This window comes from Methanobrevibacter sp., assembly GCF_017468685.1.
In the GTDB taxonomy this organism is placed as follows: domain Archaea; phylum Methanobacteriota; class Methanobacteria; order Methanobacteriales; family Methanobacteriaceae; genus Methanocatella.
Genome location: NZ_JAFUHT010000004.1, coordinates 1 through 43,557, shown reverse-complemented (window position 1 = coordinate 43,557; position 43,557 = coordinate 1). Strand labels below are relative to the sequence as shown.

The following is a 43,557-nucleotide window of genomic DNA, read 5'->3' as shown; positions in this document are numbered from 1 at the left end:
TCACTTCATAATGTTAAAAAAATGTAATGAAGTGAGATTTCAAGTGTAAATCTCCTCACGAAATCCCACTAATTCCATACTCAGATTAAAATCTTTTTACAAAAATCCAATCAAAAAATTGAATTATTGGACGGACTCATAATTACTGCATTTTTCTGTATGGCATTCACCATAGCAAACTTAATAACTGTTAAAATTATCAATATTGGATTTTTAGGAATGGAAACTCCTGCTGGAGTTCTTATCTATCCATTGGTATATATCTTAACAAATGTAATTGCAGATGTTTACGGTGAGAGAACTGCACGCAGAACTATTATATTAGGTCTTTGTGTTGATGTTTTATTTGTATTCATGACAACTTTAATATTGTTCTTGCCTTCTCCTGCAACATTTACTGGAGATTCAAGTTTAGCATTTGTATTTACACAAACTCCAAGAATTCTTGTAGCATCATATATCAGTTACTTAATTGGTAACTTCGTTAACGCAAGAATCACAACTATTGTTAACAAAGGAAATGATTATTCCGCAGTTAAAAACTTAGGAGTAATTGCTTTTTCTGAATTGATTGATAATTTTGTTTTTATCGGTTTAGCATTCATTGGTGTGTTCCCTGTCTGGGAGATTTTAGTCATGATTATTTCGCACTGGGTATTAAGTTTGATTTGGAGTGCTATCGCTCAACCATTTACTAACATGACTGTTAGATGGGCTGAGAAAGGAAAACCTGCAGAAGCTTAAATTTTTAAGGGATTTTAAATCCCAACCTTTTTTAATTTTTTAAAATCAATTTTGCAATGGGTAAGTATTTTATACTTTCATTCAGAGATATATTATTAATCAAAAATTGTTATAAGGATATTTGAGATATTTTTAACGTATTTTAAGTATTTTTAATTTAATTATTTGATTGTTCAATAACTTTATTAAAATAATTAATCAATTCTTGATAAATTTGGGAATTTTTTGTGATAATATGGTCGAAGAAAATAGTAATATGCTACTAGGTACTGGTGATAAACCGCCTGCACTTAGGTGGATTTTACTGGCTATTCAGCATGTTTGTGCAATGTTTGGAGCTACAATTCTAGTTCCGATAGTTGTTAACACCACAGCAGGTGCAGATATCTTATCAATCCCTGTAGCATTAGTTTCATCAGGTATAGGTACATTAATTTATCTTATTTGTACCCGTAATAGAAGCCCAGTATATCTGGGAAGTTCGTTCGCATTCATTGCTCCTATGATTGCAGGTTATGCAATTGGGGGTACTGGAAGTGTATTCACAGCTTTAATGATTGTGGGTATTGTTTATGTAATTATCTCATTGATTATTCGTGTTTCCGGTCCGGGTTGGATTAATAAACTGCTGCCTCCAGTAGTTGTAGGTCCAATGATTATGGTTATCGGATTGTCTCTTGCTCCAACAGCTATTTCAGAAAATAGGTTTAGATCAAGCAGTGATTCCATGGACTAATCTAGTTGTTGCCTTTATCTCATTTTTAGTCACTGCACTTGTGGCGGTTCGTGGAAAAGGAATCATGCAGGTTATTCCATTTTTAATAGGTATTGTTGTAGGTTATATTGTGGCAGCTGCATTAGGTATGGTTGATTTTACACAGGCATTAACTGCCAATGTTATTGAAATCCCTAAATTCTACGTACCGTTCCTGCATTATGACTTAAACTTTGCAGCGGTACTGACAATCGTTCCGATTGCATTGGTAACAATGGTAGAGCATGTAGGAGATCACAAGGTATTAAGTGAAATCATCGGTCGTGACTTAATTGAAGATCCGGGTCTTCAAAGAACCTTACTCGGTGACGGTGTTGCAACATTCGTAGCAGCATTCCTCGGTGGTCCTGCAAACACCACTTACGGTGAAAACACATCAGTTGTAGGTATGACTCGTGTAGCATCCACTTATGTAATAGGTCTTGCAGCAATTGTTGCAATAATATTTGCATTCTCAGGACACTTGACTGCACTTCTAACTGCAATTCCACAACCTGTTTTAGGTGGTATTTCAGTATTGTTATACGGATTCATTTGTGTTAATGGTCTTAAAATCTTAATCCACAATCAAGTTGACTTCAACAACACAAAAAATGTTGTAGTAGCAGCAACCATGCTTGTTCTAGGTTTAGGTGGAGCAACATTATCTGTTGTGTCAGGTGACTTATCCCTTTCAATATCTGGAATGGCACTTGCAGCAATAGTCGGTGTAATCTTAAACATTTGTATACCGGAGGAAAACCATGAATGAGAATGTTTTAAATCATCCATTAATAACTCATAAGCTTGCAATATTGAGAGATATCAATACTGGTACTAAAGAATTCAGAGAACTTGTTACTGAAATCTCAACACTGCTTGTTTATGAAGCAATGAAGGATGCTAAACTAGAAGAAGCAACAATTGAAACTCCACTTGAGAAAATGGACACTGGAATGTTGAATGAAGACAACTATGCAATCGTACCAATCCTGAGAGCAGGAATGGGTATGGTTGATGGTGTCATCAATGTAATTCCAAATGCAAAAATAGGCCATATTGGTCTTTACAGGGATGAGGAAACTTTTGAGCCTGTTGAATACTATTATAAAATGCCTGAAGGAATCGATAAAAGGGAAGTTCTGGTTATTGATCCTATGCTTGCAACAGGTGGAAGTGCTTCAGCAACCATTTCAAGACTTAAACAGGATGGTGTTGCAAAAATCAAACTGTTATGTATTGTAGCAGCTCCTGCAGGTATTAAATGCATTGAAGATGATCATCCAGATGTTGAAATATTCTGTGCAACCGTTGACCGTGAATTGAATGAAAACGCATATATTCTCCCAGGTCTTGGTGACGCAGGAGACAGAGTATATGGAACAAAATAGTGAAGATTTTCTTCACTTAATTTTTCTTTTTTTGTGATTAAATGAATTGGAATTTAATTTGGCCAATATTGATGGTTATACTTGCAAATACATTCTATAACATTTGCATGAAATCAATGCCGGCAGATGTAAATCCATTTGGGGCTTTAATGGTTACTTATTTGGTTGCAGCCATCATTTCAGGATTGATTTTTATATTTATGGTAGGTCCTGGAAATGTTGGAGTTGAAATAACCAAATTGAATTGGACATCCATTATTCTTGCACTGGCTATTGTGGGACTTGAAGTGGGATATGTATTCGTATATCGTGCAGGATGGACTGTAAGTACTGCTTCAGTAGTTGCAAATATTGGTTTGGCTTGTGTTTTACTCTTTGTCGGATATTTCCTCTACAGAGAAAATGTTTCACTCCAGCAGATATTAGGAATAATTGTATGTATGGTAGGATTGATTTTAATTAATATATGAGGTTTTAGTATGCAATGTCCTGTTTGTGGCAAATTCGTTGAGGATGGTGAGGAATACTGTCCTTATTGCGGTTATGATTTGTATTGTATTGATGAAAATGATGATTTTTAAATGTTTAAATAGTATGTATTTAGATATAAGTTTTGAATATGATGGTTATTTAGACATAAAATTTTTATAGTATTTTGTTAAAAATATATGTCTATGGGTAGGCAGGCTTATATCAACAAATCAGTTTCTATTTCAGAGATTCGCAAAGTTAAACGTGATTTGCAGAAATTTGTGGATTTATATGAAAAAGTAACATTCATTGAAGAGTTATACTTTGATGAAACTGTTAAATCTGCAATGGAAAAAAGAGGAAAAACTCCTCAAACTGGTTATAAATGGTTGAAGAATTGGAATGAGAATGGTTTTGATGGTTTATTTAGAAAAGAAGGTTCTGGAAGGATTTCAAAGTTATCTGATTATCAGTTAGAAATTCTAAAGGCCAATATTTCTGTTAAGGGTTTATCATCAATTTCCGAGATAAAAAATGAGATTTATCGTGAATTTGGTGTAACATATTCTGAAAGACACTTGCGTAGGTTGATTTTTGATTTGGGTCTTTTGGATATCATCAATTCCAATAAATTAAAATAATATTTATATCTATTTTTTTATGTCCGTTTACTTATTTCTAATAATTTTTTTTCAGTAAAATTTATTTTACTTTAATTTATCATCACTTTTAATTAAATTAATTTATAAATTGTTTAATTTTTATATTATTTTTTTATTAATTTGTTTTATAAATTAAATTTATATAATATTTTTGATTAATATAATTGTAGAATTATTAGAGTGTATATTTATGGACGAGAACATAGACAGAGGAATGTCAACATTAATTATTTTTATCATTGCAGCAGCAATTCTCAGTGCTGCTCAAAGTGTAGTGACAACAGGTCTTGCAGGAATAATGGCTGATTTTCATATATCCTCAACAACTGCACAATGGATTTATTCTTCATTCTTGCTTGTTTTAGGTGTTATGATACCATTATCTGCATTTTTTACCCGTAGATTTAAGGTAAAGACAATTTTAATTTCTTCATTGACCTTATTTTTAATTGGGTCAATTATTGCATATTTTGCTCCAAATATTGAAGTATTGATATTGGCACGTGTAATTCAGGCAATCGGTTCTGGAATATTGCTTCCCATAACACAAATCGTGCTGTTTAAGGTTATTCCTGAAGAAAAATGGCAGATATATATGGGATTATTCGGTTTTATTATAGGGATTGCACCGGCACTTGCTCCCACAGCAGGAGGGTTAATAATTGACACTGTTGGATGGAGATCAATCTTTTTGATATTTGCAGTAATTATTGCAGTATTGATACTTGTTGCATCAGTTGTAGTTAAACTGGAATTTGAAACAGGACATTATCCATTGGATATGATTTCACTGATATTATGTGTACTGGCATGTGTCGGAATAATGTTTGGATTTTCAAACATTGCAGAAAATGGATTTGATTTGATTTGGGTGATTTTACCAATCGTAATCGGTGTTGTATCATTAGTTCTGTTTGTCAAAAGACAGTTCAGCATTAAAACACCTCTTGTTGATTTACATGCATTAAAAAACAAATATTTCTTCTTTGGAACATTGTTTTCAGCAATTCTTTACTTTACAATGTGTGGATTAAATGTTATTATGCCATTGTTTGCTCAAAGCATTGCATATCATGATGCAACAACCGCAGGAATAATTTTGCTTCCGGCAACACTTGTCATGATTGTATTTAACTTCATTGGGCCTCTTATGGCAAATAAGTTTGGTGTACGCAAAGTATTATTATTGTCATGTCTGTTTACGGTTGCAGGATATCTATTGATGATGACCTATAATCCCGAAACTTCTGTTACTTATATGATTGTAACTCAAATTATAAGGGCAATAGGTGCAGGTTTAGGATTGATGCCTGCAGTAACATGGACAATTGCTGTAGTTTCAGGGGATGTTGAGGATGCAACTGCAATCAACAATACTGTAAGGCAAATCATAGGAGCAATAGGATCTGCTGTTGCAGTAGTGCTGATGGCAGCATTTGCCGGAGGAAATGTTGGCCACAATCATATTTCAGTATCTGCATTTGCACAGACTTCTCTTGTAATGTCTGTATTGGCTATCCTTTCTGCAGTAATTGTAGTTTTATATATTAAAGATGAAATTCACGATTTGATGTGAATTTCATTTTATTGCTTTTTTTAATATCTTAATTTCAATACTATCTATTGAATATGCATGATTCCATCATTTAATTGCTTCTTAATATTTTCTTTAAAAATAATCTATGGATTTTCATTTTTTAAAAATTGTGTTATATAGGGTTATGTTTTAGTTAAATACGATATTTAATTTCAATTTGTAATTTTAACTGGTTTAAATCAAAATTTAATTTTATATGAAAAATAACGATATGCTTAAAAATTAATATCTATAATAAAAAAGGACAATAATATATACTGATAAAGGATATATTATAAATTAAGGAAAATTATCAATAATTAATTCCTTACTAATCGAAATAAACGGAGGTGAAAAATGAATAAAAAAGTATTAATAATTGTATTGATTGCATTAATTTTCTTAACGCTAAACTTTACCTCAGCACAAGATATTGATAACACAACCGAAATTGTCGAAATGACTGAAGTTGAAGAAGTTCAGTCAATATCAAATGAATCGTTTCTTGAAGCCTCAACAGTTGACACTCATTTTAATGTGGAAAGTACAACTGAATTTGATGTTATTGGGGATTATTTCAAAGTAAAATTGGCTGACGTTAATAACAATCCTATAGCAAATGCTAAAGTGACTTTCACTGTAAATGGTGCTAACTATAATAAAAATACTGATTCAGCTGGAATTGCTTCACTTCAGATTAGATTAAATGATGGTGCATATAATATTGTTTCTAAATTCGCTGGAAACTCTAAATATAAATCATCCAGTCTATCAACAAGAATTACTATGGATAATACTCGTGAAGTTGAAAGCGGTTTAAGCAATTCTCAAATACAGAATATTATTGATAATGCAAAAAGCAATAATGTAATTCTATTTAAAGGGTCAAGCTATTCTAATATTAATCTTGTTATTACTAAATGTTTAAAACTTCAAAGTAATGTAAATACTGTACTCAAATCCAATTCGGGTCAGGTAATAACTATCAAAGGCAAATCCGCATCATTAACCACTATAAAAGGATTCAATATTCAAAGTGGAGGTGATGGAATTGTTATAAATAGTGCAGATTATGTAACAATCACTAAAAATGATATAACTGGGAAAGGTAATGGAATTGTTGCAACAGGAACCACTTATTTGAATATTTCAAACAATAATATTTTGAAAAATTCAAAATCAGGAATTGTCCTTGGAGATGTCACTTCAACATACATTTTCAATAATAAGATTAACAGTAATGGGGCTGATGGTATTGAATTGGGGAAATCCTCAAAAACTTATATTCATGATAATATCATTTCTAGTAATGCTAAAAATGGAATTAAGCTTACCAATACTGTGAACGGTAAGAATTATGGTAGTGGGCCTCAAGACGTTTATATTAATAAGAATACTGTTTCAAAAAATGGTGAAAACGGTATTTATAGTTATAAAGCAGGCAATAATATTAACATTAAGGGTAATTCAATTGACTATAATGTGGGAAGTGGTATTTCAATAACTAATATTGGAAATAATGTTATTCAGTCAAATGTCATATCCAATAATGGTTATGTAGGTATTAAGTTTAATGATGAATACGTTAAACCAAAAAACCAGGAAATAAGTTACAATGCCATTGTAGGCAACGGTCATCGTGAAGTTGAAGCTAAAGAAACATATTACAATGAAAACGGACAACGTTTGGAAATAGGTGAAAATTGGTACAGTGATGTTGGTTTAATCTGTCCTAAGATTAAAACTAATAATATTCGATTTGTTGTAACACAAATTAGTTCAAATCAATTTCAAGCATCTTTTCTAGATTCTAATGGCAATATTGCTAGTTTGCTTCCGGATAGGACTTTATCATATAGGGCAAATAATGGTCAAAGTATCACATTAACAATTAGTGGGGGCATAGTCACATTTACTGTTGATGCAAATGATGGTGATCTTATTAAAGCAACAGTGGATAGTTCTAGACGAGATAACACTTATGATTCAAATACTCGTACCAATTCTAAAGTGATTAATGGACAAACTCCTGCATATAATTATCCTTCAATTCCAAGTTATCAATTATATGAAGATATTGGCAGTGCTGGAAATGGGAATGGTGATGGAGATGGCACTGATGGGGATGCAAATAACGGTAATGGTGCTTCAAAACAGGACAGTCGTTCTAATGGAAACAGTACTCACAGTCAAAGAGCTGATCCATCAAACAGTGCAAACAATCAGGTGAATGATGTTGAACAAAGTTATGAAACACAGACAACATCATCTGAAGCTAGTGCGTCAGAAACAAGTACTGGGGATGCAGGTAATCTTGGTTCTCAGTCACAATCAGTTGTAAAACAAATTTTACTTGATGAAGATGAATTCTTTAGAGTTGCTGGAATTTCATTTATAATTCTTTTGATGATATTGACAGTAGGTTTTTATTATCGTGAAGATATAAAAGAAATGAACTCAAAAAGATAATCATCTTTCTTTTTTTCTATTTTTAAGCAAATATTCATAAAAAATTATTTAAACGATTTTTAATAAATATCATATTATCTTACCTTTGGAGGAATAATATGAATAAGAGTGATTTGAAAAGAAATTATTATATGCTCAAAGGGCCACTTGCCAAGAAAGGTTATGACTGGTGGTGGCATTCCCTAACTGCATATAATAAAAAGACTGGTGAAGAAAGACCATTTTTTATAGAATACTTTGTATGCAATCCGGCATTAGCTGAAGAAGAACCAACACTTGGACAATTACCTGAAAACCAAAAAGCAGGTAAAAAACCATCATACTGTATGATAAAGGCAGGAACATGGGGTAAAAACCCAAAACAAATTCACAATTTCTACTCAATGAAATACTTCAACTGTCCGGATGATGAATTAAACATTCAAGTAGGTGATTGCAGCCTAACAGAAACTCACATGAGCGGATTTGCAAGAGTAAGTGAAGAGGATGCTAAAAACCACCCTGAATACATGTCTGATGCTGGAGACATGATGTGGGATTTAGACATCGACAAACAAATCACTTTTAACGTAGGTTATGGTGCAAACTCATTTTTCAGAAAATTAAACTCCTTTGAAATGTTCTGGCATGCAGAAGGAATCAAAACAGAGTACAGCGGAACCATCTGGCTGGATGGTGAAGAATATGAAGTGATTCCTGAAAAATCCTACGGTTATGCTGATAAAAACTGGGGAGGAGACTTCACTTCTCCATGGCTATGGATTTCATCATGTAACATAACCAGCTTAATCAGCGGTAAAAAATTAGAGAATTCTGCATTTGAAGCAGGCGGAGGAAGGCCAAAAGCATTCGGTATTGAAATTCCACGTAAGCTGCTCATTGGTTTTTACTATGAAGGAACCATGTATGAATACAACTTCGCAAGATTCTGGAACCTTGTAAAAATCGACTTTGACTTTGAAGAAGGTGAAGATGTTCACACATGGCATATAAATGCAAGTAACAAAAACTCAAAAATGGAGCTTGTACTTTACTGCAAACGTGATGAAATGATGCTTTTCAATTATGAAGCACCGGACGGACAAAAAAGACACAACCGATTATGGAATGGTGGAAACGGTTGGGGTGAAATCAAACTATACAAAAAAGATGGAACCTTGATTGACCATGTTAAAATAGAAAATGCAGGTTGTGAGTACGGAGAGTATTGCTAATGATATTCTCAGATGTCCTTGCATTAATTATAGTATATGTTTACGTTGCCGTCATTTTTGTTGTAGCTGAAATGGTTTTAAAGACAAGGCCTGAAGTTTCACGTAAATTTTTACACATTATGGTAGGTAACATGATATTTGCCATGCCATTTTTCTCAGATCCATGGGTAATGGTATGGTTTTTAACACTGCCAATCACAATAGTACTATTCTTCCTAACAGAATACTCACCAATAAAAATAGAAAACAGTGTAACTGAATCCGGACACGCATTAGGATTATTCTTCTATGCTGGAATATGGACAATATTGATTGCAATATTCACCACAATAGCACCGGCAAACGACCCTAAATATTTCATATGGATTGTTGCACTAGCTATCGTGCCAATGGTATACGGTGACGGATTCGCTGCATTGATAGGTCAAAAATTCGGTAAAGTCAAATACACAGTATTTGGAGGAACAAAATCTCTTGAAGGATCACTTACAATGTTTGTCATTACAACTGTGATGAGTGTATTCGTATGGATGGTTTTCACTTCAATCGGTTGTGTAATGCCTGAATTCAATATTGTATACATTATACTTATTTCTGCAGTGGCAACAATATGTGAAGCATTCAGTTATGGTGGAATCGACAATTTGACAGTTCCTGCAATAACTTCAATTTTATATTATTTAGTAGCTGTATTATAGCTACTAATTTCATTACTATTTTTTTGCATTTTAGTAAGCTAATTCTGCATCTTAGAAACATCTCCAAATAGCCATTTATATGGACTAAATCTAAGTTATATTAACGAATGAATATTTGGTGATTACATGACATTAAGACAAAAAGCAGAAAAAAGAGTTGAAGCAAAAATAAGATTTCAGGAAAAACTATATAAATATATAATTGTAAACTCAGCAATAGCAATAATCAGCTTTGTATTCCTACATAGCTATGAGTTATTGATGGCTGTAATGTTTTTCTGGGGAATTAGTTTAACATGTGACTTTTTAAAAGCATATCCATTTGATAACTTTATTAATCGTGAAAAGATGATAGAAAAAGAAATTTCAAAAATGGGTGATTAAATGAGTGATAATTTAAGAGCAATTGCTGAAAGTAGAGTTGAAAGAAAAATTAAATTTAAACGCAATTTATATAGTTATATTGTAGTAAATGTAATTCTAGCCATTGTTAACATAATATTTACTCCGGAATACTGGTGGTTTTTATGGGTAGTTCTATTCTGGGGAATTGGAGTGCTTGTTGATTTTCTAAGAGCTTATGTGCTTATGGATAAATTTGACACGGATGAATATAGAGAACGCAAAATTCAAGAAGAAATGGAAAAATTAAGAGACTAAAATCATGAAAGTAAACCTATTTGTTTCAAGAGATATTAAGGAGCCTCATGCAGACATCCACACTAACGAATTGAGCGATAATGTCACAAAGGCAATATCCATTCTCGAAAGTGATGACTCAAATGACATGCTGGCTGTAAAGAAAGGCTCAGATATTGCACTTCTGCAATTAAGTGAAATATGCATGTTCCGAGTAGAGGACAAACAGGTTAAAGTTTACACACAAAAGAATGAGTATCTCATTAAGAAGGCATTATATCAGGTTGAAGAGACTTTAACAAGCGATTTTGTGAGAATCTCAAAAACCACAATTGTTAATTTGAAAAAGATTGAAAGAGTGGCTCCTTCACTTAAGGGAATGATGTTTATACAACTAAAAAATGGCTTAAAGGACAATATCTCAAGAAAATACTTGCCTGATTTTAAAAAGGCTTTGGATTTATAGGTGATTAAATGAAAATTGCGGATTTAATTAAAAGTTTAGCTTTAGGGGCTTTTGTCGGATGTTTTATTGTAATGCTTGTTATGGTTTTAATTTCTCTTGGAGAAGGAGTTAATGTTGTATCATTTTCAGGAGTTGATGTAATCAATGCATTTTTAGGATCAATCGTTGCAGGATGGGCATTTTCATTATCCGGTATGATTTATGAAAGAGAAGATATTGCATTGCCGTTCCAAATTATTTTCCAAATGGGCATTGGGATGACAGTATTATTTATTATTGCAATTTATTTGAAATGGATGCCAATTAACTTTGGATGGGAACCGATTTTAGTATGGGTTTCAATAGCTTGTATATTTGCAGCAGTTTTCTGGTGTGGCTTTTACATATACTATTATTTGCTCGCAAGAGATTTAAATAAAAAAATAGTAAATAGTAAATAGTTTTAAACTATTTACTCTTCTTTTTTGTTTCTTTTATAACCAATAACTAATAGAATAAGTGCAATGATTATTGCAACAATAAAATATTTCTCCTCTGAATTAATTTGTTTAACTGCAGAGCCTCCAGTCTCATTTAATTCATAAGCCTTTTCATCTTCACCATGGGAGGATGAATTTCCAATAATTAGATTATTGTAATTATCACTAACTATTTTTGAATTTTCATTTGATTTTGTCTCTAAATTACGGGATGAATTATTTTTAATAGCTATTTTGGTAGAAGAAGTATTCTTGATTTTTACATTTTCATTACTATTCTGATTATTATTTGTTCTTTCATTGTTGGATGCATTATGATTAAACTGATTTTTAAGATTGTCAAATGACTCATCTGTAAAATAGTTACCAAGCAAATCTCTATATTTATCTAATAAATTAACATTTAACCTGTTAAATAAATCTGATTTTATGGTTCTAGATACTTTGATTCTTGAAGTAACATTATTCGGATCATTTATAGAGGAATCATTCGGGTCTTCATCACCCCAATCATTATCATCAAATTTTGTATATAAATTTTTAATGTCTTTCCATTTGACAAATATTTCCTGACCATATGGAGATGAATTATTTGTTATAATGTTATTGTGAACATTAATTATTGTTTTTGCATCATACATTGGCTGTTGGATGTAAAATGATCCTCCAGTTTCACCACCATTGTTATTTACGATAATTGAATCTTCAAGATTCAAATTTCCTGAAACCATTACTGCTCCACCATTGGTTCCTGCAGTATTGTTCATAAATATGCATCGTTCAATATTGGATTCACCTGACCAACTGTAATATGCTCCTCCCCATTCATCAGCATGGTTAAACATGAAAATACAATCCTGAACATTTCCATATCCTGCTACACTGACTCTAATTGCACCTCCGTCACGATGTGCAAAATTATCTATGAATACACAATTATAAATGTCTGAATTTGCATAACAGGTTGTTATTGCACCTCCATCATGGTTCGCATGATTATTCATGAAAAATGAATTATTCACAAATAAATACCCTTTCTGTTCGCTGTTTCCATAATTAGAAATTCCACCAGCGTTAACTCCTGCACTATTGTTGATGAAATTACAATTATCAACATAAACATGACCTGTTTCAATTGAGATTGCTCCACCAAAGCCATCAGTATTTGCATTGATGAATGTAATGTTTTTAAAACTGACATGTATGGCATCACTTCTTATAAGAAAAATACTATCTTTTTTTTCACCATCAATTATAACATTTCTGGACTCTCCATTCCCTTTAATGGTAAGATTTTTTGTTATCTCTAAGTTATTGATGGTGTATGTGCCTTCAGGGATTAGGATTTCATCTCCATTTTTTGAATTGGTAATCTCACTGGCTAAATCGAACGATGGATTTTGAAGGGTATCGTCAATTTCCATACTTTCTGATGTTAAATTATCTTGGGATGCATGAACTGTCGTTAGTGAAAATATAATAATAAAGAGACATAATAATGCAAATTGATTGAATTTTATTATTTTCACCTCCTTTAAGTTTTAAGAATGATTTCTTTAATAGTAATTTTATGATTAATTGTTATATAATATTATGTATATCGTTTTTTTAATTTTTGTATTAAATTTCATTATATAAATTATTATATTTAATTTTAAAGATTATTTTAATTTATTTTCATTATTTATAAATTATTTATTGCATATTTATAAGTTTACATTTAATTTACTTTTTAATCATATTTTTAAGAATAATTTGTAATTTTATCGTTATGAATTATTTTACATATATTTTTATTTATGTTTAAATGATTTAAATTTAATTTTTACTTATATATTTTAGTTATTTATCTAATAACTTATAATTAATCTTTATTTTATTTTTTTAATTATTATTAAAAATATTAATTATATTTAAAGTAGTTTCAATTAATTTTTAATATAATCGATAAACAATAATATTTATATTACTTATCGATAATATATTATAATTAGCTAATATTTAATCAATATTTCAAAAATTTGTATTATTATAATATTAGTATATTTTAATGGAGAAATAATCATGAATAACAAAAAGATTTTAATGTCTATCTTTTTAGTTGTTTTAATTGCCATATCTGTTAGTTCAGTTTCAGCAGAAGATGTTCAAGATGTTGTAGCTACTGACGATGTTGATTCTGTAAGTCAAAGTGATATTGATGAAGTTGTAGGTGCTGAACCTATATCTCCGGATAATGATACTTACGATGCAATACAAAAAGCAGTTGATTCAACTAATGATGGAGACACTGTAGATTTAAGTAAATATGCAGAATATGATATAGGAAACAAAACTATTGCAGTAACTACTGATAATATTGTCATTAAAGGAAATGGTGCAACTACTATTAAAGGAGATGGTGCTGGTAAAGGTTTAATTAGTGTAAATGCTAAATCCGTAACTATTCAGGGAATTAGATTTATTGATACAAACTCTAAAAATAATCTCGTTTATGATGGGTCTGTAAATGGATGGGGTATTAGTTTCAACGGTGCTGCTGCTGAAGGTGGAATTGTCGATAATTGTTACTTTAAAGATTTCAACCAAGCGGTTGTAGTTTCATCCTCTAATTATATCACTATTAAAAACAGTGAATTTGAAGGAGGTTACGCAACTAAACTTTTAAATGATCCAACCGTTAACAAAGAAACAGGTTCAAAAGTAATCAGTGTAGGTGGATCTTTCTTTACTACAATTTTAAACAACACTTTTGATGGTGTGGTGTTAGATGCAATTTCTATTGCACAAGCAAGTGGGGATGCAAAAATTATTAACAATACATTCAAAAACAATGTTTATTCAATCTTCTTTGGAGGAGCATCCACTGACGGTACTTATATTACTGGAAACACTTTCATAAACTGTGGTTCATTTGATGATGGAGTTCATTCATGGAGTGCATATCCAGTTATCAGTATTCAAAAAGCATCCAGCGGTGTTTTCATAGATAACAACACTTTCAAAGTAATTGATGATAACTGGTTAATCGCTGCTGAACAAGGAAATACTGCACATGGTTATCCAAGTACTCTTGGTAATATCAATGTAACTAACAATATCGTTGAAAAATATAATGATGATGTTGTAACTTCTGGTGTAACTTTATTGCACATTTTATGCAGATCAGGTATGTTAAACCCTTATGAAGAAATTACTATTACTGGTAATCAAGTTGCTGATGGCGTAAAAACTTTAGTTGTTTGGAATAATGATTGGGGAACTGAATCTAGTGATACTAGTGATATTGTAATTCCTAAAGCAGAATTAGTTCAAACTCAAATTGCTATTACAGCTATAGATGGAACAAAAATCACTGGTGTTTTAAAAGATATTGCAGGTAAAGCTATTGACTCTGCAGATTTAACTTATTCCATTAATAATGGTGCTGATGTAAAAATCGTCACTGATGAAAATGGTATTTTCACAATTAATGGTGAAGCTGGTAAAGCAGTTACTATTAATTTTGCACAAACCAGTAAATTTGCAGCTTCTCAAAATTCCATAACTTTAACTCCAGTAACTCAAACTCAAACTGTTACTCAAACTGTAGCTAAAAAAGCAGTTACTCTTAAAGCTCCTAAAGCAACCTTCAAAGTTAAAAAAGTTAAAAAAGTTAAAATTACTTTAAAATCTGCAGGTAAAGCTATAGCTGGTAAAAAAGTAACTATTCATGTTAATGGTAAATCTTTCTCTGCTAAAACCAATAAAAAAGGTGTAGCAACTATTAAAGTTAAATTAACTAAAAAAGGTACTTACAGTTATGTAGCTAGCTTTGCTGGTGACAGTACATACAATGCTGGACTTAAAGCAGGTAAAATTGTTGTTAAAAAATAAACAACAATTTTTCTTTATTTTTTTTGTTTTCTTTATAACGATTGTTAATACTATGTGATTACTTATGAAGTCTAAAATTCTAATCATACTACTTATTTTATCAATATTCATTTTTACTGTTGGAAACATATCTGCCGAAAACATATCAGGTAATGGTACTGATGACATATTGGATTACTCTGAAGTTCCACAGGATGAAATAATTGATTCATCAATTGATGGTGGTGAAATTCTATCAGATTCCTCTTCAAGCAGTAAAACAATCACAATTGTTGCCGATAAAACCAATCCGAATCAAGTTCTAAAACCAACTGTTCAACCACAATTGGATTTGGCAAATCCTGGCGATACAATAATATTAAAAGGAGATTTTGTGCACTGTCATTTTACTGTAAATAAACCATTAACTATTATTAGTCAAACTGGAACTTATCTTGATGCATGCCCTCACCATACTCATGAAGGCGTTAGTGAACATGGAGTATTTTATATAACCTCTGGCGGAAGCGGTTCTGTAATAGAAGGATTTAACTTTAACAACAACGATAAAGCTGAAACACCATTTAGCTTTTTAATTGATGGTGCATCAAATGTCGTGATTAATGATTGTAATATTAATTTTATCAGCAAAGGAGAAGATTACCTTTCAGGTATTACAATTCAAAATTCAAATGGAATAACTCTGTCTAATTTAGTGATTAACAATACGATTAATGGAATTAGGATAATTAATTCAACTAATATTAATATAGTTAATTGTAAGATTTTAAATACTCAAAATTCAGGAATTTCCGTTAATGGTGATTCAAGCAATATTAATATCTTGAATAATCAAATAACTGATAATTCTCTTTCAGGAATTAATTTGGAAACTGTAAATTATATTACAATTAACAATAATCTGATTCAGAACAATGGACTTGAAAATGATGATACAGGTTGCGGAATTTATGTTAATTCAAACATTACAAAGCTTATCGTGAAAGGCAATATCTTTTTAAGCAATGGGCTTCATGCAATAATGTATGATTATAGAACCAGAAACTTGAATAATGAGGAAGGTGCAGATCAACTCACAATCATTGATAATAATTATTTTGAAGGGCATAAGTCAATGATTTTGCATCATAGGGTGTATGTTGAAAATCCTCAAGGCGATTTGAAATATGATAGTGAAAATGATGTATATGGGGATGTAGGTGAAGGAACATATATCGAAAGCAAATCATATGTATACATGATACATGCATTTATTTACAATGATATTCCCTGCGGTTTTACTTATTATAAAACAAACATTCCATGGTCTTTAAATGGTCCTGGAAACAATGGAAAATATGATTTTAACTTGAAGTTGAGCAATATTAATCAAATTAAAAATGGTGTATACCAAATTTCAATTGTTGATTCAAAAGGAAATGTTGCAGCTGATTTCAATGATTTCTATTTAACATTTTATTTAAATGAATATTATACAATCAATCCAAGACAATCAGACATATGTAAACAAGTTTTAATTAAAAATGGTGTTGCTACTGCAGATTTTAGGGATGTTTTCTCATCTTTTGCATCATCAGGAAACATTATTACTGTTGCATTTCCTGGACTATCCGAGTTTGTTAAAAATAATATTTTAATGACATTTAATGTTAAAGATTCAGATATTCCAATCAATCCGGCTACATCATTAAGTTCATCCAAACTAACTACTTATCCTTTATCTGATTCATATCTTTCTGCAAAGTTAGTAGATAGTAAAGGAAGACCAATATCTGGTCAGACTATTACTTTCAAATTAAATGGGCACTCTTATAGTGCAAAAACTGACTCTAATGGTGTTGCTAAAGTGAAAGTTTCTTTATCTTCTAAAAAAACATATAAAGCAACAATCACTTACTTGGGCAATGATGATTATAAAGCAAGCAGCATATCTTCAACTGTGGTAATAAAAACAGGTTCTAAGAAATCTAAGATTAAAGCTTCTAACCTAAAAATCAAAAAGAATAAGAAGAAAACTTACAAATTGAAATTAACCACAAGTTCAGGTAAAGCTTTAAAAAACCAAAAAATAATCGTCAAATTAAATGGAAAAACATATACTCTTAAAACAAACAAGAAAGGAATAGCTAAAATTTCCATTAAGCTTAAAAAAATCAAGAAATATAAAATTTCAATGGAATTTTTAGGAAATGCAAATTATAAGGCAGTTTCTTTAACAAAAACAATTAAAGTTGTTAAAAAATAAATATTTTCATATTTATTTTTTCTTTTTTTATAAACCTATATTTTAAATACGAATTTAAATAGATAATATGATAAGTAAATAATTTATAATCGTTATTATCAAATTAATTATAAAATAATAATTTTTCTAATAAATAACCTAGATTATTTAAAATTTAAATTTAACATTAAAATTAGGTGATAAAAATTAAAAAACATAAATCTAAATTTATATTAATATTAATAGTATTTTTATCGATATTAATTGTTAATTCGGTCCATGCTGAAGAGGATACTGTTGATGAAAATTTAACCGATGATAATTTTGAATCAATACAAAACTTAATTGATAGTGCAAACTCTGGCGATTCTATTTTTTTAGACAATAAAACTTATGTCAGTACTGGAAAATCTATAAAGATTAATAAGGATATTACTATTCAAGGATTTGAATCAAAAACAATTCTTGATGCAAATAACACTTCCAGAATATTTGAAATTTCAAGAAATAAAAACGTAAATATAATAGGTTTGACAATAACAAACGGCTATTCGGAAAGTCAAGGTGGAGCAATAATTAACAATGGAAAACTGATCATTTTAAATTCCACAATAATCAATACAAATTCTGAACGTGGAGCAGTATATTGTTATGACAAATCCACTTTAAATGTTTATAACTCAAAATTTGAAGGTAATACTGCAGTTTCAGGCGCAGCAATTGAAAATGATAATGCAAATGGTGTTGAAAATATCTTTAATTCAACATTTACTCATAATATTTGTGAAGAAGGAGGAGCAATCTATAATATCTGGGGTGAAATGAATATTTATAATTCCAATTTCATGTATAATGTCGCTGAAAGAGGAGGAGCAATCTATAATAATCGTGGAATTTTAAAAGTCTACAGTACTAATGTAATTTCAAATAACTGCACTGATTTGGGTGCAGGAATTAAAAGTTGGGGAATCTGTGAAGTTTATGACTCAATCATTATGAACAATACAAATAATGTGAAACAGGGTGGGGGTTTTTATGTATCAGAATTCAGTCTACTTCTTAAAAATTGTATTGTTTTAAATAATTATGCTGTTTATGGTGGGGGAGTATATGTTGAGGCGAAAGCTAAACTGACTGTTCAAAACAGTCAAATTCTAAATAATTCTGCTTACCGTGGCGGTGGAATTGACGTTAATGACGGATCAATTAAATTAAGTGATTCAATCATATCAAACAATTCTGCAAATACTAATGGAGGTGGAATTCGATGTGGCTGCTTATCTTTAAAAAATATTGATGATGCAATTATTAATAATTGTATAATTTCGAATAATTCTGCAGAAAATGGTGGAGGGATTTATGTAGATGCAGTTTCTGTCAATATCTTAAACTCCAACTTAAATGGAAATTCTGCAAGTGATGGTGGTGCAATTTACAATACGGGCAGTTTAACTTTTTATAATTCTCAATTAAATTCAAATTATGCTGCAAATGGTGCCGGAGCTTATAATAAAAATGAATTGAAAATGGATAATATCAATTCTAATAAAAATATTGCAACGATGAGCGGAGGAGTAATATATAATGCCGCAAATTTACTGGTAAACATTTTAAATGCAGAAGCTAATGAAGCATATTTCGGAGGTGTGATTTATAATATTGCATCAACAAAAATCGATGGTTCAAGATTCACAAAAAATAAAGCTTCTGAAGCAGGGTCAATATATTCCTCCACAGATTTAAATATATCTAATTCAAAATTCAATTATAATCAAATTTCTAGAAAAGGCGGTGTATTAGCGCTTGTTGGTGGAAATGTTAAAATTCTTAATTCAATTTTTTTAGGAAATACTGGTGCTGATGAAGGTGGAGTTATATTCAATTATGATGCAAATGTTTATGTAAGTGACTCACAGTTTGTTTCAAATAAAGCAAAAAGTTATGGTGGAGCTATTGATAATTCTGGTGTAATTACTTTGATAAATTCTTTATTTGATGATAATCAGGCTTACAGTGCAGGAGCTATTGATAATGCCGGAAACTTATCTATCTATTATTCAAATTTCATAAACAATAAAGCAACAATTAATGGTGGTGCTATTGATAATAATAAAGTTTTAAATATTGTTGGTTCCATTTTCGAAAATAATGTTGCAGGCTCACAAGGTGGAGCTATAATCGCCAGAAAAGATATTGATATCTCTCACAGCATATTATTCAACAATCATGCAACATCAGGTGATGCAATATATGTAAATAACAATAATAGTGGATTGTCTGATAATTGGTGGGGATCAAATAATCCTGATTTTGAAAAATTAATCAAAACCAACCTGTCTGATGAATTTACATGGATTGTAATGGGTTTTAAAAATACCATTCCATTGATGCAATACGAAAATTCGAATATTGTAATTACATTCAATGAGGTTAAAAATAAATACAATTCAATTTCCCAGTTGAATAATCCGAATGAATTGCCATCATTTAAAGTTGACTTGTCTACTGGGGATTCATTGACTGTTGAAGATGGATACTTATCAAAATCATTATATGTTTCAGCAATATCTTCTGTTACATCTAAAATCCATGACCAATCAATAACTTTAAGTGTTAGCTCAAACCCTTCCAAGATTATAAACAATAAAAATATTGTTGTCGATTATAGTGGAAAAGTAACATTTAAAGTTCGAGTTGTAGGACCTAACGGCAAGATTGTTGGCCAAAATGAGGTTGTGATAATGAAAATAGCTGGAAAGACTTATAAAGTAAAGACTGATAAAAAAGGTTATGCATCTAAGAAATTAAGTTTGCTTCCAGGCAAATACACTGTAACAACATCATACAAGGCATCAACTGTTAAAAATACTATTAAAGTTAAAAATGTTTTAAAAGTAAAAAGCATCACTAAGAAAAAAGCTAAAAAAATTAAATACACTGCAAAACTAAAAACTAGTGCTGGTAAAGCTATATCTGGTAAAAAACTTACTTTTAAAATCAAAGGAAAAACTTATAGTGCAAAGACTAATAAAAAAGGAATTGCAACCGTTTACTTTAAGAATTTAAAAGTGGGAAAGTATAAAATCACTGTTAAATATCTAAATTTTAAAGCTAAAATAACTTTAAAAGTAAAATAATCTGTGAAAATACTTTCACATTCTTTTTTTTTAATTGCTTTGTGAATTTTAATTCAAATCATTTTTATTATTTTTCATATTTTTTCTTTTAAATCAAATTAAACGAAAATATATTATATACATCGATTATCATATAATTATATATTGATATATTTTTATAATATTTTGGGGAGTAAATTTTTATGAGAATATTTAATAATAAATTTGTAATTATTTTTTCCTTATTGCTGCTATTATTCATTTGTTTAGGTTCACTAGCCGCAGCAAATAATGAGGATAATAACTTGACAGATTCTTCTTTTGAGGATAATCTAGAAATATCAAATGATGCAAAATTGCAGTCAATTGATGAAGATGCACTTAAAAATACCAATAATGATGTGCTGTCTGCTAATACGATAATTGTTGATGAAGTTGAAGAGGATCACAATGAAATGACTCAATCAACAATTCAAAAAGCAATAAATGATGCAAAAGCTGGAGATACAATTATCATCAATGGAAAAAGTTATGTTCATTGTCATTTTGTTGTAAATAAAAAATTAACCATTATAAGTAATGTTGGAACTACAATGGAGGTATGTCCAAGCAGTACTTTAGGTTCTGGTTATAAAGGAATTTTTTACATTTCTCCAAGTGCCAGTGGAACAGTCATTCAAGGATTTACCATAAAAAACAATGTTTATAATGATGAGGATTATGGAATATTGGTTAGTGGGGCTTCTGACGTTACTATTAATAACTGTAAAATTACAAATAATGGCTATTCGGATGCAATACGAGTTGAAAATTCAAAAAACACAATTGTTGAAAATGTTGAATTATCTAATTGTGCAAATGCATTAAACATTAAGAACTCACAGGATGTCTCCGTTAAAAATTCAATCATAGAAAATTCAAAAAATGGGATAAATATCATTGATTCAACAAGAACAGTTATTTCATCTAATATTATAATTAATAATAATAACGCAGGAGTCTCATTTTCCGGAAAAGGAAGTTATTTGACTGTTAACAGCAATAACATTTCAGATAATGGAAATGGTATTAGCTTAACTTCCTCAGATAATATTTATATATTAAGTAATTACATTGCTTTCAATAAGAATAATGGAGTGTATGTCGATAATGATATAGTTAAAATCGAAATCAAAGGAAATTTCTTTAATCAAAATTATAAATGGGAAGTTTTCAATGATTTTCATGTCACAAATTTAGCTCAAAAAGGAAATAGCTTAGAAGTAATTAACAATAACTATATGATTAATTATGGAGGTTTTGGAAGCGCAGACATCGACAGACCTGTTTGGACACAGGTATATGAATATAATACAGTAGTTGGGGATTATGTTTATGATTCCTCAAAAGATATCTATACTTATGTGGGACAGGGAAATGGAGATTATTATGGTCATCAGGGAATAATGTTTTTAGGTTATGTTTTTGAAATTAATGAATTTGTAAGTTGTCCGAATACTTATTATGCACCTAGAATGGTTTGGGCGAAAACAGGTAACTATGAACTTCAGTTAAGTGAGATTACACAAGTAAAAAAAGGAATTTATTCTATTTCAATTGTTGATGCAAATGGAAATATTGCAACAGACATAAGTTCAGTTCCTGTAACATTCTATCTTAATAAAATTGGAAAAACAGCTGCTCCTCAAGAAGGGGATGTCTATAAAACTGTAATGATGAAAGATGGAACTGCTACAGTTAGATTTTATATGGAGGAGTTTAATGAAACCGGAAATGTCATAACTGCAGTTCTGCCAACACCTGGAACAAATTTTGATAATAAAGTATCCAAAACATTTGCTGTAGATGATGCATATATTCCAGGCATTCCTATTGAAACAAAAGTGTCTGTAAATTCCATAAATACTTATCCTAATTCCAATCAGGAAATTGTTGCCACATTAACTGATATGAATGGAAAAGCTATTGTCGGTGAAACATTGACATTCACAATCAACTCAAAAAATTATAATGTCATAACTTCCAATGGAGGTCAGGCTAAATTAAATATTAATGAAGCGAATGAAGGAACCTATACACTAACTGTAAGATATGCTGGGGATGGAGATGTTGACTATTACGGATCTTCAGCACAATCAACTGTCACTGTTAAAAAATCCTTAACTAAGATAACCTCTTCAAATATTAATATGATTCCTAAAATGGCGGAATATTATTCAATAACATTAAAAGATGAATCAGGTAATGCCTTAGCTAATCAAAAAGTAACATTTAAAGTTAATGGTAAAACCTACACTAAAACCACCAATAGTAATGGTGTTGCAAAAGTAAAACTTAAATTTAATAAAAATAAGAAAACTTATAAAATTAAAATAACTTACAACGGGGTTAATCAATATAAAGCAGTTTCAAAAACTAATAAAATCGTTGTTAAATATTCCTCTAAAAAGGCTAAATTAACAACTCCAAAACTAACAATTAAGCCTAAAACCTCTACAAAATATGTTATCAGTTTAAAGGATCGCAATGGTAAAGGAATAGCCAAACAAAAAGTTACAATAAAAATTGCTAATAAAAAATATGTGAAAAAAACCAACAAGAAGGGTTTAATTACAATTAAAGTGAAATTTTCTAAATTCAAAACATATAAAGTAAGTGCAAGCTATAAAGGAAGTAAAATCTATAAGAAAGCATCTTCAAAAGGATCAATTAAAGTTGCTAAAGCAGCAACAAAAATAACAGCACCCACTGTTTCAACACTTCCTAAACAATCAACCACTTATACAGTAACTTTAAAATCTGGCAATAATGCATTATCCAAACAAAAATTAACACTTAAAGTCAACGGTAAAACATATGCTAAAACAACCAATTCTAAAGGTCAGGTCAGCCTCAACCTTAATTTTGCCGATGAAAACTCCTATTCTGTTAAAGTTAACTATGATGGAAATGGAATTTATAAGTCTTCTGCTGCAACCGGTAAAATAAATGTTAATAAGATTGCAACAGACATAATTAGCACTGATAAGACTTATTCAAAAGATTTGCTTAAAGATTATTCAGTTTCACTCAAGGATGCATCAGGCAATGCACTATCTAATCACAACATTATATTTAATTATAATGGTCACAGTGTAACTAAAACAACTGACAGCAATGGTATTGCTAGCATAAACTTAAATTTCACCACTCCTGGAGTGTATGATGTTGAAACTAAGTACGTGGGTAGTGATAAGTACAAAGAAGTTTCCAAAATAAATAAAATCACTGTTAAAGATGTTACTAACACGGTATTTGTTGACAATGGTTTGTCAAATAGTGAAATTCAAGGCATTTTGGATAAAGCTGGTGAAAATGTTAATGTTGAGTTTTTAGGCAATCAATATTTTGATATTTCTTTAATAATTAAAAAATCCTTAAATATTCAATCTCAATGTCAAACAGCATTAAACGCTAAAATTAATAATCCTGTCTTTACAATATCAGCTGAAAATGTTGCTATTGACGGATTTTCAATCAACGGAAATTCCGGAAATGCAGTTGTTGTGGAAAATGCTGATGGGGTGAATATAAGTGATAATATAATTTCTAATAATTTGGATGAATCAATATTAAGTAGCTATAATGAAGGAATCATTAATTTGCCAGGTTATGGTGTAAGCATTATTAATTCATCAAATGTAAAATTAAATAAAAACATGATTAAATTATTTGAAAGTGGAGTATTTGCCCAGGATTCCTCAAAGTTATTAATAGATGATAATACTTTAAGAGAAAACAATTATGGTATAAAATATGGATTTGGCGTTTCAAACACTCAAATTTTAAATAATGAAATAACAGAAAACATCGGATTGTATATTATGACTGTTCCTGAAGGACCATCTGGTTATGGAATATTCCTGAATAACTCTGCTGTAAATGTTACAATCAATAAAACCATATATTTTCAAACCATTTGGGTATTTCTCTTGATGCAAATTATTCCACTGGAATTGTAATTACTCAAAACACTATTACAGATAATGTTCTTGAAGGAATGAGATTCAATGCAGGTTATGATCTTTGCGAAAATGCTGTTGAACCTCATGTGACTGATAATGCAATTTATAGAAATGCCAGAGGTCCAAGTATGATGATTCTTGGTGAGTTAAGTGCAAATCCTGAGGGAATATATGGTGGTGGACTTTTAAATCCAAATGAAAAATTACAATTGGAACCAAATTGGTATGGTACTAACAATCTTGTTACTTGGGATAATGACACAGGTGTTGTAGGTTATGGAACAATGTGTCCAAGAATAAATACTACAAACATCGAATTTAATATGACTTATAATTCCTTTGGAAATTATAGCATTAAATTCTATAAAAATGGATTGTTGGCTTCAAATCTTCCAGTGTTTGACATGTATGCAACATTAAATCGTGGAACTGATAAACAAGTAGAAGTTGTTTTTGATGTAGTGGACGGTATTGGAACATTTAATTTCGATTCTAATAACTTCAATGCTTCAAACAATAAAATTGAAATTTCCATTGGGTCTTTAATCAATTCCACATCAAGGGTATTTAAAGTTACTTACTTGTATGAAGTTCCGGAAAGTGAAATTCCAATATAATTAATTTTTTTATTATATTTTTTTTACTTCAATTTATAACAATAGTTATATATTATGATAGTAAAAACTATACATATTGATAAAATTATTAGGTGAAATTATATGAAAATAAATAAAATAATAATCATATCCTTAATTTTAATCATTGGTTTAACATTTATTTCATCCATTTCTGCTCAGGACAGTAATGATTTAAATTTGACTGATGAAAATGAGGATATTATTGAAATTAATGATGATAGTAAATTAACTACTGACGAATCAGATTGCTGTGATGAAGAAACCGGACCTCAAACATATTATGTTGCTCCTGATCCTGATAATCCGAATCAGGTCCAAAAACCTACAGTGCAACCGATTATTGATAAAGCAAACCCTGGAGATACCATAGTATTAAATGGAACATTTGTTCACTGTCATTTTATGATCAATAAGACTTTAACAATAATTGCAACTCCCGGCACCAGTGTTGGAGTATGTCCTCACCACACTCATATGATGAAGTATGGTGAAGGTCCTGCCGATAATGGAATATTCTATATTTCCCCAAAAGCCAATGGAACTGTCCTAAGCGGTTTTTCATTTACAAATGACTATTACTATATTGCAAATAATGTCTACAATCCATTCGGAGTCTATGTAGATGCCGATGACGTATTGCTTGAAAACCTGACATTCAACTGGGTTGGAGTTAACCAAGAAACCTCCAAATATGACCCGAATGATTTCCTGTTCAATGCAATAGTTCTAAACAATACTCAAAATACTACAATAAAAAATATCGTCATTGGAAACGTTAATAGTTTCATAAAGTCAATCAATGCAACAAACATAAACGCTAATAGTGTTGAAATGGTTGAAAATAAAGTGAAAGAATTAGTTTCCACAACTATAGTCTCTTCCAGTCTGAATATTAAAGCTTCAGACAATGGAAATCTGCAGTTCACACTAAAAGATACTAATAATAAACCTATTCCAAATAAAAATGTTGTTATCATTCTTGATGGACAATCCAGAAGCCTAACAACTGATAATGTGGGAATTATAAATTTGCCGGTAAAATATTCAACTTCAGGAACTCATTATGCTACACTGGTATTTGCAGGTGATGATGATTATAAATCCACTTTCAGCAGTGTTCAAATCGCTGTCAGTAAGAAATCATCTTCTCTAAAAGCTCCAAAAGCCACTTTAAAAGTGAAAAAAGCAAAAACTGTTAAAATCACATTAAAATCTGGAAATAAGGTTATTTCAGGTAAAAAAGTTTCTCTTAAAGTTAATGGTAAAACATTTTCTGCTAAAACAAATTCAAAAGGTGTAGCTTCCATAAAAGTTAAAGTCACTAAAAAAGGAACCTTCAAATACACTGTTAAATTTGCTGGTGATAATGTATATAATAGTGCAAGCAAAACTGGCAAAATTATTGTTAAAAAATAAGTTGATGTAGATTTCCTACATCATTTTTTTATATTTTTCAATTAAAATCAATTTAATAATATATTCATTTGATAATAATCTAGTTTTACATCGAATCGTATCATTTAATTTGTCATAAATTTCATTTAATCGATTTGAAAACCGCACTCCGAACACTCATGAGTTTGGAATTTAACAACGCCACCACATTCGGGACACAACCAATTCTCACGGTCTTCGTTCATCATCCTTCCAATCCAGTAGTCTTTATTCTTTTAGCGGAACCTAAAGTGTCAAGTCCATGCCTTTTAACATACTTTTTGGAATGCTTTTTCATCAAGGGACATGGAAACTCACTGCAGCGTCCGCAGTAGCTGAAATTCTTCTTGTCAAAACAAGCCTTAATTTTGCACTTTAAACTAGCCTTGCTTTTACCGTCATCACTGATTAAACATCCGGCACACGGATTCTGGTATTTTTCACAACTGATGCAATTTATCCCGCAGGGAGCAAGCAACTTTGAATCCAGTTCATTTGGCATTTTCATGATAATTAATTTTAGTTGAAGAAACTTATATATTTATTCAACGACAAATAACGTCTTATGAAAATATTAGTTGTTCAGGAATCAGATTGGCTAGAGAGAAACCCTCACCAGCAGCACCACTTAATGGAAAGAATGGCTGAAAGAGGCCATCAAATCAAGGTCATTGACTATCCAATCGATTGGCCAAATGATGATGACACAGGTTTGATTTATCACAAGGAAGTTTATGAAAATGTTTCAAAAATCAAAGAAAACACTCATATTGAAGTGATAAGGCCAGGATTTATTAAAATCAAGGGCTTGAACTATGCAACATTATTCTTTACTCATAAAAAAGAAATCGAACATCAGATTGAAGAATTCAAACCGGACATCATTCTTGCATTGGGAATATTGAACTCTTACAATGCATCAAGACTGGCCAAAAAACATAATATTCCATTTGTTTACTATTTCATTGATGTTATTTATGCATTGATTCCTGAAAAGGCATTTCAGAAACTTGGACAGCAGTTCACTGAAAAAACCATCCGAAATGCCGATTTGGTAATAACAATCAATAAGAAGTTATCAGAATTTGCATACAGTGTAGGTGCAAAACCGGATTCGACAATACTGATTGATGCAGGAATTGATCTTGCAAGCTATAATCCTGATTTGGATGATTCTAGAATACGTGAAGAATATGGTATTGCTCATGATGATATAGTGCTCTTTTTTATGGGTTGGATTTATGAGTTTGCAGGAATGAAGGAACTTGCAAGGCATTTGGGTGAGAACAAGGAAAAATATCCCAACTACAAGATACTTGTTGTGGGTGATGGCGATGCATATGAGGAAATGTGTGAAATCCGTGATGAGTATGATATGGCAGATCAACTGATAATGACCGGAAAACAACCCTTTGAAAAAATACCTGAATTTTTGGCATCTGCTGACTTTTGTCTCCTGCCGGCACATATCGATGAGCCGATAATGCAGGATATTGTCCCAATCAAAATTTATGAATATTTGGCAATGAAAAAAGTGGTTATTGCATCTGAACTGCCGGGATTGTCAAAGGAATTCGGATACGGCAATGGTATTGAATACATTCAGGATGCAACGGAAGTTCTTGAAACAGCTAAAAATATCATTGATAATAAGAAGTATGATGAAATTACAGGTAATGCACGTGAATATGTCAAATCCAATGACTGGGAAGCCATAACAGATAAATTCGAAGAGTCTATGAAAAAATTATTATAGATACTATGTCAATAATTGTCCATCCAGAGTATGAAAGTCTAAAAAAGAGATTATCTGAACTGATTTTTGAATATAATGAACTTAAACTTAGAATTTGCCCAAACTTGGAACATAAATATGTTAGGCAATTCGGATTATTGGAGTATGAACTATACAAAAAGGATGTTGAGCTATCAAAACTTAAAAGAAAAGTTCAATTGATTCAAATTAAAATCAATAATGAAGAAAAAATTGACATTTCCCAAATTAACCAACAGATTGAAAAGGAATTTTCCAGCTATGAAAAAAATATTGCAAAGCAGATGAAGGAGCTGGAAAAAGTATTGAATTCCCATTACTCTTGTCTTTCAAAAGATGATGTAAAAATGCTCAAATCCATATATAAAAAATGTGTGTTTGCCCTGCATCCTGATTTAAACAATGAAATGAATGAAAATCAATTAAACTTGTTTACTCAGATTAATGAAGCGTTTAAAAATGGAGACTTAAAAACATTGGAGTCATTATATCTTTTAATACCTAATAATCAGTTTGATGATGTCTCTGATTTTGACCGGTTAAATGAATTAATTAAATATAATGAGGATAAAATTCAAGAAATAAAAATAAATTATCCTTACAATAAAAAAGATTTGCTAAAAGATTTTATTAAAATAGAATCATATAAAAATGAACTTAAACAGTTGAACAGGCAATTTGATGATGAAATTCAAAAATACAAAGAAAAGATTTTTGCAATGATTTAAATGGCTAATATTCAAAAGACAAATTCTGAAATTTCCACATTCGTAGAATTTTTACATAATAAACGTGAAATCGAATCATTTCACAGGGATATTTATCTTATCACAGTTGATGTAGCTGGATTAATGTTTATAGATAATATTGATGATATTTTTCCTAAATTGGAAAAAGGAGAATATCTGCAGTTATTCCGTGAAAAACAAAATTACTATGATGAAAAGGCAATTTTGGTCAAATTCAATGGTGATAAGATAGGTTATGTTCCAAGAAAACATAATAATGTTTTAGCTAATCTGATGGATGCGGGAAAAGAGTTGTATGGTGTAATTGAAAAGTTGGCTATTGAACCTGCAGTATATATTGGGGAAGATGATTATCGTATTGTTGAATTTAAAATTTTCATGAAAGATTAAAAACAATTTGTATAAATTGAAAAATAATATATAACGTAAATATTTTGTTTTTTTTAAAAAAGATTATTTATAATATGTCTAAAATATATTTGCCTATTTTTAGTTCTTATTTAAAAATTTATTATTTAATTATTTGATTTTATAGTAATTTTTACTATTTTAGAAAACTTATTAAATAACTTCGTGAATATATATTCTTATCGATAATATATTTAGGGGTTTTAATAATGGAAAAGAAAATCAAAGTAATAATCTTATTGTTAGTTGTTTTAGTCGTAGCGGGACTGGCTACACACTTGTTTTTAACACCTTCAACTGTAGAAACTGTTGGATCCAAAAACATTACTGATATGATTGACAGGCAAGTGGAAATACCTGCATCAGTAAGCAATGTCGTTGCTACAAGTCCTCCAATGACAACAGTATTGTACATGATTGCACCGGACAAACTAAAGGCTGTCAACTTCCAATGGACAGATGATGAGATGGAATACGTTCCAGGACAATACCAGAACCTTCCAGTAGTCGGCGGATGGTACGGTACACAGGACGGAAGCTATGAGGAATTCATCGCTTCAGAACCGGACATTGTAATTGAATCCATTGATGAAGGCGGCGACGGTGATACATCAACCGTTCAGGAACGCCAGGAAAAGTTCGGTACAATACCTGTCGTTGCTGTTAAGGATACCACCAATGTGGAAAAGATTGGCGAGTCAATAACATTCATGGGTGAGGTTGTCGGAGCCGAAGACAAGGCACAGGAACTCAATGACTTCAACGACAAATACTTGGACATTGTACATGAAAAATCATCCAAATTATCCGACAGTGACAAAAAGACAGTCTATTATGCTCAGGGTGATGACGGACTTCAGACAAACCCTTCACACTCAACACACGGTCAGCTGATTGATTTGGTTGGTGGTGTAAATGTGGCTGATTCAGTTGCTCAGGGAAACACTACCAGTGGAGTTCAAGTGTCAATGGAACAGGTAATCAGCTGGAATCCAGATATAATTATCACTGGAGATCCGGAATTCTATGCAAGCGTTTATTCAGATTCAAACTGGGGCAAACTTGATGCAGTTAAAAACCATGAAGTATATCTCTCACCGCAATCTCCATTCAAATGGTTTGACAGGCCTGTAGGGGCAAACATGATTATTGGTGTTCCATGGACTGCAAAGGTAATCTATCCTAATGACTATAAGGACATTGACATGGTTGGCGCAACCAAGGAATTCTACAGTAATTTCTACCACTTTGATTTAAGTGACGACCAGGCAAAGGATATTCTATTAGGCTCTGGACTTAAAGAGGAGAATTTATAAAATGGATAAGGAATCAAAAGAGATTATAAGTATTGTGCTTTTAATCTTTTTTCCAATATTTTTATTCTTCGCTTCATTTCTGATAGGCAGATATCCAATCAGTCCTGTTGATGTGATAAATACGATTTTATCTCCAATATTTCCGCAACTGGAGGTCAACTCAACAATAACAACAATAGTCTTTGAAATAAGGCTTCCAAGAATAATCGGAGCAATAGTTGTCGGTGCATCACTTGCAATCTCTGGTGCGGCATTCCAATCAATATTCAAAAACCCATTGGTATCATCTGACCTTTTGGGTGTTTCAAATGGTGCGGGCTTTGGAGCGGCACTTGGAATCCTTTTAAGCGGAGCCAATATTATAACACAGATTTTTGCATTTGTATTCGGTTTGATATCAGTTGCAACAACTTATCTGATATCAAAATCATATAAGGCTGGTGGAATACTTGTACTGGTACTTTCAGGAGTTGCAATTTCAGCATTCTTCAATTCACTGATTTCAGCAATTAAGTTTATTGCAGATCCCGACGATAAACTGCCTGAAATCGTATACTGGCTGATGGGTAGCTTGGCATCAATCAATGCGGATAAACTCTTTATGATTGCAATACCTGTCATCATAGGACTTGCAATATTATTGATTTTGAGATGGCAAATGAACCTGCTTGCAATGGGTGATGAGGAGGCACAGTCTTTAGGTTTGGATCCGTCAAAAATAAGGCTTTTGATTATTGCAGGCTGTACATTACTCACTTCAGCTGCAGTATCCATAAGCGGTATTGTCGGATGGGTCGGACTGATTATACCTCACATGTCCCGTATGATAGTGGGACCGGACAACAGGGTGTTGCTTCCGGCTTCACTGAGCTTGGGTGCAAGTTTTCTATTGCTGATTGACAATATATCACGTGCTGTGATTGCAATTGAAATTCCAATCGGTATCCTCACAGCTATTATTGGTGTTCCGATATTTTTATACTTACTTAAAAGGGGTTATTCAGAATGGTCATAGACTCAAAATTATTTGAAGCAAAAAACATTTCATTTTCATATGATGATGAGGAAATATTTTCAGATATCAGTTTTTCAATTGGAAAAGGAGATGTCTTATGTATTCTGGGGCCAAACGGTACTGGAAAAACCACTCTGATTAAATGTCTCAACGGATTTCATGAAATTAGTTCTGGTGAAATACTAATCAACGGCAAAAACATTAAGAAGTTATCATTTAAGGAAATATCAAAACATATCGGTTATATTCCCCAATCACATGTGCCCTCTTTTCCATTTAAGGTGTTTGATGTTGTACTGATGGGAAGGTCTCCTTATCTTAACCTGACTGATTCTCCGAGAGATGAAGACATAAAAATCGCACTGGAAGCTCTGAAAACATTAGACATTGAATATCTGAAGGATAAGGATTATACCAATTTAAGTGGAGGAGAACGCCAGCTTGTATTTTTAGCAAGAGTATTATGTCAAAAACCGGATATCCTGATTCTTGATGAGCCAACTTCACACTTGGACTTTGGAAATCAGATAAAACTACTGGAAATTATTGACAATCTCGCAAAAACAGGTTTGTCAATCATAATGTCATCTCATTTTCCAGACCATGCATTTTTAAGTTCGACAAAAGTGGCTATCATGAAAAACAAGAAATTCATTGATTTCGGAGCTCCAGATGATGTGGTGACTGAAGAAAACCTGAAAAAAGCATATTCAATAGATGTAAAGCTTATAGAATTGGATGGCAAGCGAAAAGTTTGTGTACCAATGAAAACAAATTTAAAATTAGAATTATAAGGTGATAGTATGAATGAAAAAGATTATGATGAACAATTGGCAAAGGCTGCAGAGTTTCACGGACACGTCTGCGGTGGAATTGCAATCGGAACCAAACTTGCAATGTATGGTATGGAACTGCTTGAAATGCCTTTGAATCAGAGAAATAAAAATCTCATTGTATTTCTGGAAATTGACCGCTGCATGTCTGATGCAGTACAGTCTGTAACAGGATGCTCTATGGGTAAAAGATCATTAAAGCAAATGTATTACGGCAAGTTTGCTGCTACATTTCTTAACCAGGAAACCGGTGAGGCACTCAGAATAACTGATGCTGATGCCAATAAGAAGTTCAAGGATGAGGAAACCAAGGAGGAAATGATTGCAAGGTTCAGAAGAACTCCACCTGAAGAACTGTTCAAGGTTGACAAGGTTAAAATTGAATTGGGTCCTGGAGACATGCCTGGTAAACCTTATACTACTACATTCTGTTCTGTATGTGGTGAAAAGGTATCTGATGGCAGGCATAAACTCATTGGTGGAAAACCTGTTTGCATCTCCTGTGCTGAAGGGTCATATTATGAGATAATTGAAGAGTAATTTATAATGGCTTTTATTAATTACTTTCATTTTATTTTATTTTCTATTTTTATCAAAATTTATTGCTTAATTAATCTAAAACAGTTTTTAAATCATTATTTTATTTAATTGTCTATTTTCGTTTGTTTGATTTATTTTTTAATAATTCATTTCGATATGTTTATATATTCATGTTGATTAATATTTAATTGTATAAAGAATATATGAAAGGTTAAAAAATGGATTTAATGGGAGGATATCTATTAGTATTGTTGGTTTTATTCGCTGCCAATATAGCATTGCTTTTTGGCAATAATAAAATTAATAATCTGAAATTAATTGCAATTTCAGCAATATTTACCATTATAACATTTATTTTAATAAATGCCTCAAATAACATAAATTTAGAATTGTTGGACTATTTTGGGTACATATTTTTAATAATATCTATCTTGACATTTGCTATGATGGTGTATTGTACTAAAAACAATAATATTAAAGTTTTAAATTATTCAATTTTAGTTATTTTCATAATCTCAGTTATATTATTGTCCTCACAGGCTAATCTTAATGTTTTTAATTCCCTTTCATATTCTTTATTATTTTTTATTATTCTATTTGTCGTTTTTCAGCTTACAAGATTATTGCATCATGCAAAAAGGAAGTATCCAGTTTTAATTGGTGAGTACATGACTTTAGAGTCAATATTGATTTTTCTTTTTGCATTGACATATAATTCTACATTAAATCTTAACTATACAATGTTTAGTTCATTTTTAATATTAACTCCAACTTATCAGTTAATTTATGTTATAATAGGAGTTATTGTTGTTTTAGTTGTAGGTGTGCTTATAAATGATACAAGGGGGAAATAAATGATTATTCAGGGAACTGAAACATTAACTTCATTGATTCATATCCTGTCTGAAAGTCTTTTAACACCGGTTGTTGTTTTGCTGGTAGTCTCGATAGTTATTGTCATATTGGCATTCGGAGGATTGATTAATGAGTTTATTTCAAGAAAAGCCATTAGTTCAAGAAATTTGGAGGATTTAGTCAGGAGAGTTTCATTTTCAGCCAATGTGGCTCAAATGAAAGATGAAATTTCAAAAAGTGACTTGTTTGATTATCAAAAGGAAATTTTGACAAGAATTGCAGACAATCATGATATAGGGCCGGAAGCAAGAAAAGCATTGGCCAGTGAATTGATTTCTGCTCATGAGACAAGATTAATCAAAAAAACTAATAAAACTGATATATTAGTTCGTGTTGGACCAATATTGGGACTTTTAGGTACTTTAATACCGTTAGGTCCCGGACTAGCAGCGCTTGGAACAGGAGACATTGCAACTCTTGCCCAATCTCTGACAATTGCATTTGACACAACTGTCACAGGTTTGACCGTGGGAGCTATTGCATTTTTAATATCAAAATACAAAAAGCAATGGTACGAATCAGAACTTATTGATGTTGAAACCGTTGCTGAAGCGGAACTTGAAACAATGAACAAATGGTGATTTGATGCTTAGGAAAAGAAGAAGGATTTCTGAATCAGTTGATGATGATCCTATGGGTGGATTAAATAACCTGTCCGATGCAATGCTTGTTTTGGCTTTGGGGTTTTTGATTTTTGCAATTATGGCATTGTCCGCTAATCCGGATATGATTACACAGTCACAGTCAACGCAGGACGTTTCAACTGCTGATACATTCACGCAGAATTACACTGATGCTGGTGGACTTGAAGACAGCGGATACAGTGAAGTCGGAAAGGTATATGAAGATCCCGCTACTGGTGAGCTGGTGATGGTATCGGGTTAACTTGTTTTAGGAGTTTTTTAACTTCGCTTTTTTTACTATTTTTTTCTTTTAAATATTTATTCACTTTATAATATTGATTTGAGCTTGTAAAATTGTTTTTATTTAAAACTGAGTATTTTAAATATCTTAAATGCTAAAATAAACTCATGAAAATTAAAAATTTTGAATTAATCGGATTATGGATAATTGCATTTTTAGCAGCTACTTTTTCTGTGAATGAATTTAGAAAGTTTTTAAGTGATAATCGTGGAGGATTGGTATTATCTTTTGGAGATATTGATTTTCCAGATATGGGGTGGTTGGAATATAAGCTGTTAAAAGTTGATAAATCTGTCAAATCTATTAATCCACAAGATTTGCCTGAGGATTTTTGTCCGGAGGCTTGTAAATTGGTTGATGAATTTCACAGAAAAACTGTTAATCAGGATATTGAATGGATGCTGTATTTTGATTACACAAACGGTGATGTAATATATTCTTGGAAAGGGGACGAGGATAAAACGGGTGGAGAATATGATAAAATTCACTTCAAAAATAGAAAAATTGCTTCGTTACATAATCATCCGAAGAATTATTATTCGTTTCCGTCTTCGGATAATTTTGATATTTTATGTAATGAATTTGAAGATTACGAAATTATCACTTCCATTGATGTTTTTTGGGTTGTTGAATTTAAAGGCAGGGTTGAAAAAGAAATTAGACAAAATTTTCAGTATCATCTTGCGAAAGATATGAATATAATAAATAATAAAATTAAATCAAGGTATATCAATGCAAAAACAATTAATTCTAATGTAGAATTATATATTGGTGATTATTTGTTAAATGTTATCGATAAAAAGATAAATGAAATCAATTTAGTTTTAAATAAAAAGGAGATTCAATAATGTCTAATAATGTTAATAAAAGACTTGGTTATGCATCAAAATGTAGGGGGATTCCTAAGTACCCTGAGGAATTTACTGTAAATTTGGAAAAACCAGATAGTGTTTCAGATGATGATTTACAAAAATGGGATGAATCTATCAGACAATTTCTTAAAAAAATTGAATCAGATTAGTGTATAAAAAAATTTTTGAGAATGCCAATTTTGTAATATATTAGAATTTGGGCATTAAATTTCCATGAAATGATTAATTTCATCGATACTTTTATAAATACTTAAAACAAATATTTTATTACTGTTATTTTTAACAGTGGTAAATTACTTTTTTTGGGATAAGTTCCCATATGGATGTGGCCCTTGGTGGCTGAACAAAAAGGTGTTAATTTATGTATAAATATATTAGAGATGCGTGGAAAAATCCTGATGAGTCTTACGTACGTGAACTCATGTGGGAAAGAGCTCCTAAATGGAGAAAGCAAAAAGTAGTTCAAAGAATTGAAAGACCTACTAGACTCGACAGAGCTAGAAGTTTAGGTTACAGAGCTAAAAAAGGTTTTATTGTAGTAAGAACCAGAGTAAGACGTGGTGGAAGAAGAAAAACTCGTCGTTTCAATGGTCGTAAACCTAAAAGAATGGGTGTAAACAAAATTACCCAAGCAAAATCTATTCAAAGAATTGCTGAAGAACGTGTAGCTAAAAAATACCCTAACTTAGAAGTTTTAAACTCATACTGGGTATGGTCTACAGGTAAACATAAATATTATGAAGTAATTTTAGTAGATCCACAAAGTCCTTCTATCGTTAACGATAAAAAAATCAATTGGATTTGCTCCAAAAAACACACTAACAGAGCTCTCAGAGGCTTAACCAGTGCTGGTAACAAAGGACGTGGAATCAAATCTAAAGGAAAAGGCTCTGAACAAGCTAGAAGAAGAAAATTATAATTTTCTTCTAAATCCTTTTTTTTTGATTGATATGATTCATAATATTAAGTTTAGGGCTTTCGTTTATGAAAATGAAAGCGTTGATGATATTAGTCAAGCTATTTTAAATATTCTTCCTGAAGCTGAAATCGAAGCTGAAGAGGCTGAAGGATTACTTGAAAACAAGATAATAATTCTAACCGGAATTGTTTCTAAAAAACGATTCACAAAAACTTTTTTTAATACACTTTTAAAGTGGACCGACTTGGATAAACTCAACGGGGATTTGGAGCGCAAGATAGATGATAAAGGTAACTGGTTTTTAAGATTTGATAAATCTGACGCTCTAGATGAAATATGGACTATTAAGGATTCAGGAGATGCAATTCATTTAAAAGTTAAAATTGCAGCATTTCCTGCTAAAAAGCAGATTGCAGTGGATAAAGTCCGTCAAGCTATTTTAAATGATTGAAATGGAATTTGATGAGATAATTCATGAGCTTGAAAGCTTGTCAGATGTTGATTATGCTCAAAACATGAAGAATTTCGGCATTCAATATGTTAGAAGTTACGGTTTGAGAATACCTCAAATCAAAAGGATTGCCAAAAGCTGTGGTAAGAATCATGAACTGGCACAAAAACTGTGGAATCACGGATATCATGAAACCTACATTATGGCAACACTGGTTGAAGAGGAAGATAAGGTAACCTCGTCCCAATTGAATGAGTGGGTTGATGAGTTCTATTCATGGGATCTGGTTGACCAGGCATGCATCAATCTTTTGAGATTCATTCCCGAAGCTTGGGACAATATATTTGTCTGGTGCGATAGTGATAAGGAATTTACCAAAAGAACAGCCTTTAGTCTGATAGCAGTTTTGGCAGTTCATGAAAAAGATTTGGATTTCACCAGATATTTTGACATTCTAAAGGATGGTTCAAAGGACAATCGTAATTTCGTTAAAAAATCAGTTAACTGGGCCATAAGACAAATCGGTAAGATTGATTTTGAAAATAATCGAAAGGCAATTGAACTTTCCTATGAAATTCTTGAAATCGACTGCAAGTCAAGTAAATGGGTTGCTCGTGGAGCGATTAGGGAGCTTGAAAGTGAAAAAGTCCAAAATAAATTCAATCACTAATTGGTAAAGTTTATTTTAGAATAATTCTAATATATTAATTAGGTGATTTAATGGAAAAACAAAGCAAATACTTGATAATTCTCTTGGTGGCTTTGGTAATATGTATTGCTGTTTTCTGGTTTCAGTTCAACAATAATGTATCAACGGTCATTATTGTAAATGAAACTGAAGTTCAAGAAAACGGATCATTTTCAGGTTTGCTGATGGATGCATATGGTTATGGTGTTGCAAACAAGACCGTCACATTCCACAAGCCAGGATATGAAATGGGAACCTTGGTGGATGCAGTGACTGATGAAAATGGTGAGTTCACTATTGAAAATGCCGAATATTTGTCAGATGCTGGTGATGATAACTATTATGGAGACTTTACTTTTGCCGGTGATGGTAAATATGCTGGATGTACTTATGAAGGTAATGTTACAGTAGTTCCTAATTAATCAAAAGATTAATTAACTATGAATCCCAAAATAATATTGTAAAAAATATATTACAAAATATTATTTTTGGGAAATATCATGAAAAACAATATCGCTATTTTCAGAAAGGAACTGGGAATGACTCAAAAACAGCTTGCTCATGCAATTGGCATGTCAGTTGAAGATTTAAATGCAATAGAAAACAATACTCTTGAACCAACATTAATCGATGCAAATAATATTGTCAAGGCACTTAAAAAAGAATACATTGCCGAAGTGTTCATGTTAAAAGAATTAGATTAACTTAAAATTAAGTTATATTCTTTTGTGAAGCTTATGAACACTAGTAATATGCTTGTTTATAATCAATTTGTATGCTCATTTTTTGAATATTGCAATTTTTAAAAGTCTTAAATTAAAAATTTAACATTCTATTTTATTTTTAAAAGATAACGGTTTTAATTTTATTATATTGTGTTTTTTTTATAATGATACAATTCAAAAATATTTCAAATAGCTATTTATATATAATCTAAAAAGTAAAATATTATTAATTAAAATAAATTGAGGTAGGTTATATGAAAGGGCATGCGAAAGTTGTCATACTTATGTTTTCTCTACACTACTTTTTTTAGAAATCATGATAATTAAATATTTTCATCTATACTGGGTGAAACTGGGATGGTGGAAATACAAATCCTGAACATCTACTATAATCACTGACATAACCTGAACCAACTAATGATGCAAAGGTAACTACTTGAGTATTATTGGAAAAGTTGCAGGGTAAGATGCTGAAATTATTATAAACAATTGATGACAAGCAATTATTGTTACGCCAACAGCAACATGAAGCTGGTTAAAAGAAATCAGAAGTTGCATAATCCTGATTCACCATTGCTGCTTGGGGAAGTTAAAGAAAGCGATGTTGTAAAGGAAATTTCAGAACCTAGCTATATTGAAACTCATGAAAAAGTAGTACCACTTACACGTACTTTTCAATCAACTTTGTTATAGACTTTATCGGATGTGGTTATTTAATATTTTGGAAAAATTTTCACGAAAGTTAATTTGAATAGCTATTTAAAAAAATGAAATCAACTAAATATTAATGTTTATGAAAAATAGGTAATTTATGTGGCATAAATTGCTGTTTTCAGATTTCAAAAACAAGTTTCTATTTCAAAATGGTCGTCGTTAATGTTATTTGTTTTATGGGGCTGATTAACGAGAGGTGGTTTATTCGTATAGTATATGTGGTGGTATGGTTGTCTCATAAAGAAAATGATTATGGATATTTCCATAATCTAGAAAAATAAAAGTCCTGCAGTTCCAAGCATAACAACTAATCCTATAAGATCTTCAATTAAGTGTATGAAGTATGGTACAGCAACATTTTTTGTATGTATGTAGGTTATCGGCAGTATACAGCCGCCAACGCCCAGTGCAAGAATTAAAAATTTTAAGTCAAATCCGTATGCAGGAATGTGCACCAATGCAAAGAGTAACTGTGAAATGACAATTCCAGCAATTATTGCATTTTTACGTCCTAATGATTTGTATGTGAATGCAACGACTAATATTAAAGGTATGAGTTTGAACAGTTCTTCACCGACCAGTTGGATTATTAAGCCAATTATTAATACGGTTGGACTACCCTTCATTGCAGCATCCGTTGCAGTGTTACCAATTCCTCCGGTTAAAATAAAATTGATTATTGCTGATAAAATCATAACTCCGATTAGACCTAAAATTATTATTTTGATGTCTTTAACTTGTGGAACTCTAAAAATCATTGACAGATTACCTTTCAAAGCATAAATTATAGGAATTAATGTTGCAAAACAGACTATTAAAGCTTTTTGGATATGAAATCCTTCTAGAGGAACAACAAATGGTGTTATGAATGTGATTAAAAATCCTATAACTAATACTATAATCTTGGGAGTTGTAAGCTCTGGAATCCCGTTTAAAAAAGGAATATCATAATCCTTATTTTCATATTTGAAATATTCACTCATTTTTCTGTCTCCATTAAAAGTTAAAATAGTTTATATTTTTAATATTAATAAATTTGTTATAAATAGTTAACGAATGTTGTTTGCTAAAAGGTAACTGCAAGGACATAGAAAAGAAAGCAAAGAAATTAGGAAATGATAAGCTAGTAGCAATGTATACAATGGCCTTAATTAAAGACAACAAGTCTTTAGATTTTCTTCCAAATTATGTAATGCTAAAGAATGGAACCCAAATCGATAAAGCAGAATATGTGGACATGGCCATAAGAACTGAAAGCTATATCAGAGCAAACGGAAGGCTTCCAGCTATTGTCTATCGTAAGTCAACATTACCTGACTATGATGATTCAACAATGAAGTTATTTATAAAGACTTATAATTTCAAAGGTGATAATATTGATGAAGCTTTAGATGTTATAGCCAACAAGAAATTGTACAGTAAATACTTTGATTCACAAAAAACAGACAGGAAAATAATAACAGATGCTAAAGCCAGTAAAGGTTCCAATTGTGTTGACTGGGGACAAGTATATTATAGAATAGCTAAATCATTAGGTTATGATGTGCAGTTTGTGCGACAAGCTAGGGTCTCTTCTCTCCATCGAGTTCAGTGAGAATAAAGTATTCTCAATCCCTGTTGTGTGGGATTTCCCCCTCTGAAACTGTTAATCTAGTAATGGACTGACAGGTTGCATGACGATATGTCTAATTAAATATTTAGTATTCAAGTATTTAAAGGCTAGGGGAAGGACAAGAACGATTAACCTTCGGGTGAATGGTTGTAAGCATCGTGACGTCAACCGATAGGTGGAATACATTTGCTACAGAAAGCTACTATTGGATTGCAGATAGGAAATAAATACTGAATTGATATTTATATTTCACAACCCATAGATCTGCCGGTGTACAGACCGAATCGTCCCTTGTTCGCAACTGACAAGAGATCAACTTGGTAAATCCTTCACAGTCCACAAAACTTTTTTTTGTGGTAAGTCGAGCGTGAGCGAAACCTAATTCTGTGGAGGACAGAGGATTTCGAAGAAAAGCAAATGCTGTCAATGGTCGAAAGACCCATAGGAAAATAGAATGGAGAAATATAACTATGGACAGATACCAAAACCATAGTGTTTTGGCAGGGAAACCTGTGCCAACTTTCGAATGGTGAACAACATGCGTATAAAACGCGATTGTAAATAATAAACAATACTAGAAGGAATTGGTGACAAATAATGAGATTAACTCCAAATAACAATATTTGTGAGCCCGCGAAACCAATCACTACCGATTGGAGTTCCATCAACTGGAACAAACCCAATCGGCATGTAACTAGTTTACAAAGGCGTATATACCGTGCCAGTAGAGAAAATAATAAAAAGAAAGTCAGAGATTTACAAAGGCAAGTAATGAGATGTAACTCGTCCTTATTAATTTCAATAAGAAGAGTTACTCAAGAAAATAAAGGCAAATACAGTCCGGGTATCGATGGTTTTAGAGCCACTACTAATTTAGCCCGTGGTGAACTATATGATACTCTCAAGACGAAGAATATTAAACTCCATAGACCAAAGCCAGTACTTCGCAAATACATTCCCAAGAAGAACGGAAAATTAAGGTCTCTAGGTATTCCTACCATTAAAGATAGGATTTATCAAGAAATCATCCGTATGGCCATGGAGCCCGAATGGGAAGCAAAATTTGAACCAACAAGTAATGGTTTTCGTCCAGGCAGGAGGCAACATGACTCCGTAAGAAGAAATTACTACAATATCCAAAGCGGTAAATGGTGCTGGATATATGAAGGTGATTTCCAAGCATGCTTTGACACTCTGTCACATGGTTTTATTCTAAAACAAGTCCGTGATTTTCCATACTATAATCTTGTTAAAAGATTTCTAGAAGTCGGATTTGTGGACAATGGAATTCATTATAAATCATATGAAGGTACTCCTCAAGGAGGTCTTTTATCTCCATTGTTAGCAAATATCGCTCTTCACGGGATGGAAGAAGCACTGGGCATATCATATATGGCCTACAACAGGACAAGAAATGGGAAAACCGTTAAAGAAGTCGTGTCTAAAGGTAAATATCGTCTATCTCGATATGCGGATGACTTTTTAGTATTCGCACAGACAGAAGACGATATAAACAAAGTGCCTGAATTATTAGAACTCTATCTGGATGAAAGGGGTTTGGTAATGTCCAAAGAGAAAACCCAAATAACACATATCTCTGAAGGATTTGATTTCTTAGGCTTTAACTTCAGACGGGATAAGGATAACATATCTCGTGTTAGACCATCCAAGGATAGCCTGAAAAGTTTTAAAGAAGAAGTCGACTATATCTGTAAAACTACACATGGTCATAATGTCAGTCTTCTAATTGACAGATTAAATCCTGTAATCAGAGGTACTGCAAACTATTGGAGATATGCTGTTTCTACAGGTTACGAACTTGCCACTATGGACCATTATCTATGGAATAAAACATTCAATTTCCTAAAGAGACTTCATTCTAATAAAGGAAAGGGATGGATTAAAAACCGTTACTATCCTTTGTATGATGATGGCATACATCGTAATAACTGGGTTCTAACAGACCCGAAATCTGGCAAAATTCTGGAGAAAATGGCTTGGTTTAAACCTAGGAGATATATTATGGTAAAACATGATTATAGTCCATATGATGGTGATAAAAAAGCATATTTCGATTCTAGAAAGTCTAAATTTTCATTTTCTACTGGATGAAAGTTTGCTTGAGCCGTATGTCTCGAAAGGGACACGTACGGTTCTTAGGAGAGGGAAAGAAAGCAATTTCTCTCCCTTATCCGACGTCCATGTCAAATGCAGAGTTTCGGGAACTGGCCACATCAGATTAAGATT

At 31.5% G+C, this 43,557-nt stretch carries 44 protein-coding genes; 41 read left to right on the top strand and 3 right to left on the bottom strand.

The window, feature by feature from the left end:
- The first annotated feature begins 126 nt into the window (after positions 1–126).
- The 15 genes from IJ258_RS00535 to IJ258_RS00465 all read left to right on the top strand — a co-directional run bounded on the left by IJ258_RS00535 (position 127) and on the right by IJ258_RS00465 (position 11,524).
- On the top strand, positions 127–744 hold the full coding sequence (locus tag IJ258_RS00535) for a queuosine precursor transporter (protein ID WP_292801564.1): 618 nt from the start codon (positions 127–129) through the stop codon (positions 742–744).
- Positions 745–979: 235 nt separating this feature from the next.
- The gene (locus tag IJ258_RS00530) at positions 980–1,480 is read left to right on the top strand and encodes a solute carrier family 23 protein (protein WP_292801562.1); all 501 of its coding nucleotides are present in this window, start codon (positions 980–982) and stop codon (positions 1,478–1,480) included.
- Positions 1,464–2,270, top strand: coding sequence for a uracil-xanthine permease family protein (locus IJ258_RS00525; RefSeq protein ID WP_292801560.1), 807 nt, complete (start codon positions 1,464–1,466; stop codon positions 2,268–2,270). The genes IJ258_RS00530 and IJ258_RS00525 overlap by 17 nt, the downstream gene beginning before the upstream one ends.
- Complete coding sequence (upp, locus tag IJ258_RS00520) at positions 2,263–2,889, top strand: uracil phosphoribosyltransferase (RefSeq protein ID WP_292801558.1); 627 nt, start codon at positions 2,263–2,265, stop codon at positions 2,887–2,889. Before IJ258_RS00525 ends, upp begins: the two co-directional genes overlap by 8 nt.
- Positions 2,890–2,930: 41 nt before the next feature.
- On the top strand, positions 2,931–3,359 hold the full coding sequence (locus tag IJ258_RS00515) for an EamA family transporter (protein ID WP_292801556.1): 429 nt from the start codon (positions 2,931–2,933) through the stop codon (positions 3,357–3,359).
- Positions 3,360–3,368: 9 nt separating this feature from the next.
- On the top strand, positions 3,369–3,470 hold the full coding sequence (locus tag IJ258_RS00510; RefSeq protein ID WP_292801554.1) for a zinc ribbon domain-containing protein: 102 nt from the start codon (positions 3,369–3,371) through the stop codon (positions 3,468–3,470).
- A gap of 87 nt (positions 3,471–3,557) precedes the next feature.
- Complete coding sequence (locus IJ258_RS00505) at positions 3,558–4,001, top strand: helix-turn-helix domain-containing protein (RefSeq protein WP_292801552.1); 444 nt, start codon at positions 3,558–3,560, stop codon at positions 3,999–4,001.
- A 211-nt stretch (positions 4,002–4,212) separates the two neighbouring features.
- Positions 4,213–5,598: an MFS transporter gene (locus tag IJ258_RS00500; RefSeq protein ID WP_292801550.1), complete on the top strand. Its 1,386-nt coding sequence runs from the start codon at positions 4,213–4,215 to the stop codon at positions 5,596–5,598.
- Between the two features lie 357 nt (positions 5,599–5,955).
- Entirely contained in the window at positions 5,956–8,067 is a 2,112-nt protein-coding gene (locus IJ258_RS00495) for a right-handed parallel beta-helix repeat-containing protein (RefSeq protein ID WP_292801548.1), read from the top strand.
- Between the two features lie 98 nt (positions 8,068–8,165).
- Positions 8,166–9,281, top strand: a complete 1,116-nt coding sequence (locus IJ258_RS00490; RefSeq protein WP_292801546.1) for a tocopherol cyclase family protein — start codon at positions 8,166–8,168, stop codon at positions 9,279–9,281.
- Positions 9,281–9,979, top strand: a complete 699-nt coding sequence (locus IJ258_RS00485) for a diacylglycerol/polyprenol kinase family protein (protein WP_292801544.1) — start codon at positions 9,281–9,283, stop codon at positions 9,977–9,979. The genes IJ258_RS00490 and IJ258_RS00485 overlap by 1 nt, the downstream gene beginning before the upstream one ends.
- 126 nt (positions 9,980–10,105) lie before the next feature.
- On the top strand, positions 10,106–10,363 hold the full coding sequence (locus IJ258_RS00480) for a 2TM domain-containing protein (RefSeq protein WP_292801542.1): 258 nt from the start codon (positions 10,106–10,108) through the stop codon (positions 10,361–10,363).
- Entirely contained in the window at positions 10,364–10,639 is a 276-nt protein-coding gene (locus tag IJ258_RS00475) for a 2TM domain-containing protein (protein WP_292801540.1), read from the top strand.
- Positions 10,640–10,643: 4 nt separating this feature from the next.
- Positions 10,644–11,084 (top strand): LytTR family DNA-binding domain-containing protein, encoded by a 441-nt coding sequence (locus IJ258_RS00470; RefSeq protein ID WP_292801538.1) that lies wholly within the window; start codon positions 10,644–10,646, stop codon positions 11,082–11,084.
- An 8-nt stretch (positions 11,085–11,092) separates the two neighbouring features.
- The gene (locus IJ258_RS00465) at positions 11,093–11,524 is read left to right on the top strand and encodes a DUF3021 domain-containing protein (protein WP_292801536.1); all 432 of its coding nucleotides are present in this window, start codon (positions 11,093–11,095) and stop codon (positions 11,522–11,524) included.
- 11 nt (positions 11,525–11,535) lie between these two features.
- Here IJ258_RS00465 and IJ258_RS00460 read toward each other — a convergent pair whose 3' ends face one another.
- On the bottom strand, positions 11,536–12,987 hold the full coding sequence (locus tag IJ258_RS00460; RefSeq protein ID WP_292801534.1) for a hypothetical protein: 1,452 nt from the start codon (positions 12,985–12,987) through the stop codon (positions 11,536–11,538).
- 640 nt (positions 12,988–13,627) lie between these two features.
- On the opposite strand from IJ258_RS00460, the gene IJ258_RS00455 reads away from it, so the two are divergent.
- The 6 genes from IJ258_RS00455 to IJ258_RS00430 all read left to right on the top strand — a co-directional run bounded on the left by IJ258_RS00455 (position 13,628) and on the right by IJ258_RS00430 (position 26,837).
- A complete protein-coding gene (locus IJ258_RS00455) occupies positions 13,628–15,439 on the top strand; it encodes an Ig-like domain repeat protein (protein WP_292801532.1) in 1,812 nt (603 codons plus the stop codon).
- A 64-nt stretch (positions 15,440–15,503) separates the two neighbouring features.
- Positions 15,504–17,684 (top strand): right-handed parallel beta-helix repeat-containing protein, encoded by a 2,181-nt coding sequence (locus IJ258_RS00450; protein WP_292801530.1) that lies wholly within the window; start codon positions 15,504–15,506, stop codon positions 17,682–17,684.
- Positions 17,685–17,860: 176 nt separating this feature from the next.
- Entirely contained in the window at positions 17,861–20,800 is a 2,940-nt protein-coding gene (locus tag IJ258_RS00445; RefSeq protein ID WP_292801528.1) for a hypothetical protein, read from the top strand.
- A gap of 182 nt (positions 20,801–20,982) precedes the next feature.
- The gene (locus tag IJ258_RS00440; protein WP_292801526.1) at positions 20,983–24,780 is read left to right on the top strand and encodes a right-handed parallel beta-helix repeat-containing protein; all 3,798 of its coding nucleotides are present in this window, start codon (positions 20,983–20,985) and stop codon (positions 24,778–24,780) included.
- Complete coding sequence (locus tag IJ258_RS00435; protein ID WP_292801524.1) at positions 24,738–25,400, top strand: hypothetical protein; 663 nt, start codon at positions 24,738–24,740, stop codon at positions 25,398–25,400. The genes IJ258_RS00440 and IJ258_RS00435 overlap by 43 nt, the downstream gene beginning before the upstream one ends.
- Positions 25,401–25,502: 102 nt before the next feature.
- On the top strand, positions 25,503–26,837 hold the full coding sequence (locus IJ258_RS00430; protein ID WP_292801522.1) for a hypothetical protein: 1,335 nt from the start codon (positions 25,503–25,505) through the stop codon (positions 26,835–26,837).
- Positions 26,838–27,060: 223 nt separating this feature from the next.
- On the opposite strand, the gene IJ258_RS00425 is transcribed toward IJ258_RS00430, so the two are convergent.
- Entirely contained in the window at positions 27,061–27,363 is a 303-nt protein-coding gene (locus IJ258_RS00425; protein WP_292801520.1) for a DUF3795 domain-containing protein, read from the bottom strand.
- 57 nt (positions 27,364–27,420) lie between these two features.
- On the opposite strand from IJ258_RS00425, the gene IJ258_RS00420 reads away from it, so the two are divergent.
- From IJ258_RS00420 to IJ258_RS00335, 18 genes are all read left to right on the top strand, one after another.
- Positions 27,421–28,611: a glycosyltransferase gene (locus IJ258_RS00420; protein WP_292801518.1), complete on the top strand. Its 1,191-nt coding sequence runs from the start codon at positions 27,421–27,423 to the stop codon at positions 28,609–28,611.
- Between the two features lie 5 nt (positions 28,612–28,616).
- Positions 28,617–29,357 (top strand): hypothetical protein, encoded by a 741-nt coding sequence (locus IJ258_RS00415; protein ID WP_292801516.1) that lies wholly within the window; start codon positions 28,617–28,619, stop codon positions 29,355–29,357.
- The gene (locus tag IJ258_RS00410; protein WP_292801514.1) at positions 29,358–29,768 is read left to right on the top strand and encodes an HIRAN domain-containing protein; all 411 of its coding nucleotides are present in this window, start codon (positions 29,358–29,360) and stop codon (positions 29,766–29,768) included.
- 227 nt (positions 29,769–29,995) lie between these two features.
- Entirely contained in the window at positions 29,996–31,102 is a 1,107-nt protein-coding gene (locus IJ258_RS00405; protein WP_292801513.1) for an ABC transporter substrate-binding protein, read from the top strand.
- 1 nt (position 31,103) lies between these two features.
- A complete protein-coding gene (locus tag IJ258_RS00400) occupies positions 31,104–32,117 on the top strand; it encodes an iron ABC transporter permease (RefSeq protein WP_292801511.1) in 1,014 nt (337 codons plus the stop codon).
- A complete protein-coding gene (locus tag IJ258_RS00395) occupies positions 32,108–32,911 on the top strand; it encodes an ABC transporter ATP-binding protein (RefSeq protein ID WP_292801509.1) in 804 nt (267 codons plus the stop codon). The genes IJ258_RS00400 and IJ258_RS00395 overlap by 10 nt, the downstream gene beginning before the upstream one ends.
- Before the next feature lie 9 nt (positions 32,912–32,920).
- Positions 32,921–33,490 (top strand): FmdE family protein, encoded by a 570-nt coding sequence (locus tag IJ258_RS00390; RefSeq protein WP_292801507.1) that lies wholly within the window; start codon positions 32,921–32,923, stop codon positions 33,488–33,490.
- A gap of 218 nt (positions 33,491–33,708) precedes the next feature.
- Positions 33,709–34,344 carry a peptide ABC transporter permease gene (locus tag IJ258_RS00385; RefSeq protein WP_292801505.1) on the top strand — a complete coding sequence of 212 codons (636 nt, stop codon included), beginning with the start codon at positions 33,709–33,711 and terminating at the stop codon, positions 34,342–34,344.
- Positions 34,345–34,986 carry a MotA/TolQ/ExbB proton channel family protein gene (locus IJ258_RS00380; protein WP_292801503.1) on the top strand — a complete coding sequence of 214 codons (642 nt, stop codon included), beginning with the start codon at positions 34,345–34,347 and terminating at the stop codon, positions 34,984–34,986.
- 4 nt (positions 34,987–34,990) lie between these two features.
- Positions 34,991–35,290 carry a DUF2149 domain-containing protein gene (locus tag IJ258_RS00375; protein WP_292801501.1) on the top strand — a complete coding sequence of 100 codons (300 nt, stop codon included), beginning with the start codon at positions 34,991–34,993 and terminating at the stop codon, positions 35,288–35,290.
- A gap of 146 nt (positions 35,291–35,436) precedes the next feature.
- Complete coding sequence (locus IJ258_RS00370; RefSeq protein WP_292801499.1) at positions 35,437–36,177, top strand: hypothetical protein; 741 nt, start codon at positions 35,437–35,439, stop codon at positions 36,175–36,177.
- Positions 36,177–36,350, top strand: coding sequence for a hypothetical protein (locus IJ258_RS00365; RefSeq protein ID WP_292801497.1), 174 nt, complete (start codon positions 36,177–36,179; stop codon positions 36,348–36,350). Before IJ258_RS00370 ends, IJ258_RS00365 begins: the two co-directional genes overlap by 1 nt.
- Before the next feature lie 212 nt (positions 36,351–36,562).
- On the top strand, positions 36,563–37,120 hold the full coding sequence (locus IJ258_RS00360; protein ID WP_292801495.1) for a 50S ribosomal protein L15e: 558 nt from the start codon (positions 36,563–36,565) through the stop codon (positions 37,118–37,120).
- A 31-nt stretch (positions 37,121–37,151) separates the two neighbouring features.
- Positions 37,152–37,571, top strand: a complete 420-nt coding sequence (locus IJ258_RS00355; RefSeq protein ID WP_292801493.1) for an RNA-binding protein — start codon at positions 37,152–37,154, stop codon at positions 37,569–37,571.
- Positions 37,564–38,241, top strand: coding sequence for a DNA alkylation repair protein (locus tag IJ258_RS00350; protein ID WP_292801491.1), 678 nt, complete (start codon positions 37,564–37,566; stop codon positions 38,239–38,241). Before IJ258_RS00355 ends, IJ258_RS00350 begins: the two co-directional genes overlap by 8 nt.
- Before the next feature lie 50 nt (positions 38,242–38,291).
- Entirely contained in the window at positions 38,292–38,681 is a 390-nt protein-coding gene (locus IJ258_RS00345; RefSeq protein ID WP_292801489.1) for a hypothetical protein, read from the top strand.
- 78 nt (positions 38,682–38,759) lie between these two features.
- On the top strand, positions 38,760–38,963 hold the full coding sequence (locus IJ258_RS00340; protein ID WP_292801487.1) for a helix-turn-helix transcriptional regulator: 204 nt from the start codon (positions 38,760–38,762) through the stop codon (positions 38,961–38,963).
- A 513-nt stretch (positions 38,964–39,476) separates the two neighbouring features.
- Positions 39,477–39,677 carry a hypothetical protein gene (locus IJ258_RS00335; RefSeq protein WP_292801485.1) on the top strand — a complete coding sequence of 67 codons (201 nt, stop codon included), beginning with the start codon at positions 39,477–39,479 and terminating at the stop codon, positions 39,675–39,677.
- A 290-nt stretch (positions 39,678–39,967) separates the two neighbouring features.
- Here the strand turns inward: IJ258_RS00335 and IJ258_RS00330 are convergent, their stop codons facing one another.
- Positions 39,968–40,681, bottom strand: coding sequence for a CPBP family intramembrane glutamic endopeptidase (locus IJ258_RS00330; RefSeq protein ID WP_292801483.1), 714 nt, complete (start codon positions 40,679–40,681; stop codon positions 39,968–39,970).
- A gap of 80 nt (positions 40,682–40,761) precedes the next feature.
- Here IJ258_RS00330 and IJ258_RS00325 point away from each other — a divergent pair, with 80 nt between their 5' ends.
- Positions 40,762–41,292, top strand: a complete 531-nt coding sequence (locus IJ258_RS00325; RefSeq protein WP_292801481.1) for a pseudomurein-binding repeat-containing protein — start codon at positions 40,762–40,764, stop codon at positions 41,290–41,292.
- Between the two features lie 615 nt (positions 41,293–41,907).
- Positions 41,908–43,422, top strand: a complete 1,515-nt coding sequence (ltrA, locus tag IJ258_RS00320; RefSeq protein WP_292801479.1) for a group II intron reverse transcriptase/maturase — start codon at positions 41,908–41,910, stop codon at positions 43,420–43,422.
- The last annotated feature ends 135 nt before the right edge of the window (positions 43,423–43,557 follow it).

Excerpts from the sequence above, each read along its gene's own strand:
- IJ258_RS00530 (WP_292801562.1), top strand. The coding sequence starts at position 980 with ATGGTCGAAGAAAATAGTAATATGCTACTAGGTACTGGTGATAAACCG.
- upp (WP_292801558.1), top strand. The coding sequence starts at position 2,263 with ATGAATGAGAATGTTTTAAATCATCCATTAATAACTCATAAGCTTGCA.
- IJ258_RS00515 (WP_292801556.1), top strand. The coding sequence starts at position 2,931 with ATGAATTGGAATTTAATTTGGCCAATATTGATGGTTATACTTGCAAAT.
- IJ258_RS00510 (WP_292801554.1), top strand. The coding sequence starts at position 3,369 with ATGCAATGTCCTGTTTGTGGCAAATTCGTTGAGGATGGTGAGGAATAC.
- IJ258_RS00505 (WP_292801552.1), top strand. The coding sequence starts at position 3,558 with ATGTCTATGGGTAGGCAGGCTTATATCAACAAATCAGTTTCTATTTCA.
- IJ258_RS00500 (WP_292801550.1), top strand. The coding sequence starts at position 4,213 with ATGGACGAGAACATAGACAGAGGAATGTCAACATTAATTATTTTTATC.
- IJ258_RS00495 (WP_292801548.1), top strand. The coding sequence starts at position 5,956 with ATGAATAAAAAAGTATTAATAATTGTATTGATTGCATTAATTTTCTTA.
- IJ258_RS00490 (WP_292801546.1), top strand. The coding sequence starts at position 8,166 with ATGAATAAGAGTGATTTGAAAAGAAATTATTATATGCTCAAAGGGCCA.
- IJ258_RS00485 (WP_292801544.1), top strand. The coding sequence starts at position 9,281 with ATGATATTCTCAGATGTCCTTGCATTAATTATAGTATATGTTTACGTT.
- IJ258_RS00480 (WP_292801542.1), top strand. The coding sequence starts at position 10,106 with ATGACATTAAGACAAAAAGCAGAAAAAAGAGTTGAAGCAAAAATAAGA.
- IJ258_RS00475 (WP_292801540.1), top strand. The coding sequence starts at position 10,364 with ATGAGTGATAATTTAAGAGCAATTGCTGAAAGTAGAGTTGAAAGAAAA.
- IJ258_RS00470 (WP_292801538.1), top strand. The coding sequence starts at position 10,644 with ATGAAAGTAAACCTATTTGTTTCAAGAGATATTAAGGAGCCTCATGCA.
- IJ258_RS00465 (WP_292801536.1), top strand. The coding sequence starts at position 11,093 with ATGAAAATTGCGGATTTAATTAAAAGTTTAGCTTTAGGGGCTTTTGTC.
- IJ258_RS00460 (WP_292801534.1), bottom strand. The coding sequence starts at position 12,987 with ATGGAAATTGACGATACCCTTCAAAATCCATCGTTCGATTTAGCCAGT.
- IJ258_RS00455 (WP_292801532.1), top strand. The coding sequence starts at position 13,628 with ATGAATAACAAAAAGATTTTAATGTCTATCTTTTTAGTTGTTTTAATT.
- IJ258_RS00450 (WP_292801530.1), top strand. The coding sequence starts at position 15,504 with ATGAAGTCTAAAATTCTAATCATACTACTTATTTTATCAATATTCATT.
- IJ258_RS00440 (WP_292801526.1), top strand. The coding sequence starts at position 20,983 with ATGAGAATATTTAATAATAAATTTGTAATTATTTTTTCCTTATTGCTG.
- IJ258_RS00430 (WP_292801522.1), top strand. The coding sequence starts at position 25,503 with ATGAAAATAAATAAAATAATAATCATATCCTTAATTTTAATCATTGGT.
- IJ258_RS00425 (WP_292801520.1), bottom strand. The coding sequence starts at position 27,363 with ATGAAAATGCCAAATGAACTGGATTCAAAGTTGCTTGCTCCCTGCGGG.
- IJ258_RS00420 (WP_292801518.1), top strand. The coding sequence starts at position 27,421 with ATGAAAATATTAGTTGTTCAGGAATCAGATTGGCTAGAGAGAAACCCT.
- IJ258_RS00415 (WP_292801516.1), top strand. The coding sequence starts at position 28,617 with ATGTCAATAATTGTCCATCCAGAGTATGAAAGTCTAAAAAAGAGATTA.
- IJ258_RS00410 (WP_292801514.1), top strand. The coding sequence starts at position 29,358 with ATGGCTAATATTCAAAAGACAAATTCTGAAATTTCCACATTCGTAGAA.
- IJ258_RS00405 (WP_292801513.1), top strand. The coding sequence starts at position 29,996 with ATGGAAAAGAAAATCAAAGTAATAATCTTATTGTTAGTTGTTTTAGTC.
- IJ258_RS00400 (WP_292801511.1), top strand. The coding sequence starts at position 31,104 with ATGGATAAGGAATCAAAAGAGATTATAAGTATTGTGCTTTTAATCTTT.
- IJ258_RS00395 (WP_292801509.1), top strand. The coding sequence starts at position 32,108 with ATGGTCATAGACTCAAAATTATTTGAAGCAAAAAACATTTCATTTTCA.
- IJ258_RS00390 (WP_292801507.1), top strand. The coding sequence starts at position 32,921 with ATGAATGAAAAAGATTATGATGAACAATTGGCAAAGGCTGCAGAGTTT.
- IJ258_RS00385 (WP_292801505.1), top strand. The coding sequence starts at position 33,709 with ATGGATTTAATGGGAGGATATCTATTAGTATTGTTGGTTTTATTCGCT.
- IJ258_RS00380 (WP_292801503.1), top strand. The coding sequence starts at position 34,345 with ATGATTATTCAGGGAACTGAAACATTAACTTCATTGATTCATATCCTG.
- IJ258_RS00375 (WP_292801501.1), top strand. The coding sequence starts at position 34,991 with ATGCTTAGGAAAAGAAGAAGGATTTCTGAATCAGTTGATGATGATCCT.
- IJ258_RS00370 (WP_292801499.1), top strand. The coding sequence starts at position 35,437 with ATGAAAATTAAAAATTTTGAATTAATCGGATTATGGATAATTGCATTT.
- IJ258_RS00365 (WP_292801497.1), top strand. The coding sequence starts at position 36,177 with ATGTCTAATAATGTTAATAAAAGACTTGGTTATGCATCAAAATGTAGG.
- IJ258_RS00360 (WP_292801495.1), top strand. The coding sequence starts at position 36,563 with ATGTATAAATATATTAGAGATGCGTGGAAAAATCCTGATGAGTCTTAC.
- IJ258_RS00355 (WP_292801493.1), top strand. The coding sequence starts at position 37,152 with ATGATTCATAATATTAAGTTTAGGGCTTTCGTTTATGAAAATGAAAGC.
- IJ258_RS00350 (WP_292801491.1), top strand. The coding sequence starts at position 37,564 with ATGATTGAAATGGAATTTGATGAGATAATTCATGAGCTTGAAAGCTTG.
- IJ258_RS00345 (WP_292801489.1), top strand. The coding sequence starts at position 38,292 with ATGGAAAAACAAAGCAAATACTTGATAATTCTCTTGGTGGCTTTGGTA.
- IJ258_RS00340 (WP_292801487.1), top strand. The coding sequence starts at position 38,760 with ATGAAAAACAATATCGCTATTTTCAGAAAGGAACTGGGAATGACTCAA.
- IJ258_RS00335 (WP_292801485.1), top strand. The coding sequence starts at position 39,477 with ATGACAAGCAATTATTGTTACGCCAACAGCAACATGAAGCTGGTTAAA.
- IJ258_RS00330 (WP_292801483.1), bottom strand. The coding sequence starts at position 40,681 with ATGAGTGAATATTTCAAATATGAAAATAAGGATTATGATATTCCTTTT.
- ltrA (WP_292801479.1), top strand. The coding sequence starts at position 41,908 with ATGAGATTAACTCCAAATAACAATATTTGTGAGCCCGCGAAACCAATC.